We start from the raw sequence: 55909 nt of genomic DNA on the forward strand, positions 1-55909 counted from the left end.
CGTCTGCGCACCGGTGACGCCGAGCGTTTCGTCGATCGAGAACGCGATATCGTGATGCCCGTTCGACAGCGTCTGCGCGTCCTCCTTCAGATGGTCGAACACGGCCCGCATGTCGATCGCGCGATCGAGCGGCGGCTTGCTCTCGCCCTCCAGCTTCGCGAGCACCAGCAGGTCGGTCACGATGTGCCGCATCCGCGAGGCCTGCTGCTCCATCATGTCGAGATAGCGCGCGCGATCCTCCTCGTTCAGCGGCAGCTCGCGCATCGTCTCGAGGAACCCCGACAGCACGGTGAGCGGCGTCTTCAACTCGTGCGACACGTTCGCGACGAAGTCACGTCGCATCGCATCGGTCCGCTCGAGCTCGGTGATGTCCTGCGTGAGCAGCAGCTTGCGATTCTCGCCGTACGGAAACACCTGCACTTCCAGCACGTTCTGCCGCGAATCGCCCATGCCGCGCATCACGAGCGTCTCCTCGTAATGCTGCGCGTTCAGGTAGCGGACGAACTCGGGATGGCGTACCAGGTTGGTGATGTGCTGGCGCAGGTCGCGCTTCGCGTCGAGGCCGAAATGGACCTCGGCGATCGCGTTGCACCACTCGATCTGGTCGTGATCGTCGAGCATCGCGACGCCGTTCGGCGACGCCTGGATCGCCTGGATGAAGCGCGAATGCTGCTGCTCGACCTGCCGCACCTGCGCATGCCACTGCTTCGCGAGTTTGTGCAGGCGATAGTAGATCTCGCCCCAGATGCCCGGCGCGCTCGGCACCTCGCCGTAGACCGGTGCATCGAGCAGCCGCCACAGACGCTGCGTATGAAAGGTGCTGAAAAAGCCTTGCGCGACCAGCATCACGACCACGAACACGAGGCCCGCGGTCGGGCCGGCGAAGACGCCGACCAATACGCCGATCAGCACGAGCAGCACGAGCGACACCAGAAAGCGCGCCCAGATGATGTTCATGATTCAGCGCCCGAAAGAATGAACGGCATGCCGTGGCACACGGCATGCGTGGATACGTTACGCGTGCTTGGCGAGCCGGTAGCCGCTGCCGCGCACGGTCTCGATCATCGCATCGCAGCCGGCCGGTTTCAAGGCCGCGCGCAATCGTTTGATGTGCACGTCGACGGTGCGCTCCTCGACGAATACATGGTCGCCCCACACCTGGTCGAGCAGTTGCGTGCGGCTGTGCACGCGCTCCGGATGCGTCATGAAGAAATGCAGCAGGCGGAACTCGGTCGGGCCGAGATCGAGCTTGATCTCGCTGCCTTCCGCATGCGCGGCGACGCGATGCGTGGCCGGGTCGAGGCGCAGCCCGTTGATCGACACGACGTCCTCGGTCAGCTGCGGCGCGCGACGGCGCAGCACGGCCTTGATCCGCGCCATCAGCTCCTTCGGCGAGAACGGCTTCGTCACGTAGTCGTCCGCGCCGATTTCGAGGCCGAGCACCTTGTCCTGCTCATCGCCACGTGCAGTCAGCATGATGATCGGGATGTGCTTGGTCCGTTCGTTGTTGCGCAGGTCGCGCGCGAACGCAATACCGGACTTGCCCGGCAGCATCCAGTCGAGCAGCACGAGATCGGGCAGCACGTCGCTGATCAGGTTCTGCGCCTGTTCGGCGTTGTACGCCCGAATCGGGCAGTGACCGGCGTGCTGGAGATTCACCGAGATCAGTTCGGAAATCGCGGGCTCATCTTCAACGACGAGAATGTTGCTGGGCATCGGCACCTCTGTTCTTCCTTACGGAGTCGATTAACTGTTGGCTTCGCGATCGAGCGTGTCGCGCGGCTGGTGCCGCACGTCGGTGCCCTTCACGATGTAGATGATGAATTCGGCGATGTTCTTCGCGTGGTCGCCGATCCGCTCGATCGCCTTCGCGATGAACAGGTACTCGAGGCCCACCGAAATCGTGCGCGGATCTTCCTGCATGTACGACACGAGCTTGCGCACGAACGCACGGAATTCCTGGTCGATTTCCTTGTCGTCCTTGACGATCTGCGCGGCGGCCACCGTATCGAGACGCGCGAACGCGTCGAGCGCGCGGCGCAGGATCGTCACGGCCATCTCGCCCGACACCTTGATCTCGGCGATGTTGACCGTGCGCGCGGCCGGCTCGTCGACCAGGCGGCGCACGCGCTTCGCGATCTTCTCGGCCTCGTCGCCTGCGCGCTCGAGGTTCGTAATCGTTTTCGAAATCGACATCAAAAGGCGCAGGTCACGCGCGGCAGGCTGTCTCCGCGCGATGATGTTGCCGCACTCCTGGTCGATGTCGACTTCCATCGTGTTCAGGACTTCTTCGTTCGCGATCACCTTCTCGGCCGCATCGCGATCGAATTCGTTCAGCGCGTGCATCGCGCCGACGATCTGCGACTCGACGAGCCCGCCCATTTCCAGCACTTTCGACGACACCGCGTTGAGATCGGCGTCGAACTGGCTCGACAGATGTTTATCCGACATGGCTGTTGTTCTCCGTCATCAGCCGAAGCGGCCGGTGATGTAGTCTTCCGTTTCCTTGCGCACCGGCTTGATGAAGATCTTTTCGGTCTCGCCGAACTCGATCAGCTCGCCCAGGTACATGTAGGCCGTGAAATCCGAGCAGCGTGCGGCCTGCTGCATGTTGTGCGTGACGATCACGACCGTGTAGTCGCTCTTCAGCTCCGCGATCAGCTCTTCGATGCGGCCCGTCGAAATCGGGTCGAGCGCCGAGCACGGTTCGTCGAGCAGCAGCACTTCCGGACGGATCGCGATACCGCGCGCGATGCACAGACGCTGCTGCTGGCCGCCCGAGAGGCCGTAGCCGCTCTGGCTCAGCTTGTCCTTCACTTCGTTCCACAGCGCGGCCTTCGTGAGCGCCCACTCGACGCGATCGTCCATTTCCGAGCGCGTGAGCTTTTCGAACATCTTCACGCCGAACGCGATGTTGTCGTAGATCGACATCGGGAACGGGGTCGGCTTCTGGAACACCATGCCGATCCGCGCGCGCAGCAGCGAGATGTCGCGCTTCGTCGTCAGCAGGTTCTCGCCGTCCATCAGGATTTCGCCTTCGGCGCGCTGCTCCGGATAGAGCGCGAACATCTTGTTGAACGTGCGCAGCAGCGTCGACTTGCCGCAGCCCGACGGGCCGATGAACGCCGTCACCTTCCCTTCGGGAATGCTCAGGTTGATGTTCTTCAGCGCATGGAACTTGTTGTAGAAGAAGTTGAGGTTGTTGACCTCGATCTTCGCGTTCAGCGGCTCGAGCGGACGGCCGTGCGCCGCGTCGTGCGTGCCGGCCGGCGCTGCAGTGCGTTCGACCGGATTCAGGTGGCTTTCTGCCATATTCATCGGATTGCTCCGCCGTTACTTTTTCGAGAAGATCGAGCGCGCCAGGATGTTGAGTCCGAGCACCCCGAGCGTAATCAGGAACACGCCCGCCCATGCGAGCGACTGCCATTCCGCGAACGGGCTCATCGCGAACTTGTAGATCGTGACGGGCAGGTTCGCCATCGGCTGGCTCATGTCGACCGAGAAGAACTGGTTCGACAGCGCGGTGAACAGCAGCGGCGCCGTTTCGCCGGCGATCCGCGCGACGGCGAGCAGCACGCCCGTGATGATCCCGCCGACCGACGCGCGCAGCGTGATCTTCAGCACCATGCGCCACTTCGGCGTGCCGAGTGCGAAGGCCGCTTCGCGCAGCGCGTTCGGCACGAGCTTCAGCATGTTCTCGGTCGTGCGGATCACGATCGGAATCTGCAGCAGCGCGAGCGCGATCACGCCGGCCCAGCCCGAGAAGCGCCCCGACTTTGCAACGACGATCGCGTACACGAACAGGCCGATGACGATCGACGGCGCGGACAGCAGGATGTCGTTGATGAAGCGGATCGTGCTCGCCAGCAGGTTCTTCTGGCCGTATTCGGCGAGATAGACGCCCGCCAGGATGCCGATCGGCGTGCCGACCAGCGTGCCGAAACCGCACAGCAGCAAGCTGCCGACGATCGCGTTCGCGAGACCGCCGCCTTCCGTGTTCGGTGCCGGCGTCGATTCCGTAAACAGTTGCAGCGACAGGCCGCCGACGCCGAGATGCACCGTCGTGTAGAGAATCCACACGAGCCACAAGAGGCCGAATGCCATCGCACCGAGCGACGCGGTGAGCGCGATCGCGTTGACGGCCTTGCGCTTGCGCTGCAGGCGGTTGCGCATCGCGTCGAGCACGGCGCCGTCCGGACCCGGGAAATTCATGATGGGCTCGCTCATTTCTTGCCCTCTCCCTTCTCGAGACGAAGCAGCAGCAGTTTGGAGATGGACAGCACGATGAACGTGATCACGAACAGGATCAGGCCCAGTTCCATCAGCGCGGACGTATGCAGGCCCGGTTGCGCTTCCGCGAATTCGTTCGCGAGCGCCGACGTAATGCTGTTGCCCGGCGCGAACAGAGAAATGCTGTCGAGCAGGTTCGTATTGCCGATCACGAAAGTCACGGCCATCGTCTCGCCGAGCGCGCGGCCGAGGCCGAGCATCACGCCGCCGATCACGCCGGTCTTCGTGTAGGGCAGCACGACCTTCCACATCACTTCCCACGTCGTGCAGCCGATCCCGTACGCCGATTCCTTCAGCAGCACGGGCGTGACTTCGAACACGTCACGCATCACCGATGCGATGTACGGGATGATCATGATCGCGAGGATCACGCCGGCGGCCAGGATGCCGATACCGATCGGCGGGCCGGCGGTCAGCGGGCCGAGCACCCACACGTCCTTGAACAGGCGGCCGATCGGCTTCTGGAAATATTCCGCGAAGATCGGCGCGAACACGAGCAGGCCCCACATGCCGTACACGATCGACGGAATCGCGGCGAGCAGCTCGATCGCGATGCCGAGCGGGCGGCGCAGCCACACGGGCGACAGCTCGGTGAGGAACAGCGCGATGCCGAAGCTGACCGGCACCGCGATGACGAGCGCGATGACCGATGTCACGATCGTGCCGTAGATCGGCACGAGCGCGCCGTAGATGTCCGAGTTGGGATCCCACTCGGATTGCCACAGGAAGCCGAGGCCGAACTTCTGGATGGTCGGCATCGACGCGATGATCAGGGAAACGATGATCCCGCCGAGCAGCAGCAGGGTCACGATCGCGGCAAGCCGTGCAAGACCGCCGAACACGACATCCCCGAGGCGGCTCGGCGCGCGTTGCTGCGCAACGTCGGCGGACCGTGAGGACGTATAGGAAATATCAGACATGGGTGCCTGCTTTTGATTGCCGGGCGCCGTAACGCCCGGCTTTACCGCACACACTGCCCGACCGGCACGGCCGGGCAGCGAACCGCTGCAATGCTTACTCGGCGGCGACCGGCTTGCCCGAAGCGTCCGTCACCTTGATCTTCCACTGCTTGCGGATTTCCGCTTCGACTGCCGGCGGCAGCGAGATGTAGTCGAGGCTGTCAGCAGCCTTCTCGCCGTTCTTGAACGCCCAGCTGAAGAACTTCAGCGTTTCCACGCCCTGCTCCGGCTTGTCCTGCTTCGCGTGCAGCAGCACGAACGTCGCGCCGACGACCGGCCATGCTTCCTTGCCCGGCTGGTTCGTCAGGATCTGGTAGAACGACTTCGACCAGTTCGCGCCGGCAGCAGCGGCCTTGAACGTTTCCGTCTTCGGCTCGACCACCGTGCCCGTCGAGTTCTTCAGAGCCGTGTAGACCATGTTGTTCTTCTTCGCGTACGCCCATTCGACATAGCCGACCGCGCCCGGCAGGCGCTGCACGAACGCTGCGACGCCGTCGTTGCCCTTGCCGCCCGTGCCCGTCGGCCAGTTGACCGTCGTGCCTTCGCCGACCTTCGACTTCCACTCGTCGTTGACCTTCGACAGGTAGTTCGTCCAGATGAAGCTCGTGCCCGAGCCGTCAGCGCGGCGAACCACGGCGATGTCCGTGTCCGGCAGCTTGACCTTCGGGTTCAGCGCGGCGATCGCCGGGTCGTTCCACTTCTTGATCTTGCCGAGGTAGATGTCGCCGAGCACCGGGCCCGACAGCGTCAGTTCACCCGGCTTCACGCCCGGTACGTTGATGACCGGCACCACGCCGCCGACCACCGTCGGGAACTGGAACAGGCCTTCCTTCGCGAGCTCTTCATCCTTCAGCGGAGCGTCCGAGCCGGCAAAATCGACCGTCTTCGCGACGATCTGCTTCAGGCCGCCCGACGAGCCGATACCTTGATAGTTGACCTTCGCGCCGCCGGTCTGCTGGTAGTCAGCAGCCCATTTCGTATAGATCGGCATCGCGAACGTGCTGCCTGCGCCCGTGATGTCGGCAGCGTGGGCGGCGACGGCGAAAAGCGCGCCAGCCAGGCCGGCAATCGCGGTTTGCATCAATTTCATGAGACCTCCAGTGTGTGAGCGGATGACTACGGCACCGCGAAGGTTAGGGGCTCCTCATGACGGTAATGTGACAATCGATGAAACTGGCGTGACAGTAACATGACTGGTTGAAAGGGAGTATCGGGTGCGGCGGAGACGGCGCCCGGGCGGCGCCTGAACGGCGGCGGCGGCAAGAATTGCCCGCCTGGAAGGGACGGGAGACGTCCCGTTTTACATCGGTGCGAGCGGATCGTAGCGCGGTGTCTGCGTCCGGGAAAGCCCCCGCTTGGGGCTGGCCCGATATCAGGGGTCTGACGATTTTTCGCCCCTGAATTGCGGGGGCGACGCGCCCGTCTCTTTATCGGTATCGCAAACCTTTGCGTCCGACGAAATCACGGCGCCCCGAAGGCGCCGTGTGCGGATTCACCGGAACACCGGCGCGCAGGTGTTTGACCTGACACGCCGGGCCCGCGCGTCAGGTCGTCGCCGCGCGCACCGCGTCGGCGATCGTCTCCGCATGGCGCACCGCGTCGGCCGCCTGCTGTGCTTCGACCATCACGCGCAGCACGGGCTCCGTGCCCGATGCGCGGATCAGCACGCGGCCGCTGCCGGCGAGCGCGGCTTCGGCTGCGTCGATCGCGGCGCGAATCGACGTGCTGCCCTTCCAGTCGGCACCCGGCTTCATCCGCACGTTGATCAGCTTCTGCGGGAACAGCGTGACGCCGTCGAGCATCTGCGCGAGGGTCCTGCCGCTGCGCTTCAACGCGGCCAGCACGAGCAGCGCAGACACGATGCCGTCGCCGGTCGAGTGGCGATCGAGCGACAGGATGTGGCCCGAGCCTTCCGCGCCGAGCTGCCAGCCGTGTTCGCGCAGTTGCTCGAGCACGTAGCGATCGCCGACTGCCGCGCGGACGAACTTCACGCCCTCGCGCTGCAGCGCGACTTCGACCGCGAGGTTCGTCATCAGCGTGCCGACCGCGCCTTCGACCTTGCCGTCGGTCGCGATCCGGTCCTTCACGAGCACGTAGAGCAGCTCGTCGCCGTTGTACAGGCGACCGGCGGCATCGACCACTTGCAGGCGGTCGGCATCGCCGTCGAGCGCAATGCCGAGATCGGCGTGGTTCGCACGCACCGCGCGCACCAGCGCGTCCGGCGCGGTCGCACCGACACCATCGTTGATGTTGAAGCCGTTCGGCGCGACACCGATCGGAATCACGTCCGCCCCGAGCTCGTGGAACACGTGCGGCGCGATCTGGTACGCGGCGCCGTGCGCGCAGTCGATCACGAGCTTCAGCCCGCGCAGGTTGAATGCGGCAGGGAACGTGCTCTTGCAGAACTCGATGTAGCGGCCGGCCGCGTCGTCAAGGCGGCGCGCCTTGCCGAGACCGTCGGACGATGCGCACTCGAGCGGCTTGTCGAGCCACGCTTCGATCGCGGCTTCGGTGTCGTCCGGCAGCTTGTTGCCGTCGGCGGAGAAAAACTTGATCCCGTTGTCGTGATAGGGGTTGTGCGATGCGCTGATCACGACGCCCGCCGACAGGCGCAGCGCGCGCGTCAGGTACGCGACGCCCGGCGTCGGCATCGGGCCGGCCAGCATCACGTCGACGCCGGCCGCCGAGAACCCGGCCTCGAGCGCGGCTTCGAGCATGTAGCCGGATACGCGCGTGTCCTTGCCGATCAACACGGTCGGGCGCGAGCCTGCCGCGACATCGGCCGAGCTGGCCAGTACCTTGCCGGCTGCGTAACCGAGACGCAACACGAAATCCGGCGTGATGGGCGCCTCGCCCACCGTACCGCGAATGCCGTCCGTGCCGAAATATCGACGTCCCATGGTGAATCTTCCTCCTTCGTCTTCTGCTTTATCGTTGCCGCGCGGCTTCGCGCACGGCATTCAAGATCTTCAGCGCGTCGACCGTTGCCGCGACGTCGTGCACGCGCACGATCGCCGCCCCACGCTCGACCGCGCACACCGCGGCCGCCACGCTCGCCGCGACGCGCTCCATCGGCGGCTTGCCGCCGATCACCGCGCCGAGCATCGACTTGCGCGACATGCCCGCGAGTATCGGATACGCACGGCCGTCGGGCCGCACGGGTGCCGTGTCCGGCAACGCGGCCAGCAACGCATAGTTGTCGTCGACGACCGCCTTGCCGAATCCGAAACCGGGATCGACGCAGATCCGCTCCGGCGCAATCCCCGCATCGCGCAGCGCCTGCGCGCGCTCGGCGAGAAAATCGCGCACGTCGGTCACGACGTCGCCGTAATCGGGTTCGCCGACCTGCATCGTCTGTGGCTCACCCAGCATGTGCATCGCACACAGCCCGCAGTTGCCGTCGCGCACCGCGTCGATCGCGCCCGGCTGGCGGAACCCCCAGATATCGTTGATCAGGTCGGCGCCGGCGGCCAGCGCGGCACGCATCACGGCCGGCTTGTAGGTATCGATCGACAGCGGCACGTTCAACGGCCGCAGCGCTTCGACGAGCGGGATCACGCGTGCGAGTTCCTCGTCGAGCGGCACGGGCGGCGCGCCGGGACGCGTCGATTCGCCGCCGATATCGAGAAGGTCGACGCCATCGGCAATCATCCGCTCGGCCTGGCGCAGCGCATCGTCGCGCGCGAGGAAGCGGCCGCCGTCGGAGAACGAATCGGGCGTGGCGTTGAGGATGCCCATCACGAGCGGGCGTTCGAACGTCAGTTCGAAGCGGCCGCACCGGAGCGGCGCGGGAATGAATGGGGAAACAGCGGAATCGGACACGAGCAACTGGCGTGAATGAATGCAAAACGGGCCGGTGTGAAGCCACACCAGCCCGTGAACGGCGCTAAAGCGGAGATTATGCCGCCGGCGAAGCAGGCGCCGGCGCGTTGGCGGGCTTCACCTCGGCGCTGCTGCCACCACCCGACGAATCGCCGCCGACAGCCGGCGAGCTCTTCGGGGAGCGCGGCGGACGGCCTTCCATGATGTCGTTGATCTGATCGGCATCGATCGTCTCCCACTCCATCAGCGCGGCGGTCATCGCTTCGACCTTGTCGCGGTTCTCTTCGAGCAGGCGGCGCGCAAGGCCGTACTGTTCGTCGAGCACACGGCGGATTTCCGAATCGACCTTCTGCTGCGTCGCTTCCGAGATCGTGCGCGTGAAGCCGCGGCCGAACGGCGATGCATCGTTCTCGTCGTCGACGTAGACCATCGGCCCGAGCGCGTCGGTCATGCCGAAACGGGCCACCATCGCACGCGCCGTCTGCGTTGCCTTGTTGAAGTCGTCCGATGCGCCGGTGCTGACCAGGTTCATGAACAGCTCTTCCGCCACCCGGCCACCGAACAGGATCGCAAGGCGGTCCATCAGGTAGTCCTTCGAGTACGTTTCGTTGTCATGCTCCGGCAACTGCCACGTGACACCCAGTGCGCGACCGCGCGGGATGATCGTGACCTTGTGCACGGGGTCCGCCTTCGGCAGCAGCTTCGCGATCACCGCGTGGCCCGACTCGTGATAAGCGGTCGCACGCTTCGCTTCTTCGCGGATCACGGCCGACTTGCGCTCCGGACCCATGAAGATCTTGTCCTTCGCGTCTTCGAAATCCTGCATCTCGACGATGCGCTTGCCGCGACGTGCGGCGAACAGCGCCGCCTCGTTCACGAGGTTCGCGAGATCCGCGCCCGAGAAGCCCGGCGTGCCGCGTGCGATGACTGCCGCATCGACGTCGTTCGCGATCGGTACCTTGCGCAGGTGCACGCGCATGATCTGTTCGCGGCCGCGGATGTCCGGCAGACCGACGTAGACCTGGCGGTCGAAGCGGCCCGGACGCAGCAGCGCCTTGTCGAGCACGTCGGAACGGTTGGTCGCGGCGATCACGATCACGCCCGAGTTCGCCTCGAAGCCGTCCATCTCGACGAGCATCTGGTTCAGCGTCTGTTCGCGTTCGTCGTTACCGCCGCCCATGCCGGCGCCGCGATGACGGCCGACCGCGTCGATTTCGTCGATGAACACGATACACGGTGCATGCTTCTTCGCCTGCTCGAACATGTCGCGCACACGCGCCGCGCCGACACCGACGAACATTTCGACGAAGTCCGAACCCGAGATGCTGAAGAACGGCACCTTCGCTTCACCCGCGATCGCGCGGGCCAGCAGCGTCTTGCCGGTACCCGGAGGGCCGACCAGCAGCACGCCGCGCGGAATGCGGCCGCCCAGCTTCTGGAATTTCTGCGGATCGCGCAGGAAGTCGACGAGCTCGGACACTTCTTCCTTCGCTTCGTCGCAGCCGGCGACGTCGGAGAAGTTCACCGCGTTGTTGTTCTCGTCGATCAGCCGCGCGCGCGATTTCCCGAACGAGAATGCACCGCCTTTGCCGCCCCCCTGCATCTGCCTCATCATGTAGAACCAGAACACGATGATCAGGATCGTCGGCCCGAGGTAGTACAGCGCGGACATCAGCGCGTTCGGCTCGTCGTCGGCCTTGCCGCTGACCTGCACGCCGTACTTCATCAGATCGCCAACCATCCAGATGTCGCCGGGCGACACGATCTGGTATTTCTGGCCATCAGCCGGAGTGACGGTGAGGTTGCGCCCCTGAACGATGACGTTCTTGACCTTGCCGTTCTTGGCGTCGTCCATGAACTGCGAATAGGACACGCCTTCCTGGACGCGGGGCTTGTCGAACTGCTTGAACACCGTAAACAGCACCAGTGCGATCACCAGCCACACCGCTGCCTTCGAAAACATATTGTTGTTCAAAGCACCACTCCTTCACTCGTAGACGAGCGCCTACATTTTCCTTGCGGCGCCCCTCGGTCATTCTAATCCAGTCCGACCACCCTCGCCATAAGCATTGACAACCGCCGCGATAGCGCTTCGCTTGTCTGGCAAGGGCCGGAGCCCGTTTGCGGCACCTCGCTGCGCGTCAGCGCGGACGTTTCAGATGCCGACCCAAAATGAACGTTTCGGACGATTTGTCGCGGGACGCCTTCGGCTTGCGCGGCGCGACGGTCTTAAACTGCTGTTTGAATTTCTCGACGATCTGGCTGTAGCCGCTGCCGTGAAAGCATTTCACGAGCAGCGCACCATCCGGCTTCAGATGATTCTGCGCAAATTCGAGCGCCAGATCGCACAGATGCTCGATGCGCGCCGCGTCTGCCGAGGCCACGCCAGAGAGGTTGGGGGCCATGTCGGAAATAACAAGGTCCACCGCGCGCCCTTCGAGCACTTCTTCGAGCTGATGAAGGACTTCGTCCTCGCGGAAGTCGCCCTGCAGGAAGTGGACGTCGGCGATCGGCTCCATCGGCAGGATGTCGAGCGCCACGATCGTGCCGTCGATGCCGCCTTCGCGCTCCGCGTCACGCTTCTTGCCCTGCGCGAGCTTGTTGCGGGCATACTGGCTCCAGCTGCCCGGCGTCGCGCCGAGGTCGACGATCACCTGGCCCGGCCGGATCAGCTTGTCCTGCTCGTCGATTTCCTTCAGCTTGTACGCGGCACGCGCGCGATAGCCCTCCCGCTGCGCCATTTTGACGTAGGGGTCGTTGATGTGGTCGTGCAGCCAGTGCTGGTTGAAGCGGTTTTTTGCCATTCGAGAGAGAGATTGCTGCTATTGCTTCGTGAAGCCGCGCTTTTAGCGGATAATACGCGTCTTCTTCGCGCGGCTGCGGCCCCTTTTCAGGCCCAAGCCGCGATTTTACGTGGTTTCGGCGCACGGCTGACGCGGTAACTTCCCGCGATCGCTATTCAGTCAGCGCGCCCTTATTTAGATTTCGACATTTCCATGCCCGCCCTTTCGCTTTCTCCCGCCGAGCGCTCCGCGCTGCGCTCCCAGGCCCATGCGCTCAAGCCCGTCGTGCTGATCGGGGCCGAAGGGCTCACCGACGCCGTGCTGAAGGAAATCAAGGTGCACCTCGACGCGCACCAGCTGATCAAGATCCGCGTGTTCGGCGACGAGCGCGACGAGCGCATCGCGATCTACGACGAGATCTGCGACCGCCTGAGCGCGGCGCCGATCCAGCACATCGGCAAGCTGCTGGTGATCTGGAAGCCCGAAGCCGCCGCAGCGGCTCCGGCTCGCGGCCGTCGTGCCGGCACCGTGCCCAGCGCGGCCGAAGCCGTCGACGACAAGAAAGGCCGTGCACCGCGCACCGTCAAGGTCGTCAAGGTATCGCCGAACGCGAGCCCCGTGCGTCGCCCGCGGCCGGTCAAGGTCACGGTGCGCGGCAACGAGCGCGTGACGGCAGGCGGTAACGTGAAGCGCGCCAAGAAGCGCCAGGCCAGCACGAAGCGTCCGTTCCAGGACAAGTAAGCATCGAGGCTGCACGGCTCGCCGTGCAGCCACCCTGCCCGCGGGCCCGGCCTCGGCCGGGCCTGCGCGGCATTCGCGTCAGGCGTCGCGCGCCGGCAGACGCCAGATCAGCATCAGCCCCAGCACGCTCTCGACGAGGTAGAACACGCTCGAGACGCCGTGCAGCATCCCGAAGCGGCTCGCATACGGCGAGTTCGCGATATCGGTGCCCGCGTCCATCGCGGCCACCCGCAGCGCATTCATGAACGGCTGCAGCGCGAAATACCCGACCAGCACGCACACGACCATCGCGGCGACGACCCAGCGCACGCGGCGATATTCGCTGCTGCCGCGCCGCACCTGCTGGTTCGACAACGCGAGCAGCAGCACGCCGCACACGACACCGAGGATCGCCTCGATACGGAACAGCTGGGCGGCGACCGAACCGGCCGTCATCCGCTCCAGCGTCTTGAACAGCACGGGCGCGACCGCATACCCGATTGTCAGCAGGCTGCCGACCCACACGGCCGACAGCAGACGGAACACGCGATGCGGCATCACGTCGCCCCGCTTCAGATGTAGCTGACCGAGATGATTTCGTACTCGCGCACGCCGCTCGGCGCCTGCACGGCCGCGACGTCGCCTTCGGACTTGCCGATCAGTGCGCGCGCGATCGGCGAGCTGACCGAGATCAGGCCGTGGTCGATATCGGCTTCGTCGTCACCGACGATCTGGTACTTGACGGTGTCGCCCGACTCGAGATCCTCGAGTTCGACGGTCGATGCGAAAACCACGCGGCCTTCGGCATCGAGCACGGTGGGATCGATGACTTGCGCGGCCGACAGCTTCGATTCGAGTTCCGCGATACGACCCTCGATGAAGCCCTGCTTTTCCTTCGCGGCATCGTATTCGGCGTTTTCGGACAGGTCGCCCTGTGCGCGGGCCTCCGCGATCGCGTTGATCACGGCCGGCCGCTCGACGGACTTGAGGCGCTGCAATTCATCGCGCAGGAGTTCCGCGCCACGCTTTGTCAACGGAATGGTGCTCATAAACGGCTCAATCGCTAAAAACGGCTTTAAAAAAAATCACCGCGATTAAGCGCGTTTCCGATGCACTGGAAACACCGCCTAATCGCGGCACGTGTTGCTTCGACAGGTAACTGACTGCTTAGTTTAGGCGAGCGTGAAGACCTTGTAAATCATAGACTTCCAGATCCTTCAGGTAGCGCAAGCCTTCAACCGCCGCGCGCGCGCCCGACATCGTCGTGTAGTACGTGACCTTGTGCGCCTGCGCGCTCATGCGGATCGAACGCGAATCGGCGATCGCCTGGCGCGTTTCGTCGACCGTCGTGAACACCAGTGCGATCTCGCCGTTCTTGATCATGTCGACGATGTGCGGACGGCCGTCCTTCACCTTGTTCACGACCTTCACCGGCACGCCGGCCGCTTCGATCGCGGCAGCCGTACCCTTGGTCGCGACGATCGGGTAGCCGAGGTCGTGCAGCATGCGCGCGACTTCGACCGCCTTCGGCTTGTCGGCGTCCATCACGGTCAGCAGCACCGTGCCCGATTCCGGCAGGCGCGAGCCGGCCGCGAGCTGCGACTTGAACAGCGCTTCACCGAACGTCTGGCCGACACCCATCACTTCGCCGGTCGAACGCATTTCAGGCCCGAGGACCGGATCGACGGTCGGGAACTTGACGAACGGGAACACCGCTTCCTTCACGCTGAAGTACGGCGGCTCGACTTCCTTCGTCACGCCCTGCTGCGCGAGCTTCTGGCCGACCATCGCACGCGCCGCGATCTTCGCGAGCGGCAGGCTGGTCGCCTTCGACACGTACGGCACCGTGCGCGATGCGCGCGGGTTCACTTCCAGCACGTAGATGATGTCCTGCTTCGAACCGTCCGCCTGCGGCACCTGCTGGATCGCGAACTGCACGTTCATCAGGCCGACCACGTTCAGCGCCTTCGCCATCGCGCCCGTCTGGCGCTTCAGCTCGGCCACGGTTTCCTTCGACAGCGAGTACGGCGGCAGCGAGCACGCCGAGTCGCCCGAGTGGACGCCCGCCTGCTCGATGTGCTCCATCACGCCGCCGATGAACACGGCTTCGCCGTCGCAGATGCAGTCGACGTCGCACTCGATCGCGTCGTTCAGGAAGCGGTCGAGCAGCACCGGCGAATCGTTCGACACCTTCACGGCCTCGCGCATGTAGCGCTCGAGGTCGCGCGGCTCGTGGACGATTTCCATCGCGCGGCCGCCCAGCACGTACGACGGGCGCACGACCAGCGGATAGCCGATCTCTTCCGCGAGCGCGAGCGCTTCGTCTTCGGCGCGCGCGGTGCGGTTCGGCGGCTGGCGCAGGCCGAGGTCCTGCAGCAGCTTCTGGAAGCGTTCGCGGTCTTCGGCTGCGTCGATCATGTCCGGCGACGTGCCGACGATCGGCACGCCGTGCGCCTCGAGGTCGAGCGCGAGCTTCAGCGGCGTCTGGCCACCGTACTGGACGATCACGCCGACCGGCTTTTCCTTGTCGACGATCTCGAGCACGTCTTCCAGCGTCAGCGGCTCGAAGTACAGGCGGTCGGACGTGTCATAGTCGGTCGATACCGTTTCCGGGTTGCAGTTGACCATGATCGTTTCGTAACCGTCCTCGCGCATCGCGAGGGCCGCGTGCACGCAGCAGTAGTCGAACTCGATGCCCTGGCCGATCCGGTTCGGGCCACCGCCCAGCACCATGATCTTCTTGTTGGTGGTCGGCTGCGCCTCGCACTCTTCCTCATAGGTCGAGTACATGTACGCGGTTTTCGTCGCGAACTCGGCCGCGCAGGTGTCGACGCGCTTGTAGACCGGGCGCACGTTGAGTTCGACGCGGCGCTTGCGGACGTCTTCCGGGCTCGCGCCAAGCAGCTTCGCGAGGCGGCGGTCGGAGAAGCCGCTCTGCTTCAGGTAGCGCAGTTCGTCGAACGACAGCGATGCCAGCGTGCGGCCGCCGAGCGCCTTTTCCTTCAGGATGATCTGCTCGATCTGCTCGAGGAACCACGGGTCGATCGCGGTTTCCGCGAAGATTTCCTGGGCCGTCATGCCGATCCGGAACGCATCGCCGACGTACCAGATGCGGTCCGGGCCCGGCTCGTGGATCTCGATCGCGATCTCGTCGCGGTTGGTCGACTTCTCGTCGAGACCGTCGACGCCCACTTCGAGACCGCGCAGCGCCTTCTGGAACGATTCCTGGAACGTACGGCCGATCGCCATCACTTCGCCGACCGACTTCATCTGCGTGGTCAGGCGCGAATCGGCTTCGCGGAATTTCTCGAACGCGAAGCGCGGGATCTTCGTGACGACGTAGTCGATCGTCGGCTCGAACGACGCCGGGGTCTGGCCGCCGGTGATTTCGTTCTTCAGCTCGTCGAGCGTGTAGCCGACCGCCAGCTTCGCCGCGACCTTCGCGATCGGGAAGCCCGTTGCCTTCGACGCGAGCGCCGACGAACGCGACACGCGCGGGTTCATCTCGATGACGACCATGCGGCCGTCCTTCGGGTTGATCGAGAACTGCACGTTCGAGCCGCCCGTGTCGACGCCGATCTCGCGCAGCACCGCGAGCGATGCGTTACGCAGGATCTGGTATTCCTTGTCGGTGAGCGTCTGCGCCGGCGCGACCGTGATCGAGTCGCCGGTGTGCACGCCCATCGGGTCGAGGTTCTCGATCGAGCAGACGATGATGCAGTTGTCGGCGCGGTCGCGCACGACTTCCATCTCGTATTCCTTCCAGCCGAGCAGCGATTCTTCGATCAGCAGCTCGCGCGTGGGCGAGAGGTCCAGGCCGCGCTTGCAGATCTCTTCGAACTCTTCGCGGTTGTAGGCAATGCCGCCGCCCGAGCCGCCGAGCGTGAACGACGGACGGATCACGACCGGGTAGCCGCTGCCGCCGGTGAGCGCCATGATCTCGGCGTGCACCTGGGTGGCTTCCTCCATCGAGTGCGCGATGCCCGACTTCGCGGAACCGAGACCGATCTTGGTCATCGCTTCCTTGAACTTCTGGCGGTCTTCGGCCTTGTCGATCGCTTCCGGCGACGCGCCGATCAGCTCGACGCCGAACTTCTCGAGCACGCCGTGGTGGTGCAGGTCGAGCGCGCAGTTCAGCGCGGTCTGGCCGCCCATCGTCGGCAGGATCGCGTCCGGGCGCTCCTTCTCGATGATGCGCGCGACGACTTCCCACGTGATCGGCTCGATGTAGGTCACGTCGGCCGTGTTCGGGTCGGTCATGATCGTCGCCGGGTTGCTGTTGACGAGAACGACCTTGTAGCCCTCCTCACGCAACGCCTTGCAAGCCTGCGCGCCCGAATAGTCGAACTCGCACGCCTGGCCGATGATGATCGGGCCGGCGCCGATGATGAGGATGCTCTTGATGTCTGTGCGTTTTGGCATGGCTCTGTCAATCAATAAATAAACGTTAATGCTGCATGTCGCGACCGGTTCGCCGGCCGCCGACTTCACAGGGGAGGCGCGCTGGCCTCCCGCTGCTCTGCCTGCTTCAAATCTTCATTCAGGACGCGAAGTAGCGCCTGGAGTCCCTCCAGATCACTCTCCGCCATCTGGTTCTGCACCTTCTCGAACTGCCCGAGCAGCCCCTTGAGACCCGCCTCGATTTCACGCATGTGTTCCGCTCGGGACGGGTTCGATTCCGTCAATCCGTCAGCCTTGATGAAAAACCAACCAAGCCTGATCGCGTTGGGCAATTGCGACGCGAGAAAGCGGTTCAACAGGCTGTACCGCTCGGCATCGGTGCCCACCATTCGATGGATACGCTGGCTGGTCCCGATCAGCGCGCTCCATTCGTCCTCGATCACACTGCCCTTCAGTTGCTCGTACATCCGGCTCATCTCGGCCATTTGTTCGTCGAGGAGGCTTGACGCCAGTCCGTGCCGGTTCGCCGCCGTACCAGCCACGGACGAAAGCTCGGCTTGCTGCAACGGCTGCGGCGCCGGTCGAGACGACGACATCCACGCGGTCAGGACGTATTCCCGAATCCAGTCCTGCAGTTCCGGGAACCCGCGGTAATACTTGTGCAACAACCACTCGATCCGCGCGGAGTCCGGGGTTTCCAGCGCGCGCAGCCCCCACCAGACGAGCAGCGCAGCCGGCAACACGATCCATCCTACGCTCAGCCAGACCGTCGGCAGAAAATAGGCAAAAGCGGTCAGAAGCCCGATGCCAAGATGGATGCGCGGCACCAGGTACAGGTGGCGAAACGCCAACCCCATCACCGCTCCCATCAGGAAGAGCGACATGCCTGCACCCGCAATCATCACCGCGATCACCCACGGCCCAAAATCCACGAAGCGGGCGTGCTTGTCGAATTCCTGCAACTTGTCCACCAGACCGACTGCGGCGACCAGCGACGCCGCGCCGACCCCGACCGCCGTTCCCGCGAACGCGGAACCGTAAGCCACGAATCCGTGCCACAAGCTCATCCACAGCGCACGGACAAAAAGCCGGGTGCCGCCTTTCGGCCGCACCTTGGGCAATTGAAGACGTCCGCCCCAGCGCAGCATTACGCCCCCGCCGCCTGACGCGCCAACGACGTCCGCAGATCCGATTCGAGCTTCTTCAATTCGACCTCGACCGCTGCGCGGTTCTTCCGGCCTTCCGCCTGGATTTCCATCACGTCACCGACCGTGCGCAGCAGCAATTCATTCGCATGACGCACCGATTCGATATCGATGACGCTACGCTGGCTTGCCTGCTCGATCGACGTAGCGCTGCGGTGCAGTTGCTCGGCATTCTTGCGCAGCAATTCATTGGTCATGTCGACCACGGCCTGTTGCGTCTCGTACGCCTGCTTCTGCCGCTCAAGCGCAAGCGCGGTGATGAACTGCGCCTTCCATGCGGGAATCGCGGTATGAATCGCCGTATGGATCTTGTCCACCAGCAGGGCATCGCCGTTCTGCACGATGCGGATCTGCGGCAGGCGCTGCAACCCGACCATTCGCGCGAGCTTCAGGTCATGCACCTTGCGCTCGAGCCGATCGATGTTGCGTGCGAGATCCTGCACCTTCTCCTGCTGGAGCGCGCGCTCATCGTCCGACAAGCCGCTCATCGCGGCCTGCAGTTCCGGCATACGGCTTTGCCGGAATTCGGCGACGTACTGCTCGCCCGCCGTGATGTAGGTGTCCAGGTTCTTCACATACTGGACGCCGTTCGCGTGCAGGTCGTCCAGCATCGCGATGTCGCGACGCATCGCCTCGCGCCATATCTCGAGCCGCAGCGCCACCTCGTTGATCTGGGCCGACACATCCTCGTAGCGGCGCACGAAACGCTCGACTGCCCGCTGCGCGGTGCCGAGCATACGCGAAACGAAACCCTGCTTCTGCAACGACTCCGGATCCAGTGAACGGATCTGGTCCTGCAGATTCGACAGGAGCGCCCCCGCTTCGCCTATATCCTTGCCTTTCACGTCTGCCAGGATGCGATCCGAATACGCGCTGAGCTCGCGCATCGCGTCGTCGCCGAAGGACAGCACGGCTGTGGACGACTCGATGTCGATCGACGTCCGAATGCGCGCGACCGCCCCGTCCGCCTCGTTCCGCGGTGCGGCAGCCGCGGATGCGGCCGTCAAATCGATCGATGCAGTGCTCTCGCTCAATGAATTGCTTCCTGGCGTGTCAGTCAAAATGGTTTCCCCGGATGATTGGTCGATTCTTTTTATTGGTCCGACACCCAACCTGCAAACGCGCAGGCGTTCGCTCGTCGGGTGACTCGCTCAGCTCATCGTGGCGAGCGCGAGCTTCACCGAAAATCCGATGAACAGGCCGCCCACGCTGCTCGCCGCGCCTGCTGCAAGCTTGCGGCGGCGGCGGAAGTGCTCGGCAAGCCGCGCACCCGCGAAGATCAGCGTGCTCAGGTACAGGAAGCTCGCGCATTGCGCGATCGCCCCGAGCACGACGAACGACAGCGCGGGATGCGGGAATGCCGGGTCGACGAACTGGATGAAGAACGAGATGAAGAACAGGATCGCCTTCGGATTCAGCAGGCTCACGATCAGCGCCTTGCGGAACGGCCGCTCGCCATCGACCGCGGGCGCCGCCGCGACCGGCGCATTCGCCGGCGCGCGCAGCTTCTGCCACGCGCTGCGCAGCATGCCGGTGCCGATGTAGAGCAGATACGCGGCGCCGCCGTACTTGACGACGGAGAACAGCAGCGGGTTCGCCTTCAGCAGCGACGCGACGCCGGCGGCGGACAACACCATCAGCACCGTGTCGCCGACGAACACCCCGCACGCCGCGCGATAGCCGGCCTTCACGCCGCGCTGCGCCGCGAGCGACAGCACGTACATCGAGTTCGGCCCCGGCAGCAGGATGATGAAGATCACGCCGAACACGTAGGTCCAGATATCCGTGATGCCGAGTGCGTGGCCGAACATGATGCGAATCTCCCGTTCTTCGGTTGCGTCGTTGACGTCAGGCGTTGCGCTGCTTCGCCGCGTCCATCAGCGCGGTGAAACGGTCGAACAGATAGCCGATGTCGTGCGGGCCGGGCGACGCTTCCGGGTGGCCCTGGAAGCAGAAGGCCGGCTTGTCGGTCAGCTCGAAGCCCTGCAGCGTGCCGTCGAACAGCGACACGTGCGTCACGCGCGCGTTGGCCGGCAGCGAATCCGCATCGACCGCGAAGCCGTGGTTCTGCGACGTGATCACCACGCGACCGTCGCCGAGATCCTTCACCGGGTGGTTCGCGCCGTGGTGGCCCGTCTTCATCTTCAGCGTCTTCGCGCCGACCGCGAGGCCCATGATCTGGTGACCCAGGCAGATGCCGAAGGTCGGCACGCCGCGCTCGATGAACTGCTTCGTGGCCGCGATCGCGTAGTCGCACGGTTCCGGATCGCCGGGGCCGTTCGACAGGAACACGCCGTCCGGATTCAGCGCGAGCGCATCTTCCGCGCTCGCCTGTGCCGGCAGCACCGTCACGTGGCAGCCGCGCTCCGCGAGCATGCGCAGGATGTTGTACTTGACGCCGAAATCGTACGCGACGACGCGGTACTTCGGCGCCTCCTGCATGCCGTAGCCGCCTTCGAGGCGCCATTCGGTCTGCTTCCACTCGAACGGCTTCGTGGTCGACACGACCTTCGCGAGATCCATGCCCGCGAGACCCGGGAACGAGCGCGCGAGCTCGATCGCCTTCGCTTCGTCGTCCGAGCCCGTCAGGATGCAGCCGTTCTGCGCGCCCTTGTCGCGCAGGATACGGGTCAGCTTGCGGGTGTCGATGCCGGCGATCGCGACGACGCCTTCGTCGCGCAGGTAATCACCGAGCGTGCGGTCCATGCGGAAGTTGGAGGCGAGCGACGGCAGATCACGGATGATCAGGCCGGCGGCATGGACTTTCGTGGCTTCGACGTCTTCGGCGTTGACGCCGACGTTGCCGATATGCGGATAGGTGAGCGTGACGATCTGGCGCGAGTAGCTCGGGTCAGTCAGGATTTCCTGATAGCCGGTGATCGCGGTATTGAACACGACTTCGCCGATCGTGTGGCCTTCGGCCCCGATCGAATAACCACGAAAGACCGTGCCGTCGGCGAGTGCAAGCAAGGCGGGAGTAAAAGACGGCAACACGGGAGGCTCCTTGGGGAACACCCTGCTGCCGACCTGTTTACCCTGCCGCGCGAGCGCCGCGCTGCGTGGGCGCGCGTGGTCGCTTGCTGGACGCGACCTGCGTTGTCGAGACGCGAACCCGGCGCGTGGCGCACGAGGCTTCGCGGCATCGCCCGGCAGGCGGCGTGCGGCGGATGAACGGGATGAATGAGGTAGGCGCTAGGGTGCGAGGTTGATCAGCACAAACTTTCAAATTATAGCCTGAAAATAGCCCTATCTTCAATTGATATGGCCGTCCGATCGTGCGTGCGCCGCGTCCGGCGACGCGGCGCAACGCGCTGCGGCCCCGTTTACGCGGCCGCCCTACCCGCCAGCGTACCGCCGGATCAGTGCGCTTGACCAGCGCCGCGCGCGGGCCAGACGTACCAGACCGCGCTCGCGAGCTGCAGCGCGAGCAACACGCCCCATGCGGTGAAATGCGCGGCGGCCGGGTAGCGGCCGTCGACCGCCGGCCAGTGCGACAGCACCGCGCCGACCCCGATCTGGAACGCAAAGATCAGCAGGAAAATCACGAGCGTGAGCGTCGTGTTCGCGCGGCCGATCAGGTGAGCGGGAAAATGCCCGGCCATCACCGCGTAGGTCAGGATGCCGACGCCGCCGAACATTCCGTATGCAGCCCACAGCACGGCCGGCGGCAACGACACGCGCGCGACGATCGCGGCCTGCGTCGCGACGAACAGCGCCATGCCGACGCCGCAGAATGCGTACACGGACACGCCGCGCCGCTCGAGCACCCGCGCCGCGGCGCCGAAGCCGACGCAGCCGGCCATCATCGCGAAGCCGAGCACCGACACGAGGCGCGCGGCATGCGCTGCATCGAACCCCGCGACGTCGCGCAGGTACGGCCCGACCCACAGCGACTGCATCGCGTAGAACACGCCCTGCGTGACGACGGAGAACGACGAGATCTTCCAGAACGCGCGGCTGCTCAGGATATGCCACGTGCCCTTGAACTGGCTGACGATCCCGCCCTGGTGGCGCACCTGCTGTGCTTCCGGTGCGCCCAGCCCGATCGACGCCGCGACGATCACCGTCAGTACCGCGAGGCCGAAACAGATCGCGCGCCAGCTCGTCCAGCCGAGCAGCCAGGTCAGCGGCGAGCCGACCATCACGCCGCCAAGGCCGCCCACGGCCATCACGAGGCCGTTGACGAGCGGCAGCCGGCCGACCGGGAAATGCTGCGCGAGCGCCTTGAACGCCGCGCCGAGACACACCGAGACGCCAACGCCGATCAGCAGCCGGCCGACCATCATCGTGCCGAGACCGTGCGCGGCGCCGAACACGGCCGCGCCGGCGGCCGCGAACAGCAGCATGCCGGCCGTCACGCGGCGCGGGCCGAAGTGGTCGAGCATCACGCCCGCCGGGATCTGCGCGCCCGCGAAGCCGAGGAAATAGAGACTGGTGAGCAGGCCGAGATCGGCGGCCGACAACCCGAGCTCGTGCGTGACGAACGGCGCGAAGCCGAGATTGACACCGCGAAACACGTACGACACGAAATACCCGACCGAAAACAGCGCGAGCACCCTCAGCTGCACCGACGACATCTCTTCCCCTTGTTATATGAAGACCTTCGAAGCAGCGCCCCCGCGCCGCGCACAAACAAAAACGCCGTCACCTCGGTGACGGCGTTTCTTGCATTTCGTCCGATGATACCGCAACCGCGCGAACCGGGCCGGCCGCACGATGCGCGCGACTGCGTTACTTCTTCTTGCCCTTGTGCGCGGCGGCCTTGGCCGGTGCCGCTTTCGCGGGGGCCGCCTTCGCCGATTTGGCCGCCGGCTTCGCCGCGCCGCGCTTCGCGCCGTGCGACTTGCCGCCCACCGCCAGGCTCGCGCGCTCGATGTGCGCCCCGCCGGCCGACGTCGCGATCCGCTCCGGGCCGGGTTCCGCCGGCACCGAACGGCCGACCGGCACGTGCAGCACGAGCGCCTGGCCCGGCATCGCGAGATCGCGGTGCGTACGGTTCCACGCCTTGAGCTGGCCGACCGACACGCCGTAGCGGCCGGCGAGCGCCGCCATCGACTGCTTGCGGCGCACGCGGATCAGCATCTTGCGCGTGTCGGGTACGTCGGGTTCCATCGCGAGCGCGCCGTTTTCGGCGACGTCGGCGCTGATGTCCTCGTCGTCGTCATCGCCGCGCGGCACGACGATCGTCGAGCCCGGCTTCAGGCGCATGCCGGCCGGAATCTTGTTGATCGACATCAGCGTATCGGCGTCCACGCCGATCTTCTCGGCGATCGCGGCCGGCCGTGCCCGCTCGCTGACCGTATAGGTGGTCCACGACGACAGCTGGCCGTTGTACGCCTTCAGGTTCTTCTCGAATGCCGACGCGTTGTCGAACGGCAGCAGGATCTGCGGCTCGGTCGCGCCGAGGATCACCGGCTTCGAGAACGACGGGTTCAGCGAGCGGAATTCGTCGAGCGACAGGTTCGCGAGCTTCGCGGCCACCGCCACGTCGATGTCGCGCGACGTCGTGACCGTCACGAAATACGGGTGGTTCGGGATGTCCGGCAGCGCAAGGCCGTACTGCTGCGGGTTCGCGATGATGTTCTTCACCGCCTGCAGCTTCGGCACGTAGTTGCGCGTCTCGTTCGGCATCCGCAGGCTCAGGTAGTCGGTCGGCAGGCCGGCCGCCTGGTTGCGGGCGATCGCGCGCTGCACGTTACCCTCGCCCCAGTTGTACGCGGCCAGCGCGAGATACCAGTCGCCGAACATGTCATGCAGGCGCGACAGGTAGTCGAGCGCGGCGCTGGTCGACGCGAGCACGTCGCGGCGCTCGTCCTGCCACATGTTGCGCTTCAGGTTGTACGTGCGGCCCGTGCCGGGCATGAACTGCCACATGCCGGCCGCCTTCGCGACCGACAGCGCCTGCGGGTTGTACGCGGACTCGATGAACGGCAGCAGCGCGAGCTCGGTCGGCATGTGGCGTGCCTCGAGTTCCTCGACGATGTGGTACAGGTACTTCTGCGAACGCTCGGTCATGCGTTGCACGTAGTCCGGGCGCTGCGTGTACCACGTGGTCTGCATGTCGACGAGGTCGGTCTGCAGGTCGGGCATCTGGAAACCGCGGCGGATGCGACCCCAGAGATCGGAGTCCGCACTGGTCAGATCGCCGACGGATTGCTTGTCGACGTCGACAGTTTCTTTGGCGGTGGCGGATTTACGGAGGTAGGTGGACGTCGCCTGCGAATCGGCGGCGTTGTTGGCGACAGGGGCCTGGCTCGCACAAGCGGCGAGCAGCAGAACCACCATCGCACTCAATATAAGTCGCATGAAAATCTCTGCTTCCGACGGCTGGAAATTGCAGGCGATACTACGGAAGTGCGTGCTTCACGTCAATAAAAACACCGAAAACTCAGCGAAATCCTACATTTGGAGCAATTTTTACAGACACCGCTTGAGCTTTGGATTCCTCCGGAAATCATCATCGGAACCGGTTTTTCCACTCGCGCATCAGCGTGAACGCCGTCAGACGATCCGGCACCGTTTCATGCAGTTCCGCTTCGAGCGTCGCGCGGATCGCCTCGCTGTCCGCCCGCATGAACGGGTTAACGGCACGCTCATGCGCGATCGTAGTGGGCAGCGTCGGCACGCCGCGCGCGCGCAGCGCCTGCGCGTCGTCGCGCCATGTGGCGAGCGCCGCATTGGCGGGTTCGCACGCGAGCGCGAAGCGGATGTTGGACAGCGTGTATTCGTGTGCGCAATGCACGTGGGTGTCGCCCGGCAACGCCGCGAGCGCGTCGAGCGACGCGAGCATCTGCGCGGGCGTACCCTCGAACAGGCGCCCGCAACCGCACGAGAACAGCGTGTCGCCGCAGAACACGTGCGGCGCCGCGTTGCGCTGCCCGGCCGCCTGGAAATAGGCGATGTGGCCGCGCGTATGGCCGGGCACGTCGAGCACGTCGAACGTGGCGGCCGGCGCGTCGAGCGTCACGCGCGCGCCGCCCGAAAGCGGCCGCGTGACCACCCCGATCGCCTCGGCCGCGGGGCCGTAAACGACGAGCGGAACATCGTCCGGTTGGCTATCGCGCAGGGCCGCGACACCGCCGACGTGGTCGGCGTGGTGGTGCGTGAGTAAAATAGCGGTCAACCGCCAGCCTCGTTCGGCTAGAACCCGGCGCACCGGCGCGGCTTCACCCGGATCGACGGCGATCGCATCGCGGCCGTCCGAGACGAGCCAGATATAGTTGTCATCGAATGCCGGAACCGGCACGTATTCCAGCTCGTTCATGGGCGCGCAATCATCGTTATGTCTGACCGTCAAATTATAGACTGGCCCGCCTGGACCGACTCACCGCCCGGCCGCTACGTGCTGGGCTGGGAGCAGGCGCAGCTCGACCGGATCGTGTCCGACGTCTTCGGGTTCCACGCGCTGCAGCTCGGCCTGCCGCAGCTCGACGCGCTGCGCGAGAACCGCATGCCGTATCGCGGCCTCGTGCTCGATCCGGCGAGCGGCGCGAGCGCGCCGTACCAGTATCCGTGGGCGCGCGAAGCGCATGCGCCCGAGCACGCGCCCGACGGCCGCAGCACGACGTGGTGCGACCTGCTCGACCTGCCGTTCGAGTCGCAGAGCGTCGACCTGATCGTGATGCCGCACACGCTCGAATTCACGTCCGATCCGCACCGGCTGCTGCGCGAGGCCGAGCGCGTGCTGATGCCGGAAGGCCAGCTCGTGATCACCGGCTTCAATTCGCTCAGCCTGTGGGGCATGCGGCAATCGTTCGGGCGCATGGCGAACCGCCCGTTCGTGCCGGCCACGCGCGACCAGATCGCGTTCATCCGGCTCAAGGACTGGATCAAGCTGCTCGGCTTCGACCTCGAACGCGGCCGCTTCGGCTGCTACCGGCCGCCGCTCGTCACCGACAAGTGGCTGGCCCGCTACGGCTTCATGGAGGCCGCCGGCGACCGCTGGTGGCCGATCTTCGGCGCCGTCTACATGGTGACGGCCGTCAAGCGCGTGCGCGGCATGCGCCTCGTCGGCCAGATCCGGATGAAGAAGCCCGTGCTCGCACCGGGCCTGACGCCGGCGGCCTCCCCGACCACCCATCAAGAACATTCATGACTACCGATACCATCGACATCTATACCGACGGCGCCTGCAAGGGCAACCCTGGCCCCGGCGGCTGGGGCGCACTGATGCGCTACGGCGACAAGGAGAAGGAGCTGTTCGGCGGCGAGCCCAACACGACCAACAACCGCATGGAGCTGATGGGCGTGATCGCCGCGCTCGAAGCGCTGAAGCGGCCGTGCCAGGTGATCGTGCACACCGACTCGCAATACGTGCAGAAAGGCATCAGCGAGTGGATCCACGGCTGGAAGAAGAAAGGCTGGGTCACCGCTGCGAAGACGCCCGTGAAGAACGCCGACCTGTGGAAGCGGCTCGACGCGCTCGTCGCACAGCACGAGGTCGAGTGGCGCTGGGTCAAGGGCCACGCGGGTCATCCCGAAAACGAGCGCGCGGACGCACTCGCGAATCGCGGCGTCGAATCGCTCACGGCCTGAACACGGGCCGCTCCCCTGTTTCCTACGTATTTCCCGACATGCGCCAGATCATTCTCGATACCGAAACCACCGGCCTGAACGCCCGCACGGGCGACCGCCTCATCGAAATCGGCTGCGTCGAGCTGCTGAACCGGCGGCTCACCGGCAACAACCTGCACTTTTACGTGAACCCCGAGCGCGACAGCGATCCGGGCGCACTGGCGGTGCACGGGCTCACGACCGAATTCTTGAGCGACAAGCCGAAATTCGCGGAAGTCGCCCACCAGATCCTCGACTTCGTGAAGGATGCCGAGCTGATCATCCACAACGCGCCGTTCGACCTTGGCTTCCTCGATGCGGAATTCGCGCGGCTCGGCCTGCCGCCGTTCACCGAGCATTGCGGCGGCGTGATCGACACGCTGGTGCAGGCCAAGCAGATGTTCCCGGGCAAGCGCAACTCGCTCGACGCGCTGTGCGACCGCTTCGGCATCAGCAACGCGCACCGTACGCTGCACGGCGCACTGCTCGACTCGGAGCTGCTCGCCGAAGTGTATCTGGCGATGACACGCGGCCAGGACAGCCTCGTGATCGACATGCTCGACGACGCGGGCGCCGACGGCGGCGCGGGCAACGGCCAGCGCGTGTCGCTCGCCGCGCTCGACCTGGCCGTGGTGACCGCGAGCGACGACGAACTCGCCGCGCATCAGGCGCAGCTCGACGAACTCGACAAGTCGGTCAAGGGCACCTGCGTGTGGCGCACGTCCGCCGACGCGGGCGCCGCCGAAGCGGCTTGAAGCAGGCGGCCGGCGGCACGCGCCGCCGCCGCGCTCACGCGCGCGGCTGCAGCGCGATGACCGCCATTCCGCCGAGCGCGAGCACCGCGCCGGCCACGTCCCAGCGGGTCAGCGCAACACCGTCGACCACCCGCAGCCAGACCAGCGCCACCGCGATATACACGCCGCCGTACGCGGCATAGGTGCGCCCCGCCGCACTCGGGTGCAGCGTCAGCAGCCACGCGAACAGCGCGAGCGACAGCGCGGCCGGCACCAGCAGCCACACCGGCCGGCCGTCCTTCAGCACGAGCCACGGCAGGTAACAGCCGACGATTTCGGCCAGCGCGGTGGCGACAAACAGCGCCGCGATCCTCATCAGTTCGGTCATCCGGTTCCTCGTGAATTCGGCCCCGTCACCCGGGGCCGCACGGCCCCGCCGTGCGCCGCCGATCATACCCGAGCCACCCCCGCCGGACGCCCCGCCAGCCGGGCGTTTCCCGGCAATTTGCACGATCATCCGTCATCGTGCTATCATGTCGCCTGTTTCAACATTCAATCTCTGTCTATTCGATTTCGAGAGAAGTCCGTCCGCGCGTTGCGGGCCGGCGCTTCGACCGAAATTGCACACACAGAAAAGCCCGCCCGACAGGCCCGCTTTTCTCGTTTCGTTGCCCCTCCGGGGCGCTTGCCGGAACGCCGGACACCGTCCGCACCGGCATCTGCCGCCAGCATCACGCGGCCCATTCTTCATGAGCGCACTGTCGCGACGGCCCATCGGGCCCGCGTCGAAGCAGCCCCTTACGGCCCTTTACCGCCTGCAATGCAGTAAGTGCTTAAAGGTCTGCCCCGACGCGCCGCATCCGACACCGCGCTCGCCGGCAAACCGTGTCGGACGGCCCGCCCGTTCGGCGCAGTCAAAGGAGTGCATGACCTTGACCGCAACACACGTCAGCCCGACCGCTGCTTCTTCCACCGCTTCGTCGTCCGGCGAAGCCCCGCTCGTCGCGGACGACATCACCGTCGTCGACCAGAGCCTCCTCAAGCGCGCCGTCAGCGCCATGGCCATCGGCAACGCGATGGAATGGTTCGACTTCGGCGTCTACAGCTACATCGCCGTCACGCTCGGCAAGGTGTTCTTCCCGTCCAGCAGCCCGTCCGCGCAGCTGCTCGCGACCTTCGGCACGTTCGCGGCCGCGTTCCTCGTGCGCCCGCTCGGCGGCATGGTGTTCGGCCCGCTCGGCGACCGCATCGGCCGCCAGCGCGTGCTCGCCGCCACGATGATCATGATGGCCGTCGGCACCTTCGCGATCGGCCTGATCCCCAGCTACGCGTCGATCGGCATCATGGCGCCGGTGCTGCTGCTCGTCGCCCGCCTCGTACAGGGCTTCTCGACCGGCGGCGAGTACGGCGGCGCCGCCACCTTCATCGCCGAATTCTCGACCGACAAGCGCCGCGGCTTCATGGGCAGCTTCCTCGAGTTCGGCACGCTGATCGGTTACGTGATGGGCGCGGGCGTCGTCGCGCTGCTCACCGCGTCGCTGTCGCAGGAAGCGCTGCTGTCGTGGGGCTGGCGCGTGCCGTTCCTGATCGCCGGCCCGCTCGGCCTGATCGGTCTCTACATCCGGATGCGGCTCGAGGAAACGCCCGCGTTCAAGCGCCAGGCCGAAGAGCGCGAAGCGCAGGACAAGGCCGTGCCGAAGGCGCGCTTCCGCGAAACGCTGATGCGCAACTGGCGCGCCCTGCTGCTGTGCGTCGGCCTCGTGCTGATCTTCAACGTGACCGACTACATGGTGCTGTCGTACCTGCCGAGCTTCATGTCGTCGACGCTGCATTTCGACGAATCGCACAGCCTCGTGCTCGTGCTGATCGTGATGGTGCTGATGATGCCGCTGACGCTCGCCGCCGGCCGCCTGTCGGACAAGGTCGGCCGCAAGCCCGTGATGCTCGCCGGCTGCGTCGGCCTGCTCGTGCTGTCGATCCCGTCGATGATGCTGATCCACACGGGCACCACGGCGTCGGTGTTCGGCGGCCTGCTGATCCTCGGCGTGCTGCTGTCGTGCTTTACCGGCGTGATGCCGTCGGCGCTGCCGGCGCTGTTCCCGACCGAGATCCGCTACGGCGCGCTCGCGATCGGCTTCAACGTGTCGGTGTCGCTGTTCGGCGGCACGACGCCGCTCGTGACCGCCTGGCTGGTCGACGTCACGCACAACCTGATGATGCCCGCGTACTACATGATGGGCGCCGCCGTGATCGGCATCGTGTCGGTCGTCGCGCTCGCCGAAACCGCGCGCCAGCCGCTCAAGGGCTCGCCGCCGGCCGTCGCGTCGCGTCGCGAAGCCCACCAGCTCGTGCGCCAGATGCGCGAGGACGACGAATCGGATATCTACAGTGTCGGGTCGCCGGCACGCGCCTGAGCGTCGCCCATGAAAAAGCCCCGGCCGAAGCCGGGGCCCGATCGAACCCGATCCGCCCGACCGGCTTGCGCCGGCCGGGCTTTTTTTCATCCATTCGACGCCAGCGCGCTCACGCCTGCGCTTCGCAGTGGCGGCAGAAAATCAGCGCACGCGAGCGCGACACGGCGGCCTGCGCACCGCGCGCCGCGACGATCAGCCCGACCTGACCCAGATTGAAATCGCGCTCGACCATCAACTGCGTCAGCGCGGCAAGCGGCAACACGAGGGACGGGTGGTACAGGCTCGATTCGATCAGGGCTTTCATCTGCGGCTCCATCAGGCAAGGCGTCATTCGATGGAGTGGATTCTAGGGACCGGCCGCGTCCGGATAAACAGCGCGAATGCGAAGTCACTTGTCAGCCGCCGAGAACAATCGACAGCGCCTTGCCTGACAAGGCTGAGCGGGCGACGGGCCGCCGCGCGGGGCCCCGCCGCAGGTCGCCGCGACGCCTAGACGAGCGGTGTTTCGACGAACGCCGGCAGCGCTTCCGCCCGCGCCGAATGCGCGGCCAGTGCCGGATAACGGGCCGGATCGATCCGCGCGAGCACCGGGTAGTCGGCCGCCATGAACTGCGTGAAGCGCCATGCGACCGCGACCGTCACGTCGGACTGCAGCAGGCGCGCGCCGCCGAACCAGCCGTTCGCGGCCGCGACGAGCGGCTCAAGTGCGCCGTATGCGCCCTCGATCTGGCTCAGCACGCGCTCGAGCCACGGCGCATGCTGCTTGTCGGCCGGCCGCAGCGCCTGCTCGTAGACGACCTGCACGGTCTTCTCGGCGGCCGCCAGCGCGAAACCGACCGGCACGAGCGCGCGCAGCCGTGCATCGGCGGTATCGGGCAGCAAGCGCCGCTCGGGCGCGACCAGGCGATCGAGATAGTCGACGATCAATGACGAATCGAGCAGCGTCGCGCCGTCGTCGGTCACGAGCGTCGGCGCCTTGACGACCGGGTTGGTCGCCCTGAACTGCTCGAAATGACGGAACACCGAGATCGACTCGTGTTCGAACGGGAGGTCGAGCAGTTTCGCCGAAATGGCGACCCGACGCACGAACGGGGAATCCAGCATGCCGATCAGCTTCATCGCGAACGCTCCGCTTCAGGGGAATGGGAGCGACGACTGTAGCAGCGTCGCGCGGCATCGCCTAGGGCTAGGGCCCATTGCCGCCCGCAACGAGCGGGGGCCGGCGCCGCGACCGCGTTTGCCGAAATAGCAGAACGTGCTCGGCCGGCCTTCGCGCCCGTGCGCCTGATGCACATCAACCCGCCGCGCGCGGGACTCACGATGTCCGGCCACAGTGACCATAATGCAAGTTCCCCCCCCTTCCGCCTCAAGGTTCGCCATGTGGTATGCCCTCGTCGAGCAGCAGCGGGAATGGATGCGCGCGTGGCGCGCGGCGACGCGGCATGCGTTCGACGCCTGGCCCGCGGCCACGCTGCCGCACGCTGCGTCGTCCTGCTACGACGACCTGTTCGAGCCGCTGCTCGGGCCGCCGGACGGGCCCCCGCACTTCGACATCGGATGGCCGGCGCTCGGCGAGCGCGTCGTCGCGCGCACGCCGTTCTGCGACCTGCGGCGCTTCACGCGGGCCGACGCGCCGCGCACGGTGCTGCTGTGCGCGCCGCTCGCCGGGCATGCGGCCGTGATGATGCGGGAAACCGTCGAGACGCTGCTCGCGGACGGCGATGTCTGCGTGACCGACTGGCGCAATGCGCGCGACGTGCCGCTCGCGTCGGGCCGTTTCGGGCTCGACGAGTATGTCGCGACGCTCGACGGCTTCGTCGACGGGCTCGGGCACGACGACCGGCCGCTGCATGTCGTCGCCGTGTGTCAGGCGACCGTGCCGGCGCTCGGCGCGCTCGCGCTGCGGGCGGCGCGCGGTCTCCCGTCGCCCGCGAGCGTCACGCTGATCGGCGGCCCGCTCGACGCGCGCCGGAATCCGAGTGCGCTCGGCACCGCCGCTGCCGCCCATTCGCTCGGCTGGTGCCGCCGCCACCTGATCGACGTCGTGCCGCCCGACTTCGCGGGGCACGGCCGCCACGTGTTTCCCACCTATCTGCAACAGGGCGAGATCGCGCTCGTGTACCCGCAGCGCTTCCTGTCGCTGATCGAAGCGTACGCGCTGGCCGCGTCGCGCTTCGACATGACCGGGCTCGCCGGCGCGCGGCGCGCACTGCTCGAATACACGGCGCTGCTCGACATGCCGGCCGAGTATTTCCTCGATACGGTCGACATCGTGTTCCAGCGCATGAGCCTTGCGCTCGGCACGTGGGACGTGGGCGGCCGGCGCGTCGAGCCGGCGGCTTTGCGCGGCCTCGTCCTGCTGACCGTCGAAGGTGCATGCGACAAGGTCACGGGCGCCGGCCAGACGCACGCGGCGCTCGACCTGTGCAGCGGCCTCGCCGACGACGAGCGCTTTCGCATCGACATCGACGACTGCGATCACTACGGGCTGTTCACGGGGGCGCGCTGGCACGGGGACGTGCATCCGATGCTGCAGCGCGTGTTCGCGTGGGCCGAAGCCCGCCGCCCTCGCCCGCGCCGCATCCGGCGGACGTGATGCCGAATCAGCGCCGCGCCGCGTCGAGCAGTGCGCGCACCTCGTCGTCGCTCGTCTGATCGAAGCGCGCGTAGAACTGGCTGATCCCGAAGAACGGCAGCGGCAGCGTCACCGTGACGAACGCGTCGGCCAGATCGTCGAACACGTGCCGTGTACCCGCCGGCGCGACCGGTGCAGCCGCGATGATCCGCGCCGGACGACGCTCGCGTAACGCCTGCAGCGCGACGTGCATCGATGCGCCGGTCGCGACGCCGTCGTCGACGACGATCGCGATGCGCCCTTCGACCGGCAGCGGCGGCTCGGCACCGCGGTACAGCGCTTCACGGCGATGCAATTCGGCCGTCTCGCGCGTGATCACGTCGGCGAGCTGCGCGTCGGACACCTTCATCGAACGAAGCACCGAACGCTGCAGATGAATCGCCCCGCCCGTCGCGATCGCGCCCATCGCGAGCTCGGGATCGTGCGGCACGCCGAGCTTGCGCACGACCAGCACGTCGAGCGGCGCATGCAGCGCACACGCGACCGGATAAGCGACGGGCACACCGCCGCGCGGCAACGCGAGCACGACGACATCGCCACGCCCCGCGTATTCGCGCAATGCACCGGCCAGCTGGCAGCCGGCATCGGCGCGATCGGCAAAACACTCGAACACGATCGGCTCCCTGCCGTTGCGCCGGATGCGCGAAACCCGCGCCGGCGCCTGTCAACGAGCATGGTTCATCGGCCGCGCCGATGCAAGCAGGGTCACACCGGCACGCGCGGGCCGACGGAAAAGGTCAGAGGCCGCCGGCCTGCCGGTACAGCCGCCAGAACGACTGGGCATAGGATTGCGCGAGCTCGGGCGCACGCTGGAACACGTTCACCGTTTCCGCGTGCGTGGCCGCGCCTTCGGACAACGTGGTCAGCGCGACGCTGTCGTCGACGATCACGAAGCGCGGCGCGGGATCGCCGTGCCGCGAATCGATCGCCACGTCGATCCCGGAAGATTTCAGATAGCCCGCGCCGCTGTACCGGCCCGCGCGCGGCGAACGCACGAGCACGACACGCAACTCGATCCCGCGCGCGCGGGCCGCGCGCAGCGCGCTCGCCACCGCCGGCGGCACGTGCGTGTAGCCGGCCAGCAGCACGCGACGCTGTGCCTGCCCGATCAGGTCGACGGTCGCGTCGGCCGCTGCATTGTCATACGAAAAGTATGTGCCGACCGATGCGGCATCGGACGGAATCTGGGCGGCGTGGGCGCTCGCCGCGCAGCAAAGGGCGGCGAGAAGGAAGGCGGCTGGTCTCATGGCGGGCGCCATTTTAGCGATGCCAATTCGCGTGGCAAGCCCCACCTGAGAGGCTGCTGCGCCGGCGCAACACACAGCGCAAAACCGGGGCCCGGCGAACGGGTCAGCGCCCGTCTTTCATGCGGTCGATCAGCCCGTCGCGACGCGTGAGAGCCAGCTCGCCACGCCGTCGACGGAGCGGAAGTCCGCGAGGCTGCGCGCCGGCAGCGCCGGATAGGCGCCGCCAGCCATCTCGGCCAGCGCGCGGCCGGGACCGAGCTCGAGGAACGCGGTCGCACCGGCCTCCACGCAGGCGGCCAGACAGGCGGCCCACTCGACCGGCTCCGCGATCTGCCGCGCAAGCTTGTCGAGGCCGGCGTCGACGTCCAGCACCGATGCGCCATCGATCCCCGAAAACAGCCGCGTACCGGGCAGCGGCCGCCGCACGTCGGTCGCGGCGAGCGACGCGTGAAACACCGGCACGGCCGCGGCGAGCCGGCGCGTATGCGATGCGATCCGCACGCAGACGGGCGCGACGCGCAACCCGCCGGCGCGCGACGCGTCGTCGGCCACCGCGTCGACATCGGCCTGCCGCCCCGCGACCACGAACGCGTCGCCGGGATTCGCGATCGCGATCGCCGCGTCGCGACCGTCGCACAACCGCGCGAGTTGCGCGCGCGTCAAGCCGCGTACGAACACCATCCGCTCGTCGCCGCCGCTCGCGGCATCCATCGCGCGCGCACGGGCATCGGCCAGGTCGAGCGCGGCGTCCGGCTCGATCATTCCCGCGACGCTCCACGACGCGACTTCGCCGACACTGTAGCCGGCGACGCAGCGCCGGCGCGGCCACACCGCGTCGAGCAGCGCGGCGGCGGCAAGCGCCTGGACCGTGCAGAGAATCTGCGCGGCACGGTTTTCGCGCAGCGCATCCGGCCCGGCCTGCCGGACCCACGCGCGCGGATCGTCGCCGAGGAGCCGACCGGCATGCGCGAACAGCGCGTCGGCCTGCGGCGCGGTGCCGGTCAGGTCGAACATGTCGGCGCGCTGCGCGCCCTGCCCCGAACAGAGGATGGCCAGCGTCATCGCGCGCCCTCGTCAACTTCGAGCGCATCGACGAAGACGCTCATCGCGAGCAGGTCGGCCGCGCCGCCCGGGCTGAGCCGCCGTGCCACGAACGCACGATGCGCGGCGGCCGCGCGCAGCCGCCAGTCGCGCGCCCGCACGCCGCCCCGTGCCGCGAACGCGCGTGCGGTCGCCCGCGCGAACGCGAGGCCGGCCTGCCCGCCCCGGTGCAGCAGGTTCGTATCGTCGAGCGCGGCGATCAGCGCGAAGCATGCATCGACGCGCGCGGCTTCCGGGTCGCCCGGCAGGTCACGCTGCGCGCGACGCAGCGCGGGCAGCCCGACCGCATAGACCGTTGTGAACCCGTCGGCCGCCTCGCGACGTGCGCCGCCGACGCCGTAGCGGCGGCTCGCGCGTTCGCCGTGGCTGTCGGGCAAGCGCGGGCCGCCGAGGATATCGGCACCCCAGCGGAGGGAGACGAACGCACCGAGCGTCATTCCGACCGGCACGGCCCCCGGCATCGCGCGCCGACCGGCAGCCGCACACAGCAGCCCGAGCCCGAAGATCGCGCCGCGATGCGTGTTGACGCCACCGGTCGCGGCGAGCATCGCGTGCTCGGCACGCAGGCCGATCTTGCGCAGCACGGTCATGTCCGCATCGCGTGCGCCCGCGTCGGCCAACTCGGCGAAGTACGGCCGCAGCACGGCGGCGCTGCGGGCGAACGTCGCGGCATCCATGTCAGTGTGACTGCCGGTGTCGACGTGGCTGACGAGCCCTGGCTTCGGAAAGGTCTCGATTTCGAGCACGAGGCTGCGCTCGGCCAGGTCGGCGATGCGCTCGGCCTCGGACGGCGCCGGTACGCGGCAGGCAGCCCACGCGCTCATCGTGCCCCTCCGAGGAATGCGTCGGCCGGCATCAGTTCGACGCTGATCGCGGTCTTGACCGCGACGTCAGGCTGCCGCGTATGCAGTTCGCGCCAGTTGACGCCCGCGCCGTCATCGCGCAGCAGTTCGCCGTCGATGCGCATCGGCGCGCGCGCGTCGATCGCCGCGAGGCCGTCGAGCAGCGGCGCGAGCGATGCAGGGTCCGGCAGCGGGAACACGACGTCGAGATCGGACGGCGCCCCCAGGTACGGTTCGCCCGTCAGCGCCTGCCACGCGAGGCTGCCGAACACGCGGCCCTGCACGCCGTAACGCGCGCCGAGCGCATCGAGTTCGCGCAACGCCGCGCGCCACGCGTCGGGCGCGGCGGCGAGTACGTCGGACAACGCCGGTAGCGGGCCGACCGTCGCGAGCGCGTCGGCCGTCGCGTTCAGCGCGATGCGCCGCTTGCCCGCGGAAGGCGGCAGCGGCAGGCCGAGCGGCACGCGGCCGGCATCGGCCTCGTCGGGCGACGCGCGACGCACGATCAGCGGCCAGCCGCGCTCGGCCCACGCCTGCACGAGCGGATCGGCCGCGAGCGCGGGATCGCGCGCGAATGCCGCGCCCCACCCCACCGCCGTCAGCGTGACGAGCGTGTGGCGGCGCAGCGGCAGCTCAACGTGCGGCACGCGCGAGTGCCTCGACGCGCTGGGCGACATCGGCGGCAACCGGCCGGCCGCGTGACGCACGCCGGTCGACGCGGTCGGCCGGCTTACCGAGCCATTCACCGACCTGCGCGTCGAGCGCACGGGCCGGATCGAGCACGGCGTCGACGGCGCCCATCTTCACGAGGTTATCAAGCCCCGGCGCGAACACCGGCGTCGAGCGCGACATCTCCTTCAGCACGTCGATCGGCAGCTTGGTCACGCGCGACATCGACGGCAGGTCCATCACCTCCGGCTCCGCGCCCGGCACCGCGAGCAGCGTGCGCGTCGCGAGCGCGGTCGCGATGAACGCGCCGGCGGCCGTGTGGCCATACAGCACGCCGATCGTCCGGTGCCCGGCGAGATCCGCGTGCATCAGGCACTTCGCGAGATGCGACAACCCTTCGTTCAGGCCGAGCAGTTCGTCGCGCTTGCTCATCCGCTGGCTGTCGCTGTCGACCAGCACGACGATCGGCGTGTCGCCGCCGCGCGCGATCGTGTCGAGCACGTGCGACGCGAGCGTCAGCGCCTCGTCGATGCCGAACGGCAGACGGTCGGCAACGCCGATCACGTCGACGCGCGTGCCGGCCAGTTCCGCGCGGCCGGTCAGCAGGCCGCCGTGACGGGCGATCGAGTGGCCTTGCGGGAACAGTGAATTCAGCACTTCATCGAGCGTCATGCGAGCTCTCCTGCAGTTGGTCCGCGAGCGCGGCGAACGCATCGTCCGGCATCCCCGGGATCGCTTCCGGCGCGCTTGCACCGAGCGTGCGCCACACGTCGAGCGCATCCTTGCACGCGCCGAACCGTTCGACGCGCGCTTCGAGGCGGGCCTGCTCCGCGCGCAGCATCGCCGCATCGAACTTCGGCGCACGGCCGATCAGCGCGAGCGCCGCCGCACGGAACGCAGCGGGCGTATCGGCCACGTAGCGATCCGCACCGCCGATCAGCCGCCGGTGCTTGCCGCCCATCGTGCGCCAGATCAGCGCGCGGTCCTTCGCATCGAATTCCTCGACGCCGCGATTGGTCTCGATCACTTCGGGGCCCGACACGCTGATGCGGCCCTGCTCCGATACCGCGAGCGCCGAGCAGCACGCGGCGAGCAACCCGCCGCCGCCGTAGCAGCCCGCGCGCCCGCCGATCAGCCCGATCACCGGCACGCCGGCCGTGCGCGCTTCGACGAGCGCGCGCATGATCTCGGCGATCGCGAGTTCGCCCGCGTTCGCTTCCTGCAGCCGCACGCCCCCCGTATCGAACAGGATCAGCACCGGCTTGCCGGTGTCGCGCGCGGCGCGCAGCAGCCCGGTGAGCTTCGCGCCGTGCACTTCGCCGAACGCGCCGCCCATGAAGCGACCCTCCTGCGCGGCGACGAACACCGGCTGGCCGTCGAGCCGGCCGTGGCCGACCACCATCCCGTCGTCGAACTGCTGCGGCAGGTCGAACAGCGGCAGGTGCGGGCTGGTCACGCGCTCGGCCGGGCCGAGGAATTCGCTGAAACTGCCGGCGTCGAGCAGCCCGTCGATGCGCTGCCGCGCCGATGCTTCGTACCAACTCGCGGCATTCGCGACGAACGCGGGCGTATCGTGCGTATCGCGCGTATCGTGGATCGCGTCGTTCGTCATGCGTCCCCCTCGATTGCCCGCACGGCTTGCGCGAGCCGCAGCGACACCATGTCGGGCCGCGCGCCGCCGTCGTTGATCGACAGCTTCAGGCCGCCCGGCGTGCGCCGCTCGACGAAATCCGCGACGACGGCCTGCCACACCGCGCCGAACCCGACCGCCGCCGTGCGGATGTCGATCTCGCATTCGTTGCCGGGCAGCACGCGCTCGACGAGCACTTCGAGATTGCCGGACGCCACCACGCCGACGAGCGCCGCGGCCTGCTCGCCCTTCGCGCGCTCGCGCGCGGTGAAGCGATAGTTCAACTGTTCCATGCCGTTGTCCTTACCAGTTGCGGAACCGGGCCGGCGGCGCATACAGGCCGCCCGACCAGTGCACGAGATCCTTGATCGAACGCGCGGCGAGCCAGCGGCGGTCGGCGTCGAGCGGATCGATGCCGAGATCCTCCGGGCGACGGATCACGCCCCGTTCGCGCAGCCGCTCGACCATCTTGCGGTCGCGGCCGCGGCCGACTTCCGTATAGCCGGCGACACCGCGGATCGCGTGCTCGCGTTCGTCCTTGTCGCGGCACATCAGCAGGTTCGCGATCCCTTCCTCGGTGACGATGTGCGTGACGTCGTCGCCGTAGACCATGATCGGCGCGAGGTCGAGCTGCAGCTTGTCGGCGAGCTTCAGCGCGTCGAGCTTCTCGACGAACATCGGCGCGTTCTTGTCGCCGAACGTCTCGCCGATCTGCACGACGAGCTTGCGGCCGCGCCTGAGCGCCGCTGGCGTGTCGGGATCGGCTTCCGCACCGGCCTTCAGCCACGGCTCGCTCGGATGGCGCCGGCCGCGCGCGTCGCTGCCCATGTTCGGCGCGCCGCCGAAACCGGCGATGCGCTCGGCCGTGACCGTCGACGAATGGCCGGACAGGTCGATCTGCAGCGTCGAGCCGATGAACATGTCGCACGCATACAGGCCCGCCGTCTGGCAGAACGCGCGGTTCGAGCGCAGCGACCCGTCGGGCCCCGTGAACCAGATGTCGGAACGCGCGCGGATGTAGTCGTCCATCCCGACTTCCGAGCCGAAGCAGTGGATCTGCTCGACCCAGCCCGACTCGATCGCGGGAATCAGCGTCGGGTGCGGATTGAGCGCCCAGTGCGAGCAGACCTTGCCCTTCAGCCCGAGCTTCTCGCCGTAGGTCGGCAGCAGCAGCTCGATCGCGGCCGTGTTGAAGCCGATCCCGTGGTTCAGGCGCTTGATGCCGTACGGCGCGTAGATGCCCTTGATCGCGAGCATCGCGGTGAGGATCTGCGTTTCGGTGATCGCCGCCGGATCGCGCGTGAACAGCGGCTCGACGTAGAACGGCCGGCCGGCCTCGACGACGAAATGCACGCGATCGCCCGGGATGTCGACGCGCGGCACCTTGTCGACGATGCGGTCGACCTGCGCGATCACGATGCCGTCCTTGAACGCGGTGGCTTCGACGACGGTCGGCGTGTCTTCGGTGTTCGGGCCGGTGTAGAGATTGCCGTCGCGGTCGGCGCTGACCGCCGCGATCAGCGCGACCTGCGGCGTGAGGTCAATGAAGTAGCGCGCGAACAGCTCGAGATAGGTGTGCACCGCGCCGAGCGCGATCTTGCCGCCGAACAGCAGCTTCGCGATGCGCTGCGACTGCGGGCCCGAATACGCGAAGTCGAGACGCTTCGCGATGCCGCGCTCGAACACGTCGAGATGCTCGGGCAGCACGACGCCCGACTGCACCATGTGCAGGTCGTGGATCTTCGCGCTGTCGACGTCGGCGAGCGCAGTGGCGAGCAGGTCGGCCTGCTTCTGGTTGTCGCCTTCGAGGCAGACGCGGTCGCCGGGCCGCAGCACCGCTTCGAGCAACGCCACGGTGTCGCGCGCATCGACCCGCTTGCCCTGCGCGTAAACCGCGCCGGCCGCGAGCCGTGCATCGCGCGCCTGCCGCGCGTGATTCCATCCCGTCATGAACAGTTCTCCCGCTTCGATGGTTCAGCGGCATTCTAAGCCTGGCGCCGCCGCCGATTGATGATGTTGACGAATGCGACTCAGAGGACGCCGCGATGGATGCGGCCCGCGCACGGGCCGCCCGTCGGTGGGGCCTACGCGCCGACCAGCGCGCGCGTCGTGAAGAACAGCAGCGACGGCCCGAGCAGGCAGCCGACGCCCGTATGGAACGTCGCGACCAGCGCGCCGTACGGGACGAGCCGTCGGTCCGTCGCGGCGAGCCCCGCGCTCACGCCGCTGACGGTGCCGGCCAGGCCGCCGAAGATCATCGCGGAGCGCGGCGTCTTCAGGCCCATGAAGTTGGCCGCGACCGGCGTGCCGACCATCACGATGATCGCCTTGACCAGCCCCGTCGCGATGCTGAGCGCGATCACGTCGGAGCTTGCGCCGATCGCCGCGCCCGTGACGGGACCGACGATGTAGGTGACGGCGCCCGCGCCGATCGTCGTCATGCTGACCGCGTCGGTATAGCCGAAGGCGCGCGCGATGCACGCGCCGACGATGAACGGCAGCACGGTACCGAGCAGCAGCGACACGACGCCGACGAGCCCGGCCTTGCGCGCCTCGGCCGGCTGCACTTCGAACGCGGTCGCGACGATCGCGAAATCGCGCAGCATGGCGCCGCCCATCAGGCCGATGCCGGCGAACAGCTTGACGTCGGCCAGCCCCTTCTCGCCGCCGGTGAATGCGCCGCCGACATAGGCCAGCACGAGACCGATCACGATCGCGATCGCGGAGCCGTGCACGCGGCCGAACGTGAGCTTGCGCGACGCGATCGACGACAGCCACATGATCAGGCCGACCAGCGCGAACGACGCGACGAGCCCGTTGTGGGCGACGGTTTTTTCGAGCATCTGCAGCATGGCGGCCTCCGTTACTGTTCTTCGAATTGCGGCACGCCCGCGAAGGCCGTGTCGTCGCGCCCGGTGCGCACGAGTACCGCGATGCAGCATGCGCAGATCGCGACCGCGCCGACGGCGGCCAGCAGCGCGACCGGGCCGCCCTTCAGCGCGGCGACGACGTTCTGGTTCGCGGCCATCGCGACGACGACGGGGATGTACATCGCGCCCCAGAAACCGACGCCGGCCTCGGTCTCCTTCGGCAGCCAGCCGCGGCGGTGCAGCCACAGGCGCAGGCAGATCAGCAGCAGCATCGCGATGCCGACGCCGCCCACGTTGGTCTTCACGCCGATCGCGCTGCCGAGCAGGTCGCCGAGGAACAGTCCGGCGAGGTGGCAGAACGCCAGTAGCGCGGTTCCGTAGATGATCATGAGTCGTCTCCAGTCTCTTCGTGACGGGCGCATGGCCGCCAGCAGGAGCCGAATCGTGCCCGCCGATCCCGTGCCGGGCGTGTCTCCTGCGGCGGTGCGCCGCGGCCCGGCGGGCCCGTCATGCGGGCACGTTCTCGGGCGGTCGATGGGATGATGCGGTTTCGGGCCGGACGCCGGATGCCGTAGACTGAATGAAGCAGCCGCCGGCCGACGCGGGCTACGCGTCCGGTGCGCCCCGTTGCGGGCCGCACCGGCGCGTGATCCGATACTAGCGCCGCAATATCCGGCCATTTATGAAGTTGTCGAAACCGATTCAGTGGATTTAGCAATGCGTCCGTTACCGCCCGAGCTGCTGCGCAGCTTCGTCGCCGTCGCCCAGTCCGGCAGCTTCACCGCCGCGTCCGAGCGCGTGAGCCTGTCGCAGTCGACCGTCAGCCAGCATATCCGCCGCCTCGAGGAGCTGCTCGACCGGCCGCTGTTCGAACGCGACACGCGCAACGTGCACTTGTCGCAGCACGGCGACGCGCTGTTCCGCTACGCGGTGCGCATTCTCGAACTGATGGACGAGGCCGTCACGTCGGTGTGCGGGCCACCGCTGTCGGGCAAGGTGCGGCTCGCGATGTCGGAGGATTTCGCGTCGGCGCACCTGACGGCCGCGCTCGCGAGCTTCGTGCAGCGCAATCCGGAAGTCGAGCTCGCGATCTCGACCGGGCTGTCGGGCGACCTGTTCGACGCGCTCGACGAAGGGCGGCACGATCTCGTGTTCGCGAAGCGCATCGCCGGCAGCCGGCGCGGCCGCGTGATCCGCAGCGAGCCGCTGTACTGGTGCACGGGCCCCGATTCGCGGATCACCGGCCACGAGGCCGTCCTGCCGCTCGCGATGCATCCGGAGCCGAGCGTGTCGCGCCGCCGCGTGCTCGAATCGCTCGAGGCCGTCGGGCGGCCGTACCGGATCGCGGTCGTGAGCAGCAGCGTCGCGGTGTTGCGCGCCGCCGCGAGCGCGGGGCTCGGCGTCAGCGCGTTCGCCGGCTACGTGATCCCGGCCGGGCTCGCACGGCTCGACGCCGGGCTGCCCGAACTCGGCGAACTCGAATACGTGATCGACCGGCCGACGGCCGCGTCGCGTTCGACGCTCGCACTCGAAGCGACGCTGATTACCGCCGCGTCGGAGTTGTAACCGCGCCTGGCGCGACCCACGCAGGGGGCGTCGCACCCGCACCTGACAGCTTTGCCCGGAACGCGTCATCGTCCGCGCAGCACCCGCTCGCGACAATGGAACCCATCGGAACGCACGGCCAGCCGCCGCGCGCGTCCGGTACCCGTCCCCTTGATCGGAGCCCGCCATGAACAACGTCCTGCGATTCGCCGTCGCGATCGCTGCAGCCGCCTTGCTCTCCCCCGCCTTTGCCCAGACCGACGCTTCGGCCCCGGCACAACAGGGCCTGACACGCGCGGAAGTCATCGACCAGCTCAAGCAGGCCTATCTCGACGGCGAACTGCCGACCAACGACGGCAACTACCCGCCGGACGCCGCGACACGTTCGCGCAACCGCGAACTCGTGCAGGCCGTGAGCCCGGCGTGGCTGGCCCACACGCCGCCCGCCAGCCAGGCGACTTCGCAGCAGTGACCGGCGCCGCCGCGCCGGCGCAACGCAATCAGGATCACGGCAGGAAGCTGCGGCGCCGCGCGTCGATCAGCTCGACGAGCAGGCGGTCGCGTTCGGCCGCGAGTTCCTGCATCGAGTGCTCGCCCTGGATCGTGCGCAATGCGTCGTTCAGCTTGCGATCGACTTCCGGATCGAACGAAGGCGTGCCGAGATCGTCCCACCAGCTCGTGATCGGCCCCGACAGGTGCTCGAGAAAGTGCGCGATCCCGCCCGCGCCGCCGCCGAGGTGATAGGTCAGGCATTGCCCCATCAACCCCCAGCGCAGGCCGGGGCCCCATGCGACGGCCTTGTCCGCATCGGCCACGCTCACCACGCCTTCGCCGACGAGGTGATACACCTCGCGGAACAGCGCGGCCGCGAGCCGGTTTGCGACGTGGCCGGTCATCTCCTTGTTGAGGACGATCGTCTGCTTGCCGAGCGCATCGTAGAAATCCTTCACGCGCGCGATCACCTCTCGGCTGGTGGCATCGCCACCGACCAGCTCGACGAGCGGAATCAGGTGCGGCGGATTGAACGGATGCGCGATCAGGCAACGCTCCGGATGCTTGTCGCACGCGGTCTGGATGTCCGACATCTTCAGGCCCGACGAGCTCGACGCGATCGGCACGTGCGCGGGCAGCACGTCGTCCATCTGCCGGTACAGCGCGCGCTTCAGGTCGAGCCGCTCCGGGCCGTTCTCCTGCACGAAGTCGACGCCGTCGAGCGCACGCACGAGATCGGCGTCGAACGACAGCCGCGCGGAAAGTTCGGCGGCCCGGTCGCCGAGAAACGCGGCCAGCGCGTCGCGCAACCGCGTGTCGGCTTGCGGCGCCGGATCAGTCGCGACGACGTCGAAGCCCTGCGTCAGATAGAAGGCGGCCCAGCTCGCGCCGATCACGCCGGCGCCGACGATCGCGATGCGTCGAATGTCCATGATTGTCCCGTGTCGTTGGTCTGCCAATAGATCGCGGCGATTGTCGCATCGAATCGCGCGGGCCTGCATTGACGCGGATTGCGGATTCCCTCTTGAAATGCGCTTCGGCTGCCACTAATTACGCGTCGTCGGGCCGTGCAGCATGCAGCGCACCGCCCCCGTTTCGACCCAGTGGAGCTTCCACGACGCGCCCGCCGCAGGCGTGGCGCCGTCACGTCTCCCGCGTTCCCTGTTCAGGAGGACCAACATGAGCGGTATCCATTTCGGCAGCGACCTGTTCGACGAATTCGCCCGCGTGCAGCGGCAAGTGGCCAACCTGCTCGGCGATCGTCCGGCCGGCATTCGCGCGGTACGCCCCGGCGCCTTTCCCGCGCTCAACGTCGGCGCCACCGACGGCGCGATCGAGATCGTCGCGTTCGCACCCGGCATGGCCGCGGCCGACTTCGACGTGTCGATCGACAAGGACCTGCTGACGATCAGCGGCGAGCGCAAGCCCGCACCGCGCGGCGAAGGCGACGACCTGCGCACCTATGCGCAGGAACGCTTTCACGGCGCATTCCGCCGTGTCGTCGAGCTGCCGCGGGACGCGGATCCCGACCAGGTCAGCGCCCGCTACGAAAACGGCTGCCTGCTGATTCGCGTCGGCCGGCGCGAGGCATCGAAGCCGCGTGCGATCACCATTCAATAATACTCAGGATACCGACATGAATGCGAACCCGACCCTGGCCGAGCGTCAAACCAACACCGTCCACCCCGCTGCCGCCGAAGCGGCCCGCCGTCCCGCGATCACGCCGGCCGTCGACATCGTCGAGAATCATCTCGGCGTCACGCTGCGGGCCGACCTGCCCGGCGTGCCGCGCGAGAACCTCGACGTGAAGGTGCACGACAACACGCTGACGATCGAAGCCGACACGCGTCTCGACACGCCGGCCGACCTGCGCGTGCGGCATGCCGAAATCCGTGCGACGCGCTATGCGCGCAGCTTCGTGCTGAGCCCGGATCTCGATACGTCGAGAATCGACGCGAACCTGCGCGACGGCGTGCTGACGCTGACGATTCCGCGTCGCGAGGAAACGCGCCCGCGCCGGATCGACGTGACGGCCGGCAACGCGTAAGCATTGGTGCGTGCCGTTATCACGCACGCATGAAGAAGCCCCGCCGGGTACGCGCCCGGCGGGGCTTTCTGTTATGACGTGCGGTGCGATCAGTCGAAGTCGAACAGGTCGAACACCGATTTCTTGCGACGCTGGCCGTCGTGCTTGTAGCGATCGTCGTGCGAGCGGCCATCGTGTCGGTCACGGCTGTCGTGCGAACGAGCATCGCGCCCCCACCCGCCAGCATGGTCGCGCGGCGCTTGCGCATCGTGCCGCGCGGAGGCTTCATCGCGGCGCGCAGGCGCATCGCCGGCCTCGCGCGCGATCAGCTTGTCGAGTTCGCCGCGGTCGAGCCACACGCCGCGGCAGGTCGGACAGTAGTCGATCTCGATCGACTGGCGCTCGGCCATCAGCAGGTCGGGCGTCTTGCAGACAGGGCATTTCATCGCGCTTCTCCTTTCGGTGCGAATTTCATCCGGATTCCATATGACGCCCGTAACGCCGGCCGCTGCAGCAGCAGCCGTGTCACGCGCGCCGGTTCAGTGGCCATCCGTCGGCGCCGAGCGCTTCGCCTTCGCGCGCCGCGCCAGCATGTTCATGCCTTCGACGAAGGCCGAGAACGCCATCGCCGCGTAGATATAGCCCTTCGGCACATGCGAACCGAAACCTTCGGCGATCAGCGTCATGCCGATCACGACCAGGAACGACAGCGCGAGCATCACGATGGTCGGGTTGCGGTCGATGAAGCGTGCGAGCGGCTGTGCCGCGAACAGCATCACGGCGACGGCGACGATCACGGCGACGAACATGATCGGCACGTGCTCGGTCATGCCGATCGCGGTCACGATGCTGTCGATCGAGAACACGATGTCGAGCATCACGATCTGGCCGATCGCGGCCCACATCGTCAGGCCGACCGCCCCGCCCGAACCGCCCGCGCCTTCACCGTCGCGCGACACGTGGTGATGGATCTCGGTGGTCGCCTTCCACACGAGGAACAGGCCGCCCGACAGCAGGATCAGGTCGCGCCACGAGAACGCATGGTCGAACAGCGTGAACACGGGTTCGGTGAGGCTCGCGATCCATGCGACGCTGCCGAGCAGCGCGAGGCGCATCACCAGCGCGAGCGCGATGCCGAGGCGCTGCGTGCGGGCGCGCTGCGCCTCGGGCAGCTTGTTGCTGAGGATCGAGATGAAGATCAGGTTGTCGATGCCGAGCACGACTTCCATCACGACGAGCGTCAGGAGCGCCGCCCAGACGGCGGGGTCAACGGCAAGCGTCAGCAGGTAGTCCATGAGATGGGCCGATACGAAAGTGGAAAGCCCGATCATAGGCCGCCCCGAACTTCGAAAAAATCAGAGAGAATCTGATTTTTGGTTCGGTTTTTCCGAAATATCGCTCCGATGCTCAATTTCCGACATCTGTACTACTTCTGGGTCGTCGTGAAGGAAGGCGGCTTCGCGCGCGCGGCCGCGCGGCTCGACATGGCCGTGCAGACGATCAGCGCGCAGGTGCGCGAGCTCGAAAAAGCGCTCGGGCACCAATTATTGCGCCCGGCCGGGCGCGGCGTCACGATGACCGACGCCGGCCAGGCCGCGTTTGCGCGCGCGGAGGTGATCTTCGAGATGGGCCGGCTGATTCCCGACGAAGTGCGCGCGGCGGCCAGCCAGCCGACCGTGCGGCTCGCGGTCGGCCTCGCGGACGGCATCTCCAAGCTCGCCGCGCACGCGCTCCTTGCCCCCGTGCTGGATACGCCCACGCTGCGGCTGCTGTGCCACGAAGGCGAGCACGATGCGCTGTTCGCGGAGCTGGCGCTGCATCATCTCGACCTGGTGCTGGCCGGCCAGGGCGCGCCGTCCGGCTCGAACCTGCGGGTGACGAGCGAGCGGCTCGTCGCATCGCCGGTCGACTGGTATGGCCCCGCGGCGCTCGTCACGCCGGCCGCGCGGCAGCACTTTCCGCAGTGCCTCGCCGACCTGCCCGTGCTGTTGCCGACCGCCCATTCGGCGCTGCGCGCGCGCCTCGACCTGTGGCTGGAAGGTGAACGGATCGTGCCGCGCGTGGCCGGGGAATTCGAGGACAGCGCGCTGATGGCCGTGTTCGCGGCGCGCGGCCTCGGCGTGTTCCCGCTGAGCGAACTCGGCGCGAACGACGCGTCGCTGCTGCGCGGGTTGCGGCGGCTCGGGCGTGCCGGCGACGTGACCGAGGAGATCCACGCGATCCGCTCGCGGCGCGGCGAACACCATCCGCTGACGTCGCAATTGCTGGCCGCGGCACGCGGCGCGTCGGCCGACTGAAGCGAGCGCGACATCAAACGAAACTATAATGACGCCCCGGCCTTACGAGATTGCCGCGCGCTTCATCCAGGCACCGCCGTTGCGCGGCCTCTCGCCAAGCCTTCTGAAAGACGCCATGCACAACCGATTTCGCCTGTTTTCCGTTTCGTGCGCGCTCGCGGCCGCGACCGTGCTGGCGGCGTGCTCGTCGCCGCCCAAGCCGATCTACCAGCAGGAACAGTTCGACGCGACCAGCAGCCCGTACGCGCACACGTTCCACTCGAAATCCGACGCGGCCTGCGAGGCCGCGCGGCGCGCGCTGCTGAGCCAGGGCTATGTGGTGTCGTCGTCGCGCAACGATGCGGTCGACGGCAGCAAGAATTTCCAGCCGAACAACGACATGCACGTCGTGATCGAGTTTCACGTCGTGTGCGCGGACGCGAACGCGGACGGCACGTCGAGCATCGCGTACGTGAACGCGGTGCAGGATCGCTATACGCTGAAGAAGTCGAATACGTCGGCCAGTGTCGGCTTGAGCGTGTTCGGCTCGCTGTCGCTGCCGATCGGGTCGAGCGACGACGCGCTCGTCAAGACCGCCAGCGAGACGATTCCCGCCGGCGTGTTCTACGAGCGCTTTTTCAATCTCGTCGAGCATTTCCTGAAGATCGACCCGGCCCGCCGCGACCGCGCGACCGTCAAGGCCGCCGAGAAGGAACCCGTCACGCCGCTGCCCGAACCTGCGCCGACGCCGCAAGGCGAGCCGATGAAGATGACGACCCCGGTCGTGCCGACGCCGCCTGCGGCGCCGGTGCCGCTTTCGTTGCCGGCGGTCGCGCCCGAGTCGGGGGCGAACGCCGTGCCGGCCGCGGCGTCGGCCGTGGTCGCGCCGGCGGCGATGCGGGCTGCCGCGCCGGTGGCGGCGTCGGGTTCGGGGTCGGTATCGGCTTCGGGTGGGGCGCCTGCAGCGGCCGCGTCGTCGATGCCCGCACCGGCGTCCGCGCCGGTTTCGGCTTCCGTGCCTGCATCCGCTTCCGGTCCGGCATCGTCGCCGGCCGCTTCGGCACCGGCCGCTGCAACACCGACACCGGTCACACCGGCGCCTGCACCCCCCGCCTCGGCCCCCGTATCGGCATCGGCGCCCCCGAGCACATCGCCCGCGCCTGCCGCCGCGAACCCCGTCGCCTCGTCCGCACCGTCCGGCGCGAGCGCACCGGCCGCCCACTGACCGGCCGTCCGTATCGTCGCGCCCGGCCCCATCCGGCGCCGCGCGACGATACGCACCTTTCTCCCTCATTCATCACGGGAATTTCCGTGCTGCCGGCTGCTTACCCGTTGTGTCGCTGAGGTTGCTTCGATGCTTCGCGACGGTGTATGCGCAGCCGATGCCGACATTCGCCGGGATCGACTGCCGTCCGGCCGTCATCCGACAGGCCAGCCAGCGCCGGTCGCCCCGCCTACCGCAACGTCGCGCGCAGCGTCTGCATCTGCTCGACGGTCGCCGTCACGCCGCCGCAGACGATCACGGCGATCTCCTTCGCCGACGCGAGCCCGGCCACCGGCCGCTCGAGCGCGGCCAGCGCGGCGCCGCAAGCGGGCTCGACGACGATCCGGTGCTCGTCGAGGAAACGCAGCGAGGCGGCCACCGCCTCGGCATCGGACACGACAACCGGGTGAATTTCGTGTCGCGCGGCCCATTCGACCGCCGCGTCGCACGGCCGCTTCGCGCCGAGCGACGTCGCGATGCTCGTGATCGCCGGCAATTCGACCGCATGCCCCTGCGCGAGGGAGCGCGCATAGCAGTCGGCGCCTTCCGTTTCGGCCGCGACCACCGGCACGTCGTGCCAGCCGTTGCGCGCCAGCCCTTCGAGCACGCCGCACAGCAGCCCGCCGCCGCCCACCGCGACCACGATCGCGTCGGGCTTCGGGCCGGCCGCCGCCATCTCGTCGATCATCGTCGCGTGGCCCTGCCACAGCACGCGATCGTCGAACGGATGCACGAACGCATCATGCTCGCCGAGTGCCGACTGCGCGAACGCATTCGCCTCGGCCCAGCTCGCCCCGTGCACGACGAGTTCGGCGCCCTCGACGCGGATCAGCTCGCGGGCGCGGGCCGACGCGCTTTCCGGTACGACGACGAGCACCGGCACGCCGAGTTCGCGGCCGCAATACGCGACCGCGATGCCCGCGTTGCCGCCCGACGACGACACGAACCGCCGCGCGCCGGCCGCGTGCCGCGCTTCGCAGACGGCGCCGATGCCCCGCAGCTTGAACGAGCCCGACGGCTGCAGCGCATCGAGCTTCAGCCGGATGGTCCTGCCGAGCCGGCGGGAGGCGATTGGCGAGCGGAGATAAGGGGTCGGGATATGAAGCGGCATGGGGCGGGACCAGTGGGGAACGGGGGGAAACGCGCGCGACGTGCAACGGCGGGCGGCAATGGCGGTCATCGTACGGCACGCCCCCCATGCTTTCCAATACCATTGAATGGCATTTGCTATGCTCGACAGGTATATCAATGAACCTGAAGGGATGCCGCATGCGCCAGATCGAATTGCGTCACCTGCGCTACTTCGTGGCCGTCGCGCAAGCCGGCAGCGTGATGGCCGGCGCCCGGGCGGCCGGCATCGTCCAGCCCGCGCTGTCGCGACAGATCCGCGAACTCGAGGACGCGATCGGCACGCCGCTGCTGGTGCGCCGCGCAACGGGCGTCACGCTCACGGCGGCCGGCGCCAGCTTCCTGCAGGACGCGACCGGCCTGCTCGCGACGCTGCAGGACAGCCGTGAGCGCGCGCTGCGCAGCGCGGCCGGCCAGTTGGGCGAGCTGCGGCTCGGTGCGTTGCCGAACTGCCTGCCGCTGCCCGTCGTCGGCACCGTCCTCAAGGCGTTTCGCGACGCGTGCCCGGACGTGAAGCTGTCGATCGCGCCGATGCTGTCGGCCGAACAGGCGAACGCGCTGATGCGCGGCCAGCTCGATGGCGGGATCATGGCGTGGCGTCAGGACGAGGCGCCGCACCTGTCGGGCGTGCGGCTGCTGAGCGACCGCTTCATGCTCGCGATGCCCGCGCCGCCGGGTGGACGCCTCACCGCGCCGCGCACGCTGGCCGACGTCGCGCACGAGCCGTTCGTCTGGTTCGACGCGCAGCGCTCCGCCGCGCACCACCGGTTCCTGATGGCGCAGTGCCAGCAAGCCGGCTTCACGCCGCGCATCGCGCAGGTCGGCAGCGACATTCCGACGTTGATCGGCCTCGTCGCGGCCGGAATGGGCTGTGCATTCGTGCCGGAAAGCGCGTCGCCGACCTGCCCGCACACGGTCCGGCTCGTCGCGCTCGACGAACTCGCGCGCCGCTTCGACATCGAGTTCGTGTTCGACGGTGCGGCCGTGCCCCGGTCGCCCGTCGTCGCGCGGTTTCTCGAAGCCGTGCGTGATGCGACCGGCGAAGCGAGCTGAGCGGGCTGAATGTGCAGCAGATGCGGCGAACTCACCCGGCACTTGAGCGACCCGATTCGCGATGCCGAATGACGGGCGCCCCCCTTCCGCCCAACCGTCGCTTCGGCTGCCGAAACACGCTAAACAGCCGCATCTTTTTTGCGCAAATTCTTACAAAACGACGACACCGGACGCCGCAGCACCGGTGTTTTTAAATTGGCACCAAAAACGGCCGTTTAACGTCGCTTCGAATTGTCATGGCTCGAAATATACTGCGCGCGCATCCAACCCTCGTGCCAAAGAGAGGATGCGTTTCCGCCCCGGTCACGGTCCCCCTGTGATCGGGGCTTTTTTTGCCTGCGGGCCTTGTCTGCAAAGGGTTTTCGGCGACGATGCGAGATTCGCCCGGCGCGATGCCGGCCGCCTGGGCGGCCCGTCCGATCCGCGCGACCACCCATCGCCGCGCAGTCGGCACGCGGCTTCCGGTTCATCCGGCGGGAGCGACCGTCAGTCCGCGTCGAAGCGCCGATGGATCGCGATCTCCCGGCCTGAAGCCACCCGCCCGACTTTACAAATATCTTTCACAAAAGCAGCGCTTTCACCCGCCGCGCCACCCGGCCTCAAGCGCCCGCTGCATTGTTGACATGAAATCAAGATAATTTCGTCCGTACACGGCTTTTTCCGCAAAAGTCATGCAGGCACACTTCTTCCTGTCCTCAACGGTCCGTGCCGTTCGCTGTTTCTCGACTCCAGGAGCCCATCGCGTGAAGACCACGACTTCCTCTCCCTCCCGCCAGGGCGGCAGCGCCGCGCTGCCGCTGCTGGCACTCGCCGCCGGCGCGTTCGGCATCGGCACGACCGAGTTCTCGCCGATGGGCCTGCTGCCCGTGATCGCCGACGGCGTGCACGTGTCGATTCCGCAAGCCGGGATGCTGATCAGCGCGTATGCGATCGGCGTGATGGTCGGCGCGCCGCTGATGACGCTGCTGCTCGCGCGCTGGTCGCGCCGCTCGGCGCTGATCGCGCTGATGTCGATCTTCACGATCGGCAACCTGCTGTCGGCGTTCGCGCCGGACTACACGACGCTGCTGCTCGCCCGCCTCGTGACGAGCCTCAACCATGGCGCCTTCTTCGGACTGGGCTCGGTGGTCGCGGCCAGCCTCGTGCCGCGCGAGAAGCAGGCGAGCGCGGTCGCGACGATGTTCATGGGTCTCACGATCGCGAACGTCGGCGGCGTGCCGGCCGCGACCTGGCTCGGCCAGATCATCGGCTGGCGCATGTCGTTCGCGGCGACCGCGGGCCTCGGCCTGGTTGCGATCGCCGGGCTGTTCGCCGCGCTGCCGAAGGGCGAAGCCGGCAAGATGCCCGACCTGCGCGCCGAACTCTCGGTGCTGACGCGCCCCGTCGTGCTCGGCGCGCTCGGGACGACCGTGCTCGGCGCCGGCGCGATGTTCACGCTCTACACGTATGTCGCGCCGACGCTGGAACACCTGACCGGCGCGACGCCCGGCTTCGTGACCGCGATGCTGGTGCTGATCGGCGTCGGCCTCTCGATCGGCAACATCGCGGGCGGCCGCCTCGCCGACCGCTCGCTCGACGGCACGCTGATCGGGTTCCTGCTGTTGCTGATCGCGACGATGGCCGCGTTCCCGGTGCTCGGCCGCACGCATGCGGGCGCCGCCGCCACGTTGCTCGTGTGGGGTGTCGCGACGTTCGCGGTCGTGCCGCCGCTGCAGATGCGCGTGATGCGGGCGGCCCACGAAGCGCCGGGGCTCGCGTCGGCCGTCAACATCGGCGCGTTCAACCTCGGCAACGCGCTCGGCGCGGCGGCCGGCGGCGCGGCGCTGTCGGCGGGCTTCGGTTATGCGGCCGTGCCGCTCGTCGGCGGACTGATCGCCGCGGCGGGACTCGCACTCGTCTTCGTGCAGATCGCGCAGCAGCGCCGCGCACCGGCCGCTGCGAATTCGTAAGCGCGACACGTCGCGCGCCGGAGATGCATGCCGGGGCCGATCCGTACCGACCCACGCTCACGGCCGCGCAATGCGCGCCGTTTTCGTTTTCAACGGTCGACTGCGATTCAACGCCCCGCGAGCGGGAAAAGTCCCGAATCTCCAGCAATCTTTCAGCGCTCCCAATGCAATACGTTTTCGGAATGAAAAACGATTCAATTCATTCAAATGATTCACTTTCATTTCTTCTTCACCGCATCCAGCACATTATTTAGCCCATTCGCCGCCGGCCGACTCAATCCTTCCAATCAGCCCGAAAAATAGTCCCGAACCCCGCATGAATTACTCGTTTTTGCTGCAATGCAAGGTAATGACTTATGCCAATCCCACACGAGAAATCGAGAAAAGAAATTCCCCGTACCTTTATTCAATTAATAGACCCGCAAATGTAACAAAATGAAACAGGGTGAATTTAAAGATTGAAAGAATTGCCGATTCGTATCAGGATTTGCGACAACGTAGCGCGATCAAGCGCGGCATAAATCCAACGAAAAATCGATCGATGAGGGATCAGTGTGAAACTCGCCATCGCTTCCACGATGTTGTCGCTCGCGCTGTCCATCGGCCTGTCGACACCCGCCGCCGACGCAGCCACCTATTCGAACGGCACCGCGACCGCGACCTTCAACGTCACGCTGACGCTGCAGCCGAACTGCACGATCGCCGCGAACCCGCTCGCGTTCGGCACCAACGGGGTGCTGGCCACCGCGATCAACCAGCAGACGACCGTCAGCGTCACCTGCACCAATACGACGCCGTACAACGTCGGCCTCGACGCCGGCACGGTCACGGGCTCGACCGTCGCGAGCCGCCTGATGGCCGGCACGACCACCGGCAACACGACCACGACCGTCGACTTCCAGCTCTACCAGGACGCCGGGCGCACGACGATCTGGGGCAACACGCAAGGCACGAACACCGTGGCCGGCACCGGCACGGGCGCCGCGCAATCGCTGACCGTCTATGGCCAGGTGCCCGCACAGGCGACGCCGAAACCGGACACCTATCAGACGACCGTCACCGCAACCGTCTACTTCTGATCGGCGCCGCAACGCATGACCGCATTCCGTCGAACGCTCGTCGCGCTGCTGTGCGCGGCCGGCGCCGCGCACGCCGCGTCGCTGCAGATTTCCCCCGTCACGATCGAGTTCGGCGCCGACGACACGGCCAGCGGCATCACGCTGCGCAATCCGGGCGAACGCCCGGTGTACGGACAGGTGCGCGTGTTCCTCTGGAACCAGAGCGATGGCCAGGACACCTTGACGCCCACGCAGGACCTGCTGGCCAGCCCACCGCTGATCGAGGTCGGCACACAGTCCGAGCAACTGATCCGCGTGGTGCGCGCATCGCGCGTGCCATCCGGCACCGAGCAGGCCTACCGGCTGCTGATCGACGAATTGCCGCCGCCCGGCGAAACGCCGGCCAGTGGCGTGTCGATCAGGCTGCGCTATTCGATTCCAGTGTTCGTCGAGCCTGCCGCCGACGGCGCGCCGCGACTCGACTGGGCGCTGCTGCGCTACAACGGCGGCTGGGTGCTGCGGGTGCGCAACGGCGGCACGCGGCGCGCGCAACTGGCGTCCGTCGAACTCGTGACCGGCGACGGGCAGACATACCCGCTCACGCGCGGCCTGCTCGGCTATGCACTCGCGGGCCGCACGGGCCAGTGGAGCGTACCGCTGCCGGCCGGCGTCACGCTCGGCGGCAAGGTCACGGTGCGGGCGACCGTCAATTCGCAGCCAGCCAGCGCGGTCGTCGCGGTGGAGCCGCCGGGCTAGTCCGCCGGTGCGCCGCCCGGCCCCTCCCCCTTCGCCACACACCGGCTCGGTCCCGGCCAACGGACGCGGTGCGCCGCGACGCTCCCCGCGCACCGCGGTCGCGGCCGTCGTGGCCGGCGGCCTCTTCGCGCTCGGCTGGGCGCATGCGGACGAACCCTCGGCGCTCGTGATGACCGACAGCACGCACGACGTGATCCTCGAAGTCAGCGTCAACGGCGAAAACACGGCGCTGCTCGCGCACTTCCGGGAGCGCGACGGCCATCTGTCGGCGAGCGGCGCCGACCTGCACACGATCGGCGTCGCGACCGACCGGCTCGGCATCGCCGATGCGGCGACGGTCGACCTCGACACGATTCCCGGCCTGCGCTACCGCTACGACGCGGCACGCCAGCGCGTCGAACTGCAGATGCCCGATACGCTGCGCCGCCCCTACGCGATCGACAGCCGCGCATTGCCGCCGACTCAGGCGGCCAGCGCGTCGCGCGGCGTCGCGATCAACTACGAGGCGTACGCGCAGACGCTCGGCGACCGGCAGTACTCGCTCTACACCGACGTGCGCTACTTCGATCCGGGCGGCGTGTTCGACACCACGGGCGTCGCGACCTTCTATGACGGCCGCCGGCGCTACACGCGCTTCGATACGTCATGGAGCCACTCGGACCCGGCGCGGCCGAGCACGACGCAGATCGGCGACGCGATCTCGGGATCGCTCGCATGGACGCGCTCGGTGCGCCTCGGCGGCTTCCAGTGGCGCAGCAATTTCGCCCTGCGCCCCGATCTCGTGACGTTCCCGATCCCGTCGCTCGCCGGCTCCGCGGCCGTGCCGTCGGCTGTCGACCTGTACATCAACAACGTGCGCCAGTACACCGGCAACGTGCCGAGCGGCCCGTTCATCATTCACGACGTGCCGGGCATCACGGGCGCCGGCCAGGCGACCGTCATCACGCGCGACGCGCTCGGGCGCACCGTCGCGACGTCCGTGCCGCTCTATGTCGATACGCGGATGCTGTCCGCCGGGCTGTCGAGCTATTCGTTCGAGGCCGGCTTCCTGCGGCGCAACTACGGGCTGCAGTCGTTCGACTACGACGCGCGGCCGGCCGTCAGCGGCTCGCTGCGACGCGGGATCAGCCACGCGCTGACGGTCGAAGGGCATGCGGAAGCAACCGGCGGCGTGCTCAACGCGGGCGTCGGCGCGCTGCTGCGCCTCGGCTACGCGGGCGTCGTGAGCGGTGCGGTCGCGGGCAGCGCCGGCCGCTTTCCGGGCACGCAGGTCAGCGCCGGCTACCAGTTGATCGAACCGCGCTTCTCGATCAACGCGCAGACGATCCGCGCGTTCGGCCGCTACGGCGATCTCGCCTCGCGCGACGGCGCAACGGTGCCGGCGGCAACCGACCAGGCAACGCTCGCGCTGCCGTTCATCCACCGCCAGACTCTGTCGCTCAGCTACATCGGCTTCCGGATGCCGCAAGGCCCGAGCGCGCGGATCG

At 67.4% G+C, this 55909-nt stretch carries 57 protein-coding genes (2 of these 57 cut by a window edge); 18 read left to right on the top strand and 39 right to left on the bottom strand.

The genetic code is table 11. From position 1 onward, the window contains the following. The 11 genes from phoR to LGM56_RS20365 all read right to left on the bottom strand — a co-directional run. Positions 1-957, bottom strand: the 5' portion of a protein-coding gene (phoR, locus tag LGM56_RS20315) for a phosphate regulon sensor histidine kinase PhoR (RefSeq protein ID WP_089425008.1). The gene continues 363 nt to the left of window position 1, outside the view; the window shows 957 of its 1320 coding nt (coding positions 1-957); the start codon lies at positions 955-957; the stop codon falls past the left edge of the window. A gap of 57 nt (positions 958-1014) precedes the next feature. After that, a complete protein-coding gene (gene phoB, locus LGM56_RS20320; RefSeq protein WP_027787869.1) occupies positions 1015-1716 on the bottom strand; it encodes a phosphate regulon transcriptional regulator PhoB in 702 nt (233 codons plus the stop codon). Positions 1717-1746: 30 nt separating this feature from the next. Continuing rightward, complete coding sequence (gene phoU, locus LGM56_RS20325) at positions 1747-2451, bottom strand: phosphate signaling complex protein PhoU (protein ID WP_089425007.1); 705 nt, start codon at positions 2449-2451, stop codon at positions 1747-1749. Positions 2452-2469: 18 nt separating this feature from the next. Next, complete coding sequence (pstB, locus tag LGM56_RS20330) at positions 2470-3318, bottom strand: phosphate ABC transporter ATP-binding protein PstB (RefSeq protein WP_089425006.1); 849 nt, start codon at positions 3316-3318, stop codon at positions 2470-2472. 15 nt (positions 3319-3333) lie between these two features. After that, positions 3334-4227 (bottom strand): phosphate ABC transporter permease PstA, encoded by an 894-nt coding sequence (gene pstA, locus LGM56_RS20335; protein WP_089460774.1) that lies wholly within the window; start codon positions 4225-4227, stop codon positions 3334-3336. Beyond that, positions 4224-5210 (bottom strand): phosphate ABC transporter permease PstC, encoded by a 987-nt coding sequence (gene pstC / locus LGM56_RS20340; RefSeq protein ID WP_089494578.1) that lies wholly within the window; start codon positions 5208-5210, stop codon positions 4224-4226. The genes pstA and pstC overlap by 4 nt, the downstream gene beginning before the upstream one ends. Positions 5211-5304: 94 nt before the next feature. Next, positions 5305-6339: a phosphate ABC transporter substrate-binding protein PstS gene (gene pstS, locus LGM56_RS20345; RefSeq protein ID WP_089439706.1), complete on the bottom strand. Its 1035-nt coding sequence runs from the start codon at positions 6337-6339 to the stop codon at positions 5305-5307. Positions 6340-6793: 454 nt separating this feature from the next. Continuing rightward, the gene (gene glmM / locus LGM56_RS20350; protein ID WP_089494577.1) at positions 6794-8149 is read right to left on the bottom strand and encodes a phosphoglucosamine mutase; all 1356 of its coding nucleotides are present in this window, start codon (positions 8147-8149) and stop codon (positions 6794-6796) included. A gap of 28 nt (positions 8150-8177) precedes the next feature. Further along, a complete protein-coding gene (folP, locus tag LGM56_RS20355; protein ID WP_226206616.1) occupies positions 8178-9119 on the bottom strand; it encodes a dihydropteroate synthase in 942 nt (313 codons plus the stop codon). A 28-nt stretch (positions 9120-9147) separates the two neighbouring features. Beyond that, positions 9148-11046 carry an ATP-dependent zinc metalloprotease FtsH gene (gene ftsH, locus LGM56_RS20360; protein ID WP_039347669.1) on the bottom strand — a complete coding sequence of 633 codons (1899 nt, stop codon included), beginning with the start codon at positions 11044-11046 and terminating at the stop codon, positions 9148-9150. Between the two features lie 166 nt (positions 11047-11212). Beyond that, entirely contained in the window at positions 11213-11875 is a 663-nt protein-coding gene (locus LGM56_RS20365) for an RlmE family RNA methyltransferase (protein WP_046545366.1), read from the bottom strand. A gap of 192 nt (positions 11876-12067) precedes the next feature. On the opposite strand from LGM56_RS20365, the gene LGM56_RS20370 reads away from it, so the two are divergent. Continuing rightward, the gene (locus LGM56_RS20370) at positions 12068-12595 is read left to right on the top strand and encodes a YhbY family RNA-binding protein (RefSeq protein ID WP_089439703.1); all 528 of its coding nucleotides are present in this window, start codon (positions 12068-12070) and stop codon (positions 12593-12595) included. A gap of 78 nt (positions 12596-12673) precedes the next feature. Here the strand turns inward: LGM56_RS20370 and LGM56_RS20375 are convergent, their stop codons facing one another. The 5 genes from LGM56_RS20375 to LGM56_RS20395 form a co-directional block, all read right to left on the bottom strand. Then, entirely contained in the window at positions 12674-13132 is a 459-nt protein-coding gene (locus LGM56_RS20375; protein ID WP_021163361.1) for a DUF4149 domain-containing protein, read from the bottom strand. A gap of 14 nt (positions 13133-13146) precedes the next feature. Next, positions 13147-13623, bottom strand: coding sequence for a transcription elongation factor GreA (greA, locus tag LGM56_RS20380; protein WP_057927897.1), 477 nt, complete (start codon positions 13621-13623; stop codon positions 13147-13149). A gap of 118 nt (positions 13624-13741) precedes the next feature. After that, complete coding sequence (gene carB / locus LGM56_RS20385; protein ID WP_089494575.1) at positions 13742-16996, bottom strand: carbamoyl-phosphate synthase large subunit; 3255 nt, start codon at positions 16994-16996, stop codon at positions 13742-13744. Between the two features lie 65 nt (positions 16997-17061). Further along, positions 17062-18123 carry a 5-bromo-4-chloroindolyl phosphate hydrolysis family protein gene (locus LGM56_RS20390; protein WP_226206617.1) on the bottom strand — a complete coding sequence of 354 codons (1062 nt, stop codon included), beginning with the start codon at positions 18121-18123 and terminating at the stop codon, positions 17062-17064. Then, on the bottom strand, positions 18123-19091 hold the full coding sequence (locus LGM56_RS20395) for a toxic anion resistance protein (RefSeq protein ID WP_319000774.1): 969 nt from the start codon (positions 19089-19091) through the stop codon (positions 18123-18125). Before LGM56_RS20395 ends, LGM56_RS20390 begins: the two co-directional genes overlap by 1 nt. A 16-nt stretch (positions 19092-19107) precedes the next feature. Here LGM56_RS20395 and LGM56_RS20400 point away from each other — a divergent pair, with 16 nt between their 5' ends. Further along, a complete protein-coding gene (locus LGM56_RS20400; RefSeq protein ID WP_226206701.1) occupies positions 19108-19326 on the top strand; it encodes a hypothetical protein in 219 nt (72 codons plus the stop codon). Positions 19327-19331: 5 nt separating this feature from the next. Here the strand turns inward: LGM56_RS20400 and leuE are convergent, their stop codons facing one another. The 5 genes from leuE to gloB form a co-directional block, all read right to left on the bottom strand. Continuing rightward, entirely contained in the window at positions 19332-19991 is a 660-nt protein-coding gene (gene leuE, locus LGM56_RS20405) for a leucine efflux protein LeuE (protein ID WP_089494572.1), read from the bottom strand. A 37-nt stretch (positions 19992-20028) separates the two neighbouring features. After that, positions 20029-21174, bottom strand: coding sequence for a glutamine-hydrolyzing carbamoyl-phosphate synthase small subunit (carA, locus tag LGM56_RS20410; RefSeq protein WP_041492797.1), 1146 nt, complete (start codon positions 21172-21174; stop codon positions 20029-20031). A 365-nt stretch (positions 21175-21539) separates the two neighbouring features. Further along, positions 21540-22757, bottom strand: coding sequence for an MFS transporter (locus LGM56_RS20415; protein WP_089494571.1), 1218 nt, complete (start codon positions 22755-22757; stop codon positions 21540-21542). A 154-nt stretch (positions 22758-22911) separates the two neighbouring features. Next, on the bottom strand, positions 22912-24486 hold the full coding sequence (locus LGM56_RS20420; RefSeq protein WP_226206618.1) for a transglycosylase SLT domain-containing protein: 1575 nt from the start codon (positions 24484-24486) through the stop codon (positions 22912-22914). Between the two features lie 151 nt (positions 24487-24637). Next, positions 24638-25444, bottom strand: a complete 807-nt coding sequence (gene gloB / locus LGM56_RS20425; protein ID WP_226206619.1) for a hydroxyacylglutathione hydrolase — start codon at positions 25442-25444, stop codon at positions 24638-24640. A gap of 18 nt (positions 25445-25462) precedes the next feature. Here gloB and LGM56_RS20430 point away from each other — a divergent pair, with 18 nt between their 5' ends. From LGM56_RS20430 to dnaQ, 3 genes are read left to right on the top strand one after another with little or no spacing between them, the layout of a single operon-like run. After that, complete coding sequence (locus tag LGM56_RS20430; RefSeq protein ID WP_089430881.1) at positions 25463-26275, top strand: class I SAM-dependent methyltransferase; 813 nt, start codon at positions 25463-25465, stop codon at positions 26273-26275. Continuing rightward, positions 26272-26715: a ribonuclease HI gene (gene rnhA / locus LGM56_RS20435; RefSeq protein ID WP_039347704.1), complete on the top strand. Its 444-nt coding sequence runs from the start codon at positions 26272-26274 to the stop codon at positions 26713-26715. Before LGM56_RS20430 ends, rnhA begins: the two co-directional genes overlap by 4 nt. Before the next feature lie 38 nt (positions 26716-26753). Then, on the top strand, positions 26754-27488 hold the full coding sequence (dnaQ, locus tag LGM56_RS20440; RefSeq protein ID WP_226206620.1) for a DNA polymerase III subunit epsilon: 735 nt from the start codon (positions 26754-26756) through the stop codon (positions 27486-27488). A 34-nt stretch (positions 27489-27522) separates the two neighbouring features. Here the strand turns inward: dnaQ and LGM56_RS20445 are convergent, their stop codons facing one another. Beyond that, positions 27523-27855 carry a YnfA family protein gene (locus tag LGM56_RS20445; protein ID WP_226206621.1) on the bottom strand — a complete coding sequence of 111 codons (333 nt, stop codon included), beginning with the start codon at positions 27853-27855 and terminating at the stop codon, positions 27523-27525. A 538-nt stretch (positions 27856-28393) separates the two neighbouring features. Between LGM56_RS20445 and proP the strand changes: the two genes are divergently transcribed. After that, entirely contained in the window at positions 28394-29881 is a 1488-nt protein-coding gene (proP, locus tag LGM56_RS20450) for a glycine betaine/L-proline transporter ProP (protein WP_226206622.1), read from the top strand. A gap of 109 nt (positions 29882-29990) precedes the next feature. Here the strand turns inward: proP and LGM56_RS20455 are convergent, their stop codons facing one another. Then, entirely contained in the window at positions 29991-30185 is a 195-nt protein-coding gene (locus LGM56_RS20455) for a hypothetical protein (RefSeq protein WP_069249260.1), read from the bottom strand. 185 nt (positions 30186-30370) lie between these two features. Then, positions 30371-31000, bottom strand: coding sequence for a glutathione S-transferase family protein (locus LGM56_RS20460; protein WP_089494567.1), 630 nt, complete (start codon positions 30998-31000; stop codon positions 30371-30373). Positions 31001-31259: 259 nt separating this feature from the next. Between LGM56_RS20460 and LGM56_RS20465 the strand changes: the two genes are divergently transcribed. Then, positions 31260-32477 (top strand): polyhydroxyalkanoate depolymerase, encoded by a 1218-nt coding sequence (locus tag LGM56_RS20465; protein WP_226206623.1) that lies wholly within the window; start codon positions 31260-31262, stop codon positions 32475-32477. Positions 32478-32484: 7 nt separating this feature from the next. Here LGM56_RS20465 and LGM56_RS20470 read toward each other — a convergent pair whose 3' ends face one another. The 11 genes from LGM56_RS20470 to madL form a co-directional block, all read right to left on the bottom strand. Next, positions 32485-33129, bottom strand: a complete 645-nt coding sequence (locus LGM56_RS20470; protein WP_226206624.1) for a phosphoribosyltransferase — start codon at positions 33127-33129, stop codon at positions 32485-32487. 124 nt (positions 33130-33253) lie between these two features. After that, positions 33254-33775: a phospholipase D-like domain-containing protein gene (locus LGM56_RS20475; RefSeq protein ID WP_226206625.1), complete on the bottom strand. Its 522-nt coding sequence runs from the start codon at positions 33773-33775 to the stop codon at positions 33254-33256. A gap of 117 nt (positions 33776-33892) precedes the next feature. Continuing rightward, complete coding sequence (locus tag LGM56_RS20480; protein ID WP_226206626.1) at positions 33893-34825, bottom strand: acyltransferase domain-containing protein; 933 nt, start codon at positions 34823-34825, stop codon at positions 33893-33895. Next, positions 34822-35688 carry a triphosphoribosyl-dephospho-CoA synthase MdcB gene (mdcB, locus tag LGM56_RS20485; RefSeq protein ID WP_226206627.1) on the bottom strand — a complete coding sequence of 289 codons (867 nt, stop codon included), beginning with the start codon at positions 35686-35688 and terminating at the stop codon, positions 34822-34824. The genes LGM56_RS20480 and mdcB overlap by 4 nt, the downstream gene beginning before the upstream one ends. Then, positions 35685-36353, bottom strand: a complete 669-nt coding sequence (gene mdcG, locus LGM56_RS20490; protein WP_226206628.1) for a malonate decarboxylase holo-[acyl-carrier-protein] synthase — start codon at positions 36351-36353, stop codon at positions 35685-35687. Before mdcG ends, mdcB begins: the two co-directional genes overlap by 4 nt. After that, complete coding sequence (gene mdcE / locus LGM56_RS20495) at positions 36340-37047, bottom strand: biotin-independent malonate decarboxylase subunit gamma (RefSeq protein WP_089494560.1); 708 nt, start codon at positions 37045-37047, stop codon at positions 36340-36342. The genes mdcG and mdcE overlap by 14 nt, the downstream gene beginning before the upstream one ends. Then, a complete protein-coding gene (locus LGM56_RS20500) occupies positions 37034-37987 on the bottom strand; it encodes a biotin-independent malonate decarboxylase subunit beta (RefSeq protein WP_226206629.1) in 954 nt (317 codons plus the stop codon). The genes mdcE and LGM56_RS20500 overlap by 14 nt, the downstream gene beginning before the upstream one ends. Next, positions 37984-38298, bottom strand: coding sequence for a malonate decarboxylase acyl carrier protein (gene mdcC, locus LGM56_RS20505; RefSeq protein WP_047900325.1), 315 nt, complete (start codon positions 38296-38298; stop codon positions 37984-37986). Before mdcC ends, LGM56_RS20500 begins: the two co-directional genes overlap by 4 nt. Positions 38299-38308: 10 nt before the next feature. Continuing rightward, positions 38309-39955 carry a malonate decarboxylase subunit alpha gene (mdcA, locus tag LGM56_RS20510; protein WP_226206630.1) on the bottom strand — a complete coding sequence of 549 codons (1647 nt, stop codon included), beginning with the start codon at positions 39953-39955 and terminating at the stop codon, positions 38309-38311. A 134-nt stretch (positions 39956-40089) separates the two neighbouring features. Further along, positions 40090-40857: a malonate transporter subunit MadM gene (gene madM, locus LGM56_RS20515; RefSeq protein WP_089439681.1), complete on the bottom strand. Its 768-nt coding sequence runs from the start codon at positions 40855-40857 to the stop codon at positions 40090-40092. An 11-nt stretch (positions 40858-40868) separates the two neighbouring features. Further along, positions 40869-41264: a malonate transporter subunit MadL gene (madL, locus tag LGM56_RS20520; RefSeq protein WP_034186756.1), complete on the bottom strand. Its 396-nt coding sequence runs from the start codon at positions 41262-41264 to the stop codon at positions 40869-40871. A 328-nt stretch (positions 41265-41592) separates the two neighbouring features. Between madL and LGM56_RS20525 the strand changes: the two genes are divergently transcribed. Together LGM56_RS20525 and LGM56_RS20530 are read left to right on the top strand one after the other, a co-directional pair. After that, on the top strand, positions 41593-42441 hold the full coding sequence (locus LGM56_RS20525; RefSeq protein WP_085040476.1) for a LysR substrate-binding domain-containing protein: 849 nt from the start codon (positions 41593-41595) through the stop codon (positions 42439-42441). Positions 42442-42607: 166 nt separating this feature from the next. After that, complete coding sequence (locus tag LGM56_RS20530; RefSeq protein WP_089494557.1) at positions 42608-42892, top strand: DUF4148 domain-containing protein; 285 nt, start codon at positions 42608-42610, stop codon at positions 42890-42892. Positions 42893-42926: 34 nt separating this feature from the next. Here the strand turns inward: LGM56_RS20530 and LGM56_RS20535 are convergent, their stop codons facing one another. After that, a complete protein-coding gene (locus tag LGM56_RS20535) occupies positions 42927-43844 on the bottom strand; it encodes a 3-hydroxyacyl-CoA dehydrogenase NAD-binding domain-containing protein (RefSeq protein WP_226206631.1) in 918 nt (305 codons plus the stop codon). A 247-nt stretch (positions 43845-44091) separates the two neighbouring features. Here LGM56_RS20535 and LGM56_RS20540 point away from each other — a divergent pair, with 247 nt between their 5' ends. Both LGM56_RS20540 and LGM56_RS20545 read left to right on the top strand, forming a co-directional pair. Further along, positions 44092-44532 (top strand): Hsp20/alpha crystallin family protein, encoded by a 441-nt coding sequence (locus LGM56_RS20540; protein ID WP_069247624.1) that lies wholly within the window; start codon positions 44092-44094, stop codon positions 44530-44532. A 16-nt stretch (positions 44533-44548) separates the two neighbouring features. Then, the gene (locus LGM56_RS20545) at positions 44549-44959 is read left to right on the top strand and encodes an Hsp20/alpha crystallin family protein (RefSeq protein WP_089494554.1); all 411 of its coding nucleotides are present in this window, start codon (positions 44549-44551) and stop codon (positions 44957-44959) included. An 89-nt stretch (positions 44960-45048) separates the two neighbouring features. Here the strand turns inward: LGM56_RS20545 and LGM56_RS20550 are convergent, their stop codons facing one another. Both LGM56_RS20550 and LGM56_RS20555 read right to left on the bottom strand, forming a co-directional pair. Beyond that, the gene (locus LGM56_RS20550; RefSeq protein WP_226206632.1) at positions 45049-45384 is read right to left on the bottom strand and encodes a zf-TFIIB domain-containing protein; all 336 of its coding nucleotides are present in this window, start codon (positions 45382-45384) and stop codon (positions 45049-45051) included. A gap of 93 nt (positions 45385-45477) precedes the next feature. Further along, positions 45478-46233: a TerC family protein gene (locus tag LGM56_RS20555; RefSeq protein WP_089460756.1), complete on the bottom strand. Its 756-nt coding sequence runs from the start codon at positions 46231-46233 to the stop codon at positions 45478-45480. A gap of 108 nt (positions 46234-46341) precedes the next feature. Here LGM56_RS20555 and LGM56_RS20560 point away from each other — a divergent pair, with 108 nt between their 5' ends. Both LGM56_RS20560 and LGM56_RS20565 read left to right on the top strand, forming a co-directional pair. Further along, a complete protein-coding gene (locus LGM56_RS20560; RefSeq protein WP_226206633.1) occupies positions 46342-47235 on the top strand; it encodes a LysR family transcriptional regulator in 894 nt (297 codons plus the stop codon). Between the two features lie 115 nt (positions 47236-47350). Then, positions 47351-48439 carry a DUF2242 domain-containing protein gene (locus LGM56_RS20565; protein WP_226206634.1) on the top strand — a complete coding sequence of 363 codons (1089 nt, stop codon included), beginning with the start codon at positions 47351-47353 and terminating at the stop codon, positions 48437-48439. 229 nt (positions 48440-48668) lie between these two features. Here the strand turns inward: LGM56_RS20565 and LGM56_RS20570 are convergent, their stop codons facing one another. Next, entirely contained in the window at positions 48669-49589 is a 921-nt protein-coding gene (locus LGM56_RS20570) for a pyridoxal-phosphate dependent enzyme (protein WP_226206635.1), read from the bottom strand. Between the two features lie 158 nt (positions 49590-49747). On the opposite strand from LGM56_RS20570, the gene LGM56_RS20575 reads away from it, so the two are divergent. The 5 genes from LGM56_RS20575 to LGM56_RS20595 form a co-directional block, all read left to right on the top strand. Beyond that, complete coding sequence (locus LGM56_RS20575; protein WP_226206636.1) at positions 49748-50659, top strand: LysR family transcriptional regulator; 912 nt, start codon at positions 49748-49750, stop codon at positions 50657-50659. Positions 50660-51402: 743 nt separating this feature from the next. Then, positions 51403-52608, top strand: a complete 1206-nt coding sequence (locus tag LGM56_RS20580; protein WP_226206637.1) for an MFS transporter — start codon at positions 51403-51405, stop codon at positions 52606-52608. Between the two features lie 578 nt (positions 52609-53186). Continuing rightward, positions 53187-53687, top strand: a complete 501-nt coding sequence (locus LGM56_RS20585; protein WP_089495269.1) for a spore coat U domain-containing protein — start codon at positions 53187-53189, stop codon at positions 53685-53687. 15 nt (positions 53688-53702) lie between these two features. Then, positions 53703-54422: a molecular chaperone gene (locus LGM56_RS20590; protein WP_089494549.1), complete on the top strand. Its 720-nt coding sequence runs from the start codon at positions 53703-53705 to the stop codon at positions 54420-54422. A 7-nt stretch (positions 54423-54429) separates the two neighbouring features. Further along, positions 54430-55909 carry the 5' portion of a fimbria/pilus outer membrane usher protein gene (locus LGM56_RS20595; RefSeq protein ID WP_226206638.1) on the top strand. The gene runs 905 nt beyond the window's last position, so only the first 1480 of its 2385 coding nucleotides appear in the window; it begins with the start codon at positions 54430-54432; its stop codon lies beyond the right edge, outside the window.

The sequence above is a fragment of the Burkholderia sp. AU38729 genome (assembly GCF_020419725.1).
Taxonomy (GTDB): domain Bacteria; phylum Pseudomonadota; class Gammaproteobacteria; order Burkholderiales; family Burkholderiaceae; genus Burkholderia.

Excerpts from the sequence above, each read along its gene's own strand:
- pstS (WP_089439706.1), bottom strand. The coding sequence starts at position 6,339 with ATGAAATTGATGCAAACCGCGATTGCCGGCCTGGCTGGCGCGCTTTTC.
- phoB (WP_027787869.1), bottom strand. The coding sequence starts at position 1,716 with ATGCCCAGCAACATTCTCGTCGTTGAAGATGAGCCCGCGATTTCCGAA.
- LGM56_RS20575 (WP_226206636.1), top strand. The coding sequence starts at position 49,748 with ATGCGCCAGATCGAATTGCGTCACCTGCGCTACTTCGTGGCCGTCGCG.
- madM (WP_089439681.1), bottom strand. The coding sequence starts at position 40,857 with ATGCTGCAGATGCTCGAAAAAACCGTCGCCCACAACGGGCTCGTCGCG.
- LGM56_RS20415 (WP_089494571.1), bottom strand. The coding sequence starts at position 22,757 with ATGTCGTCGGTGCAGCTGAGGGTGCTCGCGCTGTTTTCGGTCGGGTAT.
- rnhA (WP_039347704.1), top strand. The coding sequence starts at position 26,272 with ATGACTACCGATACCATCGACATCTATACCGACGGCGCCTGCAAGGGC.
- LGM56_RS20370 (WP_089439703.1), top strand. The coding sequence starts at position 12,068 with ATGCCCGCCCTTTCGCTTTCTCCCGCCGAGCGCTCCGCGCTGCGCTCC.
- LGM56_RS20375 (WP_021163361.1), bottom strand. The coding sequence starts at position 13,132 with ATGCCGCATCGCGTGTTCCGTCTGCTGTCGGCCGTGTGGGTCGGCAGC.
- LGM56_RS20460 (WP_089494567.1), bottom strand. The coding sequence starts at position 31,000 with ATGAAGCTGATCGGCATGCTGGATTCCCCGTTCGTGCGTCGGGTCGCC.
- LGM56_RS20570 (WP_226206635.1), bottom strand. The coding sequence starts at position 49,589 with ATGCCGCTTCATATCCCGACCCCTTATCTCCGCTCGCCAATCGCCTCC.
- gloB (WP_226206619.1), bottom strand. The coding sequence starts at position 25,444 with ATGAACGAGCTGGAATACGTGCCGGTTCCGGCATTCGATGACAACTAT.
- pstB (WP_089425006.1), bottom strand. The coding sequence starts at position 3,318 with ATGAATATGGCAGAAAGCCACCTGAATCCGGTCGAACGCACTGCAGCG.
- LGM56_RS20445 (WP_226206621.1), bottom strand. The coding sequence starts at position 27,855 with ATGACCGAACTGATGAGGATCGCGGCGCTGTTTGTCGCCACCGCGCTG.
- LGM56_RS20545 (WP_089494554.1), top strand. The coding sequence starts at position 44,549 with ATGAATGCGAACCCGACCCTGGCCGAGCGTCAAACCAACACCGTCCAC.
- glmM (WP_089494577.1), bottom strand. The coding sequence starts at position 8,149 with ATGGGACGTCGATATTTCGGCACGGACGGCATTCGCGGTACGGTGGGC.
- LGM56_RS20560 (WP_226206633.1), top strand. The coding sequence starts at position 46,342 with ATGCTCAATTTCCGACATCTGTACTACTTCTGGGTCGTCGTGAAGGAA.
- LGM56_RS20455 (WP_069249260.1), bottom strand. The coding sequence starts at position 30,185 with ATGAAAGCCCTGATCGAATCGAGCCTGTACCACCCGTCCCTCGTGTTG.
- madL (WP_034186756.1), bottom strand. The coding sequence starts at position 41,264 with ATGATCATCTACGGAACCGCGCTACTGGCGTTCTGCCACCTCGCCGGA.
- LGM56_RS20500 (WP_226206629.1), bottom strand. The coding sequence starts at position 37,987 with ATGACGAACGACGCGATCCACGATACGCGCGATACGCACGATACGCCC.
- LGM56_RS20420 (WP_226206618.1), bottom strand. The coding sequence starts at position 24,486 with ATGCGACTTATATTGAGTGCGATGGTGGTTCTGCTGCTCGCCGCTTGT.
- phoU (WP_089425007.1), bottom strand. The coding sequence starts at position 2,451 with ATGTCGGATAAACATCTGTCGAGCCAGTTCGACGCCGATCTCAACGCG.
- LGM56_RS20365 (WP_046545366.1), bottom strand. The coding sequence starts at position 11,875 with ATGGCAAAAAACCGCTTCAACCAGCACTGGCTGCACGACCACATCAAC.
- LGM56_RS20540 (WP_069247624.1), top strand. The coding sequence starts at position 44,092 with ATGAGCGGTATCCATTTCGGCAGCGACCTGTTCGACGAATTCGCCCGC.
- mdcE (WP_089494560.1), bottom strand. The coding sequence starts at position 37,047 with ATGACGCTCGATGAAGTGCTGAATTCACTGTTCCCGCAAGGCCACTCG.
- LGM56_RS20475 (WP_226206625.1), bottom strand. The coding sequence starts at position 33,775 with ATGGCGCCCGCCATGAGACCAGCCGCCTTCCTTCTCGCCGCCCTTTGC.
- LGM56_RS20400 (WP_226206701.1), top strand. The coding sequence starts at position 19,108 with ATGTCGATCGACGTCCGAATGCGCGCGACCGCCCCGTCCGCCTCGTTC.
- pstC (WP_089494578.1), bottom strand. The coding sequence starts at position 5,210 with ATGTCTGATATTTCCTATACGTCCTCACGGTCCGCCGACGTTGCGCAG.
- LGM56_RS20430 (WP_089430881.1), top strand. The coding sequence starts at position 25,463 with ATGTCTGACCGTCAAATTATAGACTGGCCCGCCTGGACCGACTCACCG.
- pstA (WP_089460774.1), bottom strand. The coding sequence starts at position 4,227 with ATGAGCGAGCCCATCATGAATTTCCCGGGTCCGGACGGCGCCGTGCTC.
- LGM56_RS20585 (WP_089495269.1), top strand. The coding sequence starts at position 53,187 with ATGTTGTCGCTCGCGCTGTCCATCGGCCTGTCGACACCCGCCGCCGAC.
- LGM56_RS20535 (WP_226206631.1), bottom strand. The coding sequence starts at position 43,844 with ATGGACATTCGACGCATCGCGATCGTCGGCGCCGGCGTGATCGGCGCG.
- LGM56_RS20555 (WP_089460756.1), bottom strand. The coding sequence starts at position 46,233 with ATGGACTACCTGCTGACGCTTGCCGTTGACCCCGCCGTCTGGGCGGCG.
- LGM56_RS20550 (WP_226206632.1), bottom strand. The coding sequence starts at position 45,384 with ATGAAATGCCCTGTCTGCAAGACGCCCGACCTGCTGATGGCCGAGCGC.
- LGM56_RS20590 (WP_089494549.1), top strand. The coding sequence starts at position 53,703 with ATGACCGCATTCCGTCGAACGCTCGTCGCGCTGCTGTGCGCGGCCGGC.
- leuE (WP_089494572.1), bottom strand. The coding sequence starts at position 19,991 with ATGTTCGGCCACGCACTCGGCATCACGGATATCTGGACCTACGTGTTC.
- mdcB (WP_226206627.1), bottom strand. The coding sequence starts at position 35,688 with ATGAGCGCGTGGGCTGCCTGCCGCGTACCGGCGCCGTCCGAGGCCGAG.
- mdcC (WP_047900325.1), bottom strand. The coding sequence starts at position 38,298 with ATGGAACAGTTGAACTATCGCTTCACCGCGCGCGAGCGCGCGAAGGGC.
- LGM56_RS20530 (WP_089494557.1), top strand. The coding sequence starts at position 42,608 with ATGAACAACGTCCTGCGATTCGCCGTCGCGATCGCTGCAGCCGCCTTG.
- LGM56_RS20390 (WP_226206617.1), bottom strand. The coding sequence starts at position 18,123 with ATGCTGCGCTGGGGCGGACGTCTTCAATTGCCCAAGGTGCGGCCGAAA.
- greA (WP_057927897.1), bottom strand. The coding sequence starts at position 13,623 with ATGAGCACCATTCCGTTGACAAAGCGTGGCGCGGAACTCCTGCGCGAT.
- carB (WP_089494575.1), bottom strand. The coding sequence starts at position 16,996 with ATGCCAAAACGCACAGACATCAAGAGCATCCTCATCATCGGCGCCGGC.
- LGM56_RS20525 (WP_085040476.1), top strand. The coding sequence starts at position 41,593 with ATGCGTCCGTTACCGCCCGAGCTGCTGCGCAGCTTCGTCGCCGTCGCC.
- proP (WP_226206622.1), top strand. The coding sequence starts at position 28,394 with ATGACCTTGACCGCAACACACGTCAGCCCGACCGCTGCTTCTTCCACC.
- LGM56_RS20565 (WP_226206634.1), top strand. The coding sequence starts at position 47,351 with ATGCACAACCGATTTCGCCTGTTTTCCGTTTCGTGCGCGCTCGCGGCC.
- mdcA (WP_226206630.1), bottom strand. The coding sequence starts at position 39,955 with ATGACGGGATGGAATCACGCGCGGCAGGCGCGCGATGCACGGCTCGCG.
- LGM56_RS20465 (WP_226206623.1), top strand. The coding sequence starts at position 31,260 with ATGTGGTATGCCCTCGTCGAGCAGCAGCGGGAATGGATGCGCGCGTGG.
- LGM56_RS20480 (WP_226206626.1), bottom strand. The coding sequence starts at position 34,825 with ATGACGCTGGCCATCCTCTGTTCGGGGCAGGGCGCGCAGCGCGCCGAC.
- dnaQ (WP_226206620.1), top strand. The coding sequence starts at position 26,754 with ATGCGCCAGATCATTCTCGATACCGAAACCACCGGCCTGAACGCCCGC.